At 61.8% G+C, this 57,671-nt stretch carries 41 protein-coding genes, 1 tRNA gene and 3 pseudogenes (1 of these 45 running past the window's edge); 21 read left to right on the top strand and 24 right to left on the bottom strand.

Annotated features, from left to right (window positions below):
* A protein-coding gene (locus tag Q363_RS16505; RefSeq protein ID WP_035352220.1) for a glycosyltransferase crosses the window boundary here: on the top strand, positions 1–674 show its 3' portion. Its footprint begins 457 nt before the window's first position; the window shows 674 of its 1,131 coding nt (coding positions 458–1,131); its start codon lies off the left edge, out of view; it ends in the stop codon at positions 672–674.
* Here the strand turns inward: Q363_RS16505 and istA are convergent.
* From istA to Q363_RS16475, 7 genes and pseudogenes are all read right to left on the bottom strand, one after another.
* Positions 674–1,514 (bottom strand): annotated as a pseudogene (gene istA, locus Q363_RS16500) (IS21 family transposase); the annotation flags it as partial. The gene Q363_RS16505 and the pseudogene istA sit on opposite strands and share 1 nt — an antisense overlap.
* Positions 1,515–1,734: 220 nt before the next feature.
* A complete protein-coding gene (locus Q363_RS16495; protein WP_035352218.1) occupies positions 1,735–2,559 on the bottom strand; it encodes an FkbM family methyltransferase in 825 nt (274 codons plus the stop codon).
* Positions 2,560–3,194: 635 nt separating this feature from the next.
* Positions 3,195–3,473 carry a hypothetical protein gene (locus tag Q363_RS40635; protein ID WP_157467004.1) on the bottom strand — a complete coding sequence of 93 codons (279 nt, stop codon included), beginning with the start codon at positions 3,471–3,473 and terminating at the stop codon, positions 3,195–3,197.
* Positions 3,474–4,024: 551 nt separating this feature from the next.
* Positions 4,025–4,351, bottom strand: a complete 327-nt coding sequence (locus Q363_RS36185; protein ID WP_064742662.1) for a hypothetical protein — start codon at positions 4,349–4,351, stop codon at positions 4,025–4,027.
* Positions 4,352–4,708: 357 nt separating this feature from the next.
* On the bottom strand, positions 4,709–4,894 hold the full coding sequence (locus Q363_RS46315) for a DUF427 domain-containing protein (protein WP_425387690.1): 186 nt from the start codon (positions 4,892–4,894) through the stop codon (positions 4,709–4,711).
* Positions 4,895–5,311: 417 nt separating this feature from the next.
* Entirely contained in the window at positions 5,312–6,472 is a 1,161-nt protein-coding gene (locus Q363_RS16480) for a ComEC/Rec2 family competence protein (protein ID WP_035352215.1), read from the bottom strand.
* Positions 6,473–7,275: 803 nt separating this feature from the next.
* Positions 7,276–8,347: pseudogene (locus Q363_RS16475) on the bottom strand (YifB family Mg chelatase-like AAA ATPase); the annotation flags it as partial.
* A 153-nt stretch (positions 8,348–8,500) separates the two neighbouring features.
* Between Q363_RS16475 and Q363_RS16470 the strand changes: the two are divergent.
* The gene (locus tag Q363_RS16470) at positions 8,501–9,997 is read left to right on the top strand and encodes an L-serine ammonia-lyase (protein ID WP_035352213.1); all 1,497 of its coding nucleotides are present in this window, start codon (positions 8,501–8,503) and stop codon (positions 9,995–9,997) included.
* On the opposite strand, the gene Q363_RS16465 is transcribed toward Q363_RS16470, so the two are convergent.
* From Q363_RS16465 to Q363_RS16455, 3 genes are all read right to left on the bottom strand, one after another.
* Entirely contained in the window at positions 9,984–10,760 is a 777-nt protein-coding gene (locus tag Q363_RS16465) for a class I SAM-dependent methyltransferase (protein ID WP_035352211.1), read from the bottom strand. The genes Q363_RS16470 and Q363_RS16465 overlap by 14 nt on opposite strands.
* A gap of 25 nt (positions 10,761–10,785) precedes the next feature.
* On the bottom strand, positions 10,786–11,982 hold the full coding sequence (locus Q363_RS16460; protein ID WP_035352210.1) for an acetyl-CoA C-acetyltransferase: 1,197 nt from the start codon (positions 11,980–11,982) through the stop codon (positions 10,786–10,788).
* Positions 11,983–12,390: 408 nt separating this feature from the next.
* On the bottom strand, positions 12,391–13,212 hold the full coding sequence (locus tag Q363_RS16455; protein ID WP_035352209.1) for a hypothetical protein: 822 nt from the start codon (positions 13,210–13,212) through the stop codon (positions 12,391–12,393).
* A 124-nt stretch (positions 13,213–13,336) separates the two neighbouring features.
* Here Q363_RS16455 and Q363_RS16450 point away from each other — a divergent pair, with 124 nt between their 5' ends.
* Both Q363_RS16450 and Q363_RS16445 read left to right on the top strand, forming a co-directional pair.
* A complete protein-coding gene (locus Q363_RS16450) occupies positions 13,337–14,422 on the top strand; it encodes an NAD(P)/FAD-dependent oxidoreductase (protein ID WP_035352207.1) in 1,086 nt (361 codons plus the stop codon).
* Positions 14,423–14,531: 109 nt separating this feature from the next.
* Positions 14,532–15,665 (top strand): citrate synthase, encoded by a 1,134-nt coding sequence (locus Q363_RS16445; RefSeq protein WP_035352205.1) that lies wholly within the window; start codon positions 14,532–14,534, stop codon positions 15,663–15,665.
* Positions 15,666–15,726: 61 nt separating this feature from the next.
* Here Q363_RS16445 and Q363_RS16440 read toward each other — a convergent pair whose 3' ends face one another.
* Positions 15,727–16,338, bottom strand: coding sequence for a DinB family protein (locus Q363_RS16440; protein WP_035352203.1), 612 nt, complete (start codon positions 16,336–16,338; stop codon positions 15,727–15,729).
* A gap of 136 nt (positions 16,339–16,474) precedes the next feature.
* Between Q363_RS16440 and Q363_RS16435 the strand changes: the two genes are divergently transcribed.
* Together Q363_RS16435 and Q363_RS16430 are read left to right on the top strand one after the other, a co-directional pair.
* A complete protein-coding gene (locus Q363_RS16435; protein ID WP_035352202.1) occupies positions 16,475–17,659 on the top strand; it encodes a cysteine desulfurase family protein in 1,185 nt (394 codons plus the stop codon).
* A gap of 373 nt (positions 17,660–18,032) precedes the next feature.
* Complete coding sequence (locus Q363_RS16430) at positions 18,033–19,568, top strand: alpha-amylase C-terminal beta-sheet domain-containing protein (RefSeq protein WP_084080434.1); 1,536 nt, start codon at positions 18,033–18,035, stop codon at positions 19,566–19,568.
* 4 nt (positions 19,569–19,572) lie between these two features.
* Here the strand turns inward: Q363_RS16430 and Q363_RS16425 are convergent, their stop codons facing one another.
* Positions 19,573–21,441 (bottom strand): APC family permease, encoded by a 1,869-nt coding sequence (locus Q363_RS16425; RefSeq protein WP_035352200.1) that lies wholly within the window; start codon positions 21,439–21,441, stop codon positions 19,573–19,575.
* A 105-nt stretch (positions 21,442–21,546) separates the two neighbouring features.
* Here Q363_RS16425 and Q363_RS16420 point away from each other — a divergent pair, with 105 nt between their 5' ends.
* The 7 genes from Q363_RS16420 (at position 21,547) to hmgA (ending at position 29,059) form a co-directional block, all read left to right on the top strand.
* A complete protein-coding gene (locus Q363_RS16420; RefSeq protein ID WP_035352198.1) occupies positions 21,547–22,113 on the top strand; it encodes a glutathione peroxidase in 567 nt (188 codons plus the stop codon).
* Positions 22,114–22,185: 72 nt separating this feature from the next.
* Positions 22,186–23,106: an SDR family oxidoreductase gene (locus Q363_RS16415; protein WP_342667421.1), complete on the top strand. Its 921-nt coding sequence runs from the start codon at positions 22,186–22,188 to the stop codon at positions 23,104–23,106.
* Between the two features lie 218 nt (positions 23,107–23,324).
* Positions 23,325–25,238 carry a M61 family metallopeptidase gene (locus Q363_RS16410; protein WP_035352194.1) on the top strand — a complete coding sequence of 638 codons (1,914 nt, stop codon included), beginning with the start codon at positions 23,325–23,327 and terminating at the stop codon, positions 25,236–25,238.
* A gap of 348 nt (positions 25,239–25,586) precedes the next feature.
* Positions 25,587–26,726 (top strand): alpha/beta fold hydrolase, encoded by a 1,140-nt coding sequence (locus Q363_RS16405; protein WP_035352193.1) that lies wholly within the window; start codon positions 25,587–25,589, stop codon positions 26,724–26,726.
* Between the two features lie 81 nt (positions 26,727–26,807).
* Positions 26,808–27,182, top strand: coding sequence for a hypothetical protein (locus Q363_RS16400; RefSeq protein ID WP_035352191.1), 375 nt, complete (start codon positions 26,808–26,810; stop codon positions 27,180–27,182).
* Positions 27,121–27,558 carry a pentapeptide repeat-containing protein gene (locus Q363_RS16395; RefSeq protein ID WP_084080433.1) on the top strand — a complete coding sequence of 146 codons (438 nt, stop codon included), beginning with the start codon at positions 27,121–27,123 and terminating at the stop codon, positions 27,556–27,558. Before Q363_RS16400 ends, Q363_RS16395 begins: the two co-directional genes overlap by 62 nt.
* 208 nt (positions 27,559–27,766) lie before the next feature.
* Positions 27,767–29,059, top strand: a complete 1,293-nt coding sequence (hmgA, locus tag Q363_RS16390) for a homogentisate 1,2-dioxygenase (RefSeq protein WP_035352190.1) — start codon at positions 27,767–27,769, stop codon at positions 29,057–29,059.
* A gap of 73 nt (positions 29,060–29,132) precedes the next feature.
* Here the strand turns inward: hmgA and Q363_RS16385 are convergent, their stop codons facing one another.
* The 4 genes from Q363_RS16385 to treY form a co-directional block, all read right to left on the bottom strand.
* Positions 29,133–32,078 carry a TonB-dependent receptor gene (locus Q363_RS16385; RefSeq protein WP_035352189.1) on the bottom strand — a complete coding sequence of 982 codons (2,946 nt, stop codon included), beginning with the start codon at positions 32,076–32,078 and terminating at the stop codon, positions 29,133–29,135.
* A 42-nt stretch (positions 32,079–32,120) separates the two neighbouring features.
* Positions 32,121–33,338, bottom strand: coding sequence for a DUF5666 domain-containing protein (locus tag Q363_RS16380; RefSeq protein WP_245632267.1), 1,218 nt, complete (start codon positions 33,336–33,338; stop codon positions 32,121–32,123).
* Between the two features lie 268 nt (positions 33,339–33,606).
* Positions 33,607–35,349, bottom strand: coding sequence for a malto-oligosyltrehalose trehalohydrolase (gene treZ, locus Q363_RS16375; protein WP_035352188.1), 1,743 nt, complete (start codon positions 35,347–35,349; stop codon positions 33,607–33,609).
* Positions 35,342–38,041 carry a malto-oligosyltrehalose synthase gene (treY, locus tag Q363_RS16370; RefSeq protein WP_035352187.1) on the bottom strand — a complete coding sequence of 900 codons (2,700 nt, stop codon included), beginning with the start codon at positions 38,039–38,041 and terminating at the stop codon, positions 35,342–35,344. The genes treZ and treY overlap by 8 nt, the downstream gene beginning before the upstream one ends.
* Positions 38,042–38,236: 195 nt before the next feature.
* Between treY and treS the strand changes: the two are divergent.
* From treS to Q363_RS42060, 5 genes and pseudogenes are all read left to right on the top strand, one after another.
* Positions 38,237–39,952, top strand: a pseudogene (gene treS, locus Q363_RS16365) (maltose alpha-D-glucosyltransferase); the annotation flags it as partial.
* A gap of 134 nt (positions 39,953–40,086) precedes the next feature.
* Positions 40,087–41,301, top strand: a complete 1,215-nt coding sequence (locus Q363_RS16360) for a hypothetical protein (protein WP_035352183.1) — start codon at positions 40,087–40,089, stop codon at positions 41,299–41,301.
* Positions 41,302–41,396: 95 nt separating this feature from the next.
* A complete protein-coding gene (locus tag Q363_RS16355; protein WP_035352181.1) occupies positions 41,397–42,125 on the top strand; it encodes a hypothetical protein in 729 nt (242 codons plus the stop codon).
* A 264-nt stretch (positions 42,126–42,389) separates the two neighbouring features.
* Positions 42,390–43,742: an alpha-galactosidase gene (locus Q363_RS16350; RefSeq protein WP_051978874.1), complete on the top strand. Its 1,353-nt coding sequence runs from the start codon at positions 42,390–42,392 to the stop codon at positions 43,740–43,742.
* A gap of 93 nt (positions 43,743–43,835) precedes the next feature.
* Positions 43,836–44,174 (top strand): hypothetical protein, encoded by a 339-nt coding sequence (locus Q363_RS42060; RefSeq protein ID WP_169747014.1) that lies wholly within the window; start codon positions 43,836–43,838, stop codon positions 44,172–44,174.
* A gap of 388 nt (positions 44,175–44,562) precedes the next feature.
* Here the strand turns inward: Q363_RS42060 and fucP are convergent, their stop codons facing one another.
* Positions 44,563–45,891: an L-fucose:H+ symporter permease gene (fucP, locus tag Q363_RS16340; protein ID WP_035352180.1), complete on the bottom strand. Its 1,329-nt coding sequence runs from the start codon at positions 45,889–45,891 to the stop codon at positions 44,563–44,565.
* A gap of 82 nt (positions 45,892–45,973) precedes the next feature.
* Entirely contained in the window at positions 45,974–46,807 is an 834-nt protein-coding gene (locus Q363_RS16335; RefSeq protein WP_035352179.1) for an amidohydrolase family protein, read from the bottom strand.
* 212 nt (positions 46,808–47,019) lie between these two features.
* On the opposite strand from Q363_RS16335, the gene Q363_RS16330 reads away from it, so the two are divergent.
* Positions 47,020–48,759, top strand: a complete 1,740-nt coding sequence (locus tag Q363_RS16330; RefSeq protein WP_084080432.1) for a S53 family peptidase — start codon at positions 47,020–47,022, stop codon at positions 48,757–48,759.
* Between the two features lie 23 nt (positions 48,760–48,782).
* Here Q363_RS16330 and Q363_RS16325 read toward each other — a convergent pair whose 3' ends face one another.
* The 5 genes from Q363_RS16325 to cysD all read right to left on the bottom strand — a co-directional run bounded on the left by Q363_RS16325 (position 48,783) and on the right by cysD (position 53,883).
* The gene (locus tag Q363_RS16325; protein ID WP_035352178.1) at positions 48,783–49,352 is read right to left on the bottom strand and encodes a nucleotidyltransferase family protein; all 570 of its coding nucleotides are present in this window, start codon (positions 49,350–49,352) and stop codon (positions 48,783–48,785) included.
* Positions 49,349–50,461, bottom strand: a complete 1,113-nt coding sequence (locus tag Q363_RS16320) for an XdhC family protein (RefSeq protein ID WP_035352176.1) — start codon at positions 50,459–50,461, stop codon at positions 49,349–49,351. The genes Q363_RS16325 and Q363_RS16320 overlap by 4 nt, the downstream gene beginning before the upstream one ends.
* 124 nt (positions 50,462–50,585) lie before the next feature.
* The gene (locus Q363_RS16315) at positions 50,586–51,281 is read right to left on the bottom strand and encodes a phosphoadenylyl-sulfate reductase (protein ID WP_157467001.1); all 696 of its coding nucleotides are present in this window, start codon (positions 51,279–51,281) and stop codon (positions 50,586–50,588) included.
* The gene (cysN, locus tag Q363_RS16310; protein ID WP_064742660.1) at positions 51,278–52,945 is read right to left on the bottom strand and encodes a sulfate adenylyltransferase subunit CysN; all 1,668 of its coding nucleotides are present in this window, start codon (positions 52,943–52,945) and stop codon (positions 51,278–51,280) included. Before cysN ends, Q363_RS16315 begins: the two co-directional genes overlap by 4 nt.
* On the bottom strand, positions 52,945–53,883 hold the full coding sequence (gene cysD / locus Q363_RS16305; RefSeq protein ID WP_084080431.1) for a sulfate adenylyltransferase subunit CysD: 939 nt from the start codon (positions 53,881–53,883) through the stop codon (positions 52,945–52,947). The genes cysN and cysD overlap by 1 nt, the downstream gene beginning before the upstream one ends.
* 613 nt (positions 53,884–54,496) lie before the next feature.
* Between cysD and Q363_RS45500 the strand changes: the two genes are divergently transcribed.
* Together Q363_RS45500 and Q363_RS16295 are read left to right on the top strand one after the other, a co-directional pair.
* Positions 54,497–56,743, top strand: coding sequence for an Ig-like domain repeat protein (locus tag Q363_RS45500; RefSeq protein ID WP_035352174.1), 2,247 nt, complete (start codon positions 54,497–54,499; stop codon positions 56,741–56,743).
* 210 nt (positions 56,744–56,953) lie between these two features.
* A tRNA-Pro gene (locus Q363_RS16295) sits at positions 56,954–57,030 on the top strand.
* 345 nt (positions 57,031–57,375) lie between these two features.
* Here Q363_RS16295 and Q363_RS16290 read toward each other — a convergent pair.
* Positions 57,376–57,671: transposase (locus Q363_RS16290; protein ID WP_035352172.1), on the bottom strand; the 296-nt coding region annotated here is incomplete at its 5' end.

Below are 57,671 nucleotides of genomic sequence, written 5' to 3'. Positions count from 1 at the left end.
AACGAGATCAACTCAGTCTTGTGTCGGAGATGGTTCGTCTGCGGTGCGAGAGCCTTGCCGAGCGAGCCACGCTGCCGGCCTTTGTCTTCTTCTTTCAGTTGCTCTATCCCTTTCGGTGGGTTTGCGATCCTGGGAGAACGACCGCTGCAGCCGCGGGCGGTACGATGCTGGTCGCGCAGGAAGCGTTACGCAGAGTCGATGGGGTAAACAGAATCAGTCGGGCGCTGATCGACGACGTGGCTCTGGCGCGAGAGATCAAGCGCGGAGGCCACAGGATCTGGCTCGGGCACGGGGAACAGGTGGTCAGTGAGCGGAGATATGCCGGGTTCAGCGACGTGTGGAAGATGATTGCGCGGACAGCTTACGTACAGCTTGGGTACTCGCCTTGGGTCTTACTCGGAACATGCGTCGGCATGCTGCTGGTGTATGTTGAGCCAGTGCTGGCCAGCCTCTTCGCAACTGGCGGGCTGCGTTGGGCTGGGGCCGTTTGCTGGGCCGGCATGGCCTTAGCCTTCCAACCCACGCTTTGGCGTTACCGGCGTTCTCCGGCTTGGGGATTGCTGCTCCCGGTGATTGGGCTGTTCTACCTGATGGCGACAATCAGTTCAGCAGTGCGGTTCTATCAGGGAAGAGGCGGGCAGTGGAAGAACCGGAACTATCCGGCTCATGGGTAACCGACTTGCCGTCCGCGCCGCTTCCGGCACTGCTCTTCTAAGTGCGCGTCCCAACTCTTCCCAACTCGACACGCGTGGGACCGGCACCATGAAGTTCCGCCGCGCATAGCCAACCAGACCTTCGACCTTGCCCTTGTCGTTGCCCTTGGCCGGACGGCCGAACTTATCGGCGAACAGATAGTAACTCTGCAACTCGGAGAAGCTCCGCGTCCGTTGTCGTTCTTCTCCACCCAGGATCTTCGCCACCGCGATCTTCGTGTTGTCGTACAGTATCCGCGTGGGAACTCCGCCGAAGTATGCGAAGGCCCGCACATGGCCGTCCAGGAAGGCTTCGGTCGTCTCGGCCGGAAATGCCGCCACGAAGCAATCGTCGGAATGGGGAAGATCCATGGCCAGGTAATGCGCCTTCTGCTCCACACCGGCAATCACCACCAACGCTTCGCCGAAATCCGCCTGCGCCTCGCCCGGGGCATGGGTCAGAGGAATAAACATCTCCCGGCTGCGAAGCTGTTCGCCCCGCACATAGTCCTTCACGATCGTGTAGCCGCCCGTGAACCCGTGCTCGTCCTTGAGCCGATCGAAGATCCGCTTGGCCGTGTGCCGCTGCTTGGCCGGCCTCGGCTTGTCGTCTGCAAGAATGGCGTCGATCACGCCCAGCCACGGCCCCAGCTTGGGACGCTTGATCGGTTGCTGCCGCTGGTAGCCGGGCGGCACTGCGTACTCGAGCATCTTCCGCACCGTCTCTCGCGACAGCCCAAACTCCCGGGCCACCGCACGCTGACTCCGACCCTCAACACGAACCGCTCGTCGTACACGCCCGTAAATCTCCACTCGGAACATCCCTTCGGTGTTCCATGAGCCACGTTGCCAAGGCAACACCGCTCACGAAACCAAGATCCCGCGGTGGACTACTTTTACTCCGCCGCAAAGCGCCGCGCCCGCGGCGTTCTGTGGCCTATTTTTACTCCGGCGCTCATACCGTTTCGAGGGGTTGGGCAAAAATAGCCATTCGTGAAATTTCGTTCGACTATCCGCGAGGTCCGTCAGCTTTGAAGGTTCTTCAAACCTGAGCGCGCGCAGCTGGCGAATGCGCTTCGAAGATAGTGTCCTCGCCCGACACATCGCCAACCTCGAAAGACCATCCGTGCCCGGCGAATAACGCCTCCATGATCGGTCGATTCTCTCTATGCCTGTGTAGCTCACCCAGGATAATCACGGATCGGCTCTCCACCGGAACATAGTCCTGAAGTGACTCCATCTCCATGCCTTCAATATCCAATTTGATCAGGACGCGCTGCGCCGGCCGGCTCTCGGCGATATCACGCAGGCGCAGAACTTCAATCTCCAGAACGCTCGTATACGGTTCCTTGGCGTCGAAGCTGCTGCCGTTTGCGCCGCGGCAATAGAACGGGATGGTTCGACGGGAGCCGCCGATGCAGACCGGCAGGAGATCCGCCGCGACATGATTCATGCTGAGTAGTTTCTCGGCCTGCGCTATGTTTCGCGGGAGCGGCTCGCACATCACGATCTTCGCGGAGGGATAAATCGCGGCTGCCTGCAACGAAAACAGCCCGATGTTTGCGCCTCCATCGATCACGAAATCGGGCGCAAACCTTGGGTCCAGAGCATACACCTTGCGAACGATCACCTCGAGCGCGCTATGCAGATCGCACTCCAGGTCGGCAGTCCGTATCGACGCGCGGTAGCTGCGATTGCCCTCGTGATATCGAAAGGGAACCTCCCCGTTACGTACGAATGGTTGCAACAGCAGCGTCCAGAGCGGCTCCAGACTCGGGCGAGTAAACCGCACCATCAACAGAAGCAGCTTGAAAGCGCTCAATCCTGAAGTCGCCTGCAGAATGCGCTTCGCATTTCCAAAAGCCATTATCTCCTCGTTCAAGGGAAGGTTGCACAACTTGGGGGCTGAGGTGCAGTGGAACGGAAAACCGGGTTAAGAAAGCTTATTTGGAGGCTCTGGCGAGGACAGTGGAGACAAATTGACGGCGTCCACGTAGGCGGATTCTATTTTGGCCATCTGCCGTTTGACTATTCATTCTGGCCAGGATTCGAGAACCGCTTAACCCGTTTTTCCGTTCCACTGCACCTCGAACCCCAACTTCACTATACGGAACTTCTGTTCCTGCGGCGCTTTTGTACTATCTCCTCCATCCGCTGCGCCAGCAGTTTTTCGCGCCCATCATCGGTCGGGTGGATAGTACCTCCGTCCCGCGAGCCCCGCCGGCAGACACTCCATGTCCGCTACACGCCCTTCGACATGGCTATTTTTGCCCCAACCCCTCGAAAAGGTAAAAAGTTCTATCTCCTAAAAAGAGATGCCACTCGAGACCGCCAACCTGCCTTGCGTTCCAGCTATTCAATCAAATCAGGTACTTAGAATCGAATAAGCCATCCCCTGATCAACACCGACCACCATCGAGTTGTACTTCGCCACGGCAAACCGGTCGAGTCCGGAATGCCGGCCTTGCCCTGCTGAAACGGCTCGTGGATAGCCACGGCCTTCTAGGCAATGAGCTTGGCGGTCGCTCCGTCCATCAGCTGTCCGTGCTCGATGCCCTTGACGCCGGCTGCGATCGATCGCTGGATGCCCTTGGGGTACATGCCCCAAGAGCTGTAGCGCCATTCTGTATTGCCGATGCTATTGTTCACTTTACAGAGTGTCGAGATTGCTTCCCTTTGTTCGCTTGTCGAACCTGTTTCATTGCTGCCGCCAAAAATTCTGATTTTGGGGGCTATTTCATGGAATCGTTTCTTTGCATGCAGGTTACTCTGCTCCGTCAAGAGCTGAGCGAGGCATATCGAAATCTAGAGGAGTTGAAATTTCTCGAGGCATCGCAAGGCGGAATCGAATACACCCAATATGAGATCGTTGCGCTGCACGAAAGCATCACGATCCATGGGGCTGACTGCAGAATCTGTAGCCCCGTCGGCATCGGACAGAGCTAAAGATTCCGTTAGCCATATTGATAGATTATGTCCGGATTCATTCTCAGAGCTGTTCCTGACATCGTTCCTGCAGGACGGCACAAGGGCTATCTCGCCAATGTGATCTTCTTCGCAACGGAGGCAACACGACGCATCGTTGGTTCTCCACAAACTTTGATAGATATGTTCCGGCTTTCGCCGAACTCGTGGGCTGGCCAACGGCGATCGATATTCACACAAAGCTTTGCAGTGGAGAAAACGCGACTTTTCCCGGTGAATGGTCGCTGGAACTTCTCGACCGGACCGCATTCTTAGGGTTGCGAAGTAAGTGATTCTTTCTTCCGAACAGCAAGGGATGTCAGTAAATAGGCTGGGCGGTGTAGCGCAGTGGCGTAGCAGGAACGAGACTACGCAGTCTTAGCCGCCACGTCTTTCGCTGGTGCGGCAGCCTTTTTCGCTGGTGTCTTCTTCTTCGCTGGAGCGGGAGCGGTCTTCTTAGCGACGACCGGAGCAGCCTTCTTTACCTTCGCCCAACGCTTTTTCTGCGCGGCTGCGATCCTCGCCTTGGCTTCGGCGCTGAGAGGCTTCCTCCCCGGGGCCGCGGCTTTCACTGTGACGGTCTTCCCGGGGCGTCCTACCTTTCGGGGTGCGGAGGAGTCGGTGAGGAGTGCCTTTGCCTGCTGAAGCTGAGCAATCTGCTTGTCTATCTCGTTGAGAATGTTGGATAAGTCCATGTGATCAAGCGTAGCAGAACGATGCACAAGTCAGAAGTACATTACAAGGATCATCAGAGGCGATTTCCGGAAGAACGATGGCTGCGGTTTTGGGGACTGAGGCCATCCGACCTTGTGTTGCCGGCCGCCATGAGAGCTGGTTAGCAGGCGGCATCAGCGGTTCGCACCGCTTTCGGCCCCGGATGGATGCTGCGATTCTCAAAGTCACTGCGACAGCGACCACAAAGACCAAGGCAATAAGCAAATTCAAGTGATACAAGGTACACCTCCCTATCGGCTGGCGTTTTCGTTCAAAGTACACTAGCGCACAAGTTCCTCGGTCAGGACACTGTGTTCCTGTTGCCAATGACCTACTAGCTAGGCTGTCGGCGATTCTCCTATCTCGGCGACACGACCTGAGTAAGATGCAATGTATCCCGTGATCAAAGCGACAGCCTCAAACGGTAGTTCATAGATCCAGACCGCGTTCACTGAGCGCTCCCCGCCTGCCGTGATACTGAAAGCCCGGCTTCCGCCGGGCTTTCGATTCCGCAACTGTGTCACCTTACTTCGAGGGATTGCCTACTACTTGGACGTTCACCGTTAGCTGTTTTGAGGCGGCTTCCTTGGCGGCGAGTTCGTTCGCCGCCGCATCCTTGGTAGCTTGTTCTTCAGGTGTGGAAGGTTTTGCGTCGGTCGCTTTGGCGGCCGCCGGAGTGCCGCCAGCACCTAAACCTCCAACGCCGGATCGAGGAGCTGGCTGTGAGCCTACGATTGAGAAATGATCTGAGCACTAAATGTCGACGCCAGGACCCGAGGACTTCAGCAAAACTACGCTCATGTGTGTGTCGTCGATGAACACTGGCGTTACTAAGAAGAGCTTTGCCTTGGACGCGGGTTCGTCAGCCGCTAACAAGTGGTAGTCGATGAAGCTCGGCGAAAAGACCATTACATACCCATTCGATGGCAAATGATACGCCGCTACGGCGCGGGCGTCTTAACACACGAAGATGGTTTCTTATCGGGTGGAGGGATATTCCCGGTCTGCAAATTGGCCTTGTTGATCCGCTTCACCGCTGGGCAATCGGCTTCGTGATAATACTGCGACCGTACACTCCAGGCGTACTTCGGCGTAGTCACGACCGCCGTCGCCGCCACCGCCCCACCACCGGTCGGTGCTTTGATGGGCCACGTGTCCACTGCTCCATTGCTATATGAAACGGTAAATGTCTTCGCTTTAGGAGCTACCTCGATTGATATGTCGCCACCAATCACGTCCACGGGTGGAGCCGGCTCCACGTCTTTGCCATTGCCTTTTTCAGTCCAATATATTTTCTGCAGGTCCGCCTCATAAAGTCGAGTCAGGCAATCTGCGGTGGGATGAAAATAGGCATTGCCGTCTCCAGTCGAGATCACCGCGACCGTGGGTTGAGTTGCCTTCAGCCATGTTTCATTCGTACTGTAGGCGCTGCAATGGTGATGCACCTTGTACACATCGATTGGGCCGACGGCAGCAGCAACGGGCGATTCGATGTCTTGGTAGTCGTTGGCCTTATCGCCCGAAAGATCCCCACCAATTTCTTCCTTGAATCCATCAAAGCTAACGAGCACCGCAACGCTCAGGTCATTCTCGTTGTTCGTTGTGATACTGCCACCTTTATAAGTCGCATCGAGAACGAACACGCTCAGTTTTACGGGGTCGGCAGTACCTTGATCCAAGTCAAGTTCTTGCCCGAGCGTCGCGGTCTTTCGTTTGGCACCGACCGCGGCGACGTATGCACCGTAAGTCGCTCCCGGATAGCTCTGGCCCCGATCAAATGAGTTGTGAACCAGCGGAAACTTCTTCAACACCGCCGGAATACACCCGATGTGGTCGAAGTGGTAATGGCTGACGAAGATGTAGTCGATCTGACGAACGCCAAGTTGGTCGAGATAATCGACCGCCCCTTGGCAATCTCTTCGTTTCATGTCTTCGCCCATGTCGAAAAGAACAACTTCGCCATTCGGGGAGATCAGCACCGCGCCATCTCCCTGCCCGACATCGATGTGATGAATTTGAAGCTTGCCGTTTGTACCTTGCGCGAACGCGCAGGCGGTGAGTAGGAAGATCGTCCAGGCTGCAAATAAGCGCGTCAAGTGCATTTGAACTCCTCGTGCGCTGCGTCTGCAGCGTAAATTCTCTGAGTTATCGGGAGAAAGACATGTTTATCCTGCAAGCTTGGTTTAACTGCGGTGCCAAACATGAGTCATGTATAAAGGGGCCGGATGCACAGCATACCCTTAGCCTGTCTTCGCAGCAATGTGAATTTTTCTTGCAGCTTCAGCCGATTTACCTCCACTTGCATACAGGCGCACAGCCGCGGAGGGCCCGGCCCAGCCTGACACTGATTCTGAGTGATCGCATTCGACCGAACGCTGGTCGATTGGACCCCTATCAGCGTCGATCAGCGAGTGAGAGGTTCTGTTATCGCCGATCGCGTATCGAGATGGACAGGCGGTGAATTCCGCTGGCTCTGAGCGGTATGCGCTGCTAAGTGTGCTGTACAGCCTGTTATCCGCTGCGCAATGACATTAGATCGACATCAGAGGCGCTGCGCGCCGGCAGAAGACAGGCGATCATAGAGACTAAACTCAGCGCGCAGCTTCCCGCCGGCAGTAGCATTAGGTCTTGCACATCACCGTCCACCCATGTCGCAAGCAAAGTGTTCATCGCCAGCGTGAGCACCACCCGCGCCAGCACTCCGGCGCCGATACTCAGCGCGGTTGACGCAAAGACGAGGAATGATCATGGCTCAAAATTCGGAAGCGCTGAAGGTTAGAAACATTGTGCTGGTGCAGGGAGCGTTCCCCGCTGGATCGAGCTGGTCCAAGGTTGTTCCGTTGCTTCGATTCGCCGCCCTGAGCACAAGGATGAAAGGAGTCTGCAGGCGTTCAGATACCCCTTAGGGACACGGATTCATCGCAGCCGCCAGCGTGAACTGCGCCGGAAAGCTCAGGCTCATCGCCGCCCGCGAGATCGTCACCGTCCCATCCTCGAGCGGCTGCCGCAGAACCTCCAGCACGTTCCGGGGAAACTCCGGCAGCTCATCCAGAAACAACCCATTGTGCGCCAGCGAAACTTCTCCCGGCCGCGGAACCATTCCGCCGCCGATCAGCCCCGCGTCCGAGATCGTATGATGCGGCGAACGAAACGGCCGGTGAGCAACCAAACCCTGCTCGCCGTCGAGAACGCCGGCAACCGAATGAATCTTCGTGGTCTCCAGCGCCTCCTCGAACTTCAGAGGAGCCAGAATCGAAGGCAGCCGCTTCGCCAGCATCGTCTTGCCCGAGCCCGGAGGACCGATCATCAAAATGTTATGTCCACCCGCGGCCGCAACCTCCAGCGCGCGCTTCGCCACATGCTGCCCGCGAACGTCCTTGAAGTCGAACGGAAAGTGCTGCGTCTCATTCAGCAACGCATTCGCCATCACCTCAAGCGGAGTCGCATGAATGCCGCCGTTCGCCGCCGAATTCAGCAACTCACGAACCTCCAGCAGACTCTTCACCGGATAAACATTCACGCCCTCAACCACCGCAGCCTCGCGAGCGTTGCTAGCCGGAACAATCACGTTCTTGATTCCATTCGCCCGCGCAACCGCAATCGGCAGCGTACCCGGAACAGCCCGCAGTGAACCGTCGAGTCCAAGCTCGCCGACCAGCAGAAAGTCCGTCAGATCCTGAATCGCAAGCGCCCCATAAGCGCCAAGAATGCCGACCGCAATCGGAAGATCGAAGCCCGATCCTTCCTTCTTCAGGTCCGCAGGAGCAAGATTGATCGTGATCTTCGTCGGTGGAATCTCAAAACCCGAGTTCCGGATCGCCGACTTCACGCGATCGCGGCTCACGAACCGCCGCATCCGGAAGTCCGACCGTGCTGAAGATCTCTTTGTCGAGCTTGATCTGCGAGAAATCGACCTCCACATCAATCAGGTGAGCGTCGATTCCGTAAACAGCAGCACTGCGGGCCTTGAAAAGCATGTGAGCCTGATGCGTCCTTGAGGCGGTGGAATGTTCGCCGAGTATAGCACTCACTCACCCTCTCCCCGCTCGCACAGAAGTCGCAGAACCACTCAGCACATCACGCCGCGTAGCAGCCTACACGCGCAAGCATTCGCGCCTACAATAGTCCCCGTGAACACCAGCCTCTTCGAACTCTTCAAGATCGGCATCGGCCCCTCCAGCTCTCACACCGTCGGACCCATGCGAGCCGCGCTGCGCTTCGCCCGCTCACTCGACACCGGCGACACGCTCGCGAACGTCGCCCACGTCACCGTCGATCTCTACGGCTCGCTCGCCCTCACCGGACACGGACACGGAACCGATCGCGCCATCCTCCTCGGCCTCAACGGCGAAGCGCCCGACACCGTCGATCCATCCATCATCGACACCGAGCTAGCCGCGATCCGCGACACCGGAACGCTCTACCTCCTCGATCGTGAAGCGATCCCCTTCACCGAAGCCGAACACCTCCGCTTCCACCGCGATCAGATGTATCCCGATCCCGGCAAACCAACGCACCCAAACGGCATGCGCTTCTCCGCCTTCGACGCCGCAGACAATCTCATCAGGCAGGAGATCTTCTACTCCATCGGAGGAGGCTTCATCCTCTCCGCAGCCGAGTTCGAAGCCCAGCAAAACTCCGCCGCCACAACGACGCGAACCGTTTCGCATCCTTTCCGCAGCGCCGCCCAACTACTCTCCACCGCCGCAGCCCACAACCTAACCATCGCCGACCTCCTCCTCGCCAACGAAGTCGCTCTCCTCAACGACCCAACGATCCATCGTCCCGCCTCGAATGCGGGTGCCCCAGGTCTCGATTCTGAGACCTGGGTTTCGCAGGATGCTCGAGTATCATCCCCGGAAGATCAGATCAGAGCCAGCATCCTCACCCTCTGGCGAACCATGCAGCAGTGCACCGAACGCGGTCTCGCCACCGAAGGCATCCTTCCCGGCGGCCTCAACGTCCGCCGCCGCGCACCGCGCCTAGCACGCCGTCTCGAGACAGAGGGATCAAAAGACCCGCTCGCCCCGATGGATTGGGTCACGGTCTACGCGATGGCCGTCAACGAAGAGAACGCCGCCGGAGGCCGCGTCGTCACTGCTCCCACCAACGGAGCCGCAGGCGTCATCCCCGCCATCGCGCACTACTACTTGCGCTTCGTCGACGACGTTCCGCCGCACCGGAAGGAAGCCGGCATCCTCCGCTACTTCCTCACCGCCGCCGCCATCGGCATCCTTTACAAAGAGAACGCCTCCATCTCCGGCGCCGAGGTCGGCTGCCAGGGCGAAGTCGGCGTCGCCTGCTCCATGGCCGCCGGAGGCCTCGTCGCCGCGCTCAACGGCACCAACGAGCAGGTCGAGCACGCCGCCGAGATCGCCATGGAGCACAACCTCGGCATGACCTGCGACCCCATCGGAGGCCTCGTCCAGATTCCCTGCATCGAGCGCAACGGCATGGGAGCCGTCAAGGCCATCAACGCCGCCCGCATGTCCATGCACGAGACCGGCGGCCATAAGGTCTCGCTCGACCAGGTCATCGCAACCATGTACCAGACCGGCCTCGACATGCAGTCCCGCTACAAAGAAACCTCGCTCGCCGGCCTCGCTCTCAACATCATCGAGTGCTAGCCGGCGCGAACCTCCCGCACGCGATCCGGCAGAGCGTCCGGATCGTAACGACTTCGTCCTTCTGCCGCTGTGCGAAGAACTCCTGCAGCGCCTTCTGCATGCCCTCATATTTCGGATGATCCGGCGACGGAGTCACCGAATACGATTGCGTCAGTCCGACAAGCTCCTCCAGCGTCAACCGCTGCTCGCCGGAGATCTCCCTCCGGAAGAGTTCTCCGCTGACGAAGAAGGCGTCCACCTTCGGCGCGATCTCGTAGCGCTCACGGTTCGCCGCATAGTCGATTCCGTGCTCGCGCAGCACCGCCTCGTAGTCCTGCGAAATCGGCGAGTCGTCCCGCACGCGGCTGTTGTTCACCAGCACCACCCAACCGCCTGGCTTCAGAATTCGCTGAAACTCCGGCCTGGTCCGCTCGAGATCGAACCAGTGAAACGCGCGTCCCACGGTGATGAAATCAACTGAAGCATTCTCGAGCCCCGTCTGCTCCGCGGTTCCCTCTTTCACTGTCAACCCCGGCCAAGCCGCCGCCAGCCTTTCGCATGCTGCGCGCATCTCATCGTTCGGCTCCACCGCAACAACAGCATTCCCATGTTGAAGAAACAGCTCGGCCAGCATCCCGGTGCCCGCGCCGATATCGGCCACAAGGTGCTCGAGCGTCAGCCCACACCGTTCCACCAGGACGTCGATCACCTGCGCCGGATACCGCGAGCGATATCTCTCATAGTCTGCGACGCGGCCCGAGAAGCGTTCCGTATGATCACTCATGCATCGGTTTGGATACTTTAAAGCGTCAGCGCTCCACCGCCAGCGCCACCGAGTTCCCTCCACCTAGGCAAAGCGCCGCAACTCCCTTCTTCACATCCCGCCGGATCATCTCGTGGATCAGCGTCACCAGCACGCGAGCGCCGCTGGCTCCAATCGGATGCCCGATCGCTACCGCTCCTCCATTGACGTTCACCTTATGGAGCGGCAGTCCCAACTCCTTCGTTACACCGAGCGCCTGCACACTGAAGGCCTCATTCAACTCATAGAGATCCACCTCGTCGCGATCCCACCCCGCCCGTTTGAGAACCCTTTGCACGCCGGTCACCGGAGCCAGCATCACCCACCTCGGCGCCACTCCGCTCGTCGCCTGCGCCTTGATCGTCACCATCGGCTTCAGTCCAAGTTCCTTCGCCTTCTCCGCCGACATCACCACAACCGCCGCCGCCGCATCGTTCACCCCCGGAGCATTGCCCGCCGTCACCGTTCCCTCCTTCTTGAACGCCGGCTTCAGCGCCGCCAGTGATTCCAGCGCCGCGGCGGGATTGTCAATCGCATCCTCGCGAACGCTCTCATCCCGCTTCACGACCGTCACCGCACCCTTCTTTCCCGGAACCTCCACGGGAACCACCTCCGCCTCGAACCGCCCTTCGCGCCAGGCCGCGCTCGCCCTCCGGTGCGATTCCAGCGCGTAACAGTCCTGCTGCTCGCGCGTGATGCCATGCTTCTCGGCCACCAGTTCACCCGTCATTCCCATGTGCCAGTCCTCGCACGTACACCACAAACCGTCTCTAATCATCGAATCGACAACGGCCGCGTCGCCCATTCGTAAACCCTTCCTCGCACTCGGCAGCAGATACGGCGCGTTCGTCATCGACTCCATTCCGCCGGCCACCACAATCTCCGTATCGCCCAACATCACGCTCTCGGCTGCAAGCGCCACCGCGCGCAGGCCGCTGCCGCACACCATGTTCACCGTCAGCGCCGAGACTGTATCCGCCAACCCGCCGCGCAGCGCCGCCTGTCGCGCCGGATTCTGCCCCAGCCCCGCAGGAAGCACGCATCCCATCACGCACTCGTCTACGCTCGACGCATCAATCCCCGCTCTGCGCGCGGCTTCTCGCACTGCAATCGCGCCAAGCTCCACCGCCGACAACTCGCTCAACGCACCCTGAAATTTACCCACTGGAGTTCGCACCGCCGAAACAATCACCACATCGTTCATCCCACACCTCACACTCATATCGGAAACAACAAACGCGCCAGTATATGCTTTCGCAACCTGCGCATGCACTTCCAGGAAGGCATCAACCCCTTCGCCTCACGAAGAGACCATCACTCCCTCGCTCCGAATCGCAAAACGCACCTAAAAAAAAATCTTCCGAACCTATCGATTTTTCTTGACAGTGAATTTTCGTAAATCTATACCTTCGTTAGCTGCAATGAAGCATGTTGCAGTGTCAATGTCTAATCACTAGGGAGAATAGGCAAAATGGCAACGAAGAAGGCAGCCAAAAAGGCACCCGCTAAGAAGGCAGCAAAGAAGACCGCGAAGAAAAAGTAAACCAACAGGCAAAGCAAAAACGGGGGACGCGATCAGCGTCCCCCGTTCTGCGTCTGCGCCAACGCCTCGCTACTGCGTCGCCGTCTTGTTCTTCGGCGTCGAAAGATATCCCGACACCTTGTTCTTGTCGATCGAGTTCACCACCAGCTCGAACAACGCGGGGTCCTTGCCGGAATAAAACTGCACCGGCTCATTCAAACCCTTATCCTTCTTCTCGATCATCCGGTCGTCCGCGCTCACATTCAGGGTGTAACGCGAGTGCTTCTGATCGGCCTTCTTCAACTGCAGCTTGATCGTCGACAGCAGCGTCGGCTGAGCCCCCTTCTGCAGCGTGAACTCGTAGTAGTTCCGGTCGCCCTTGTGCTTCAGTATCTCAAGCTCACTGTGGTTCGTGGCAATCAGGCCGCTCATCACGCCCGCATCGCCCATCACGCGGTTCAGCTGCGTCTTTGTCTGTTCCAGGTCGGTCTTGGTCGCAGCAACGTCCGTCTTCACTCCGCCCACGTCCGTCTTCACGCCCGAGACCTCGGTCGAGACGGCGCCGATCTGCTTCTGAGTTGCCGCCTGGGCCTCCTCCAGCTTCGCCTGGGCTGCCTTCTGCTGCGCCATGATGCTCTGCGCCTTCAACTCGATCTGCTTCTGAGTCATTCCCACGCTCTGGCCCAGAGTCGCGCTGGTCGCCCGAAGGCGGGCATTGGTTGCCTCCAGCTTCTCGTTCAGCTCCGCATTCCTCTGGTCGGCGGCCGTCAGCTTCACCTGGGCAACACCCAGGCTCTTCTGCAGCGAGTAGCACCACACCAGACCGCCCAAGGCAGCAAGAAGCGAGATTGCCACCGTCGCCAGCAGTGCACCAGATACTGACCGTTCTTCTACGTATCCTTCTTCTCTCATCGCTCTCTCCTCACAACTGCCTCAGTTTGGACGTTCCACCGAACGATACATCACTCCTGCCCGCTAAACGGGGAAACCGCCACAATCAGACTATATCGCGGCGAAAGCCATCTAGACTGATCTTATGTCTCACCCCGACATCTGCATCGCCGGAGCCGGCATCGTCGGCCTGTCGCTCGCTCTCGAACTTCACGGGCGCGGAATGCGCGTCGCCGTCCTCGATCGCGGCGAGCCGCTCGCCGAGGCCTCCACCGCAGCCGCCGGAATGCTCGCCGCGCACGATCCCGAAAATCCTCCCGAGCTGCTTCCGCTCTCCGAACTCAGCCTCTCTCTCTATCCCGACTTCCTCGAACGCCTCTTCGATCTCTCCGGCCTTCAGGTTCCCTTCCACACCAGCACCACCCTGCAGGCTCTCCCACCCGGCCATCATGAACTCGCGCGTCACGTTCCCGTCCTCGCCCCGGAGGCTCTCTCCCTCCTGCTGCCCGGCCTCACACCCGGAGACCATCGCTTTCTCCTGCTCAGCGAGCAAAGTCTCGATCCCCGAGAGCTAGCCCCCGCTCTTCTCGCCGCAGTCCGCTCCACCCCCATCGAGCTCCGCACCCACACCCCGATTCGCATCCTTCGCTCAAACGACGACTCGGTAGAGATTCACACCGCAGCCGACGTCCTCCACGCCTCCCGCTTCATCGACTGCACCGGCGCCTGGGGCTTCACCTCAACCCTTCCCTCGCATCTCCGCGTCTCTCCCCGCAAAGGCCAGATGCTTGCCGTCGCCCTTCCGCCCTCGCTGCCGCTTCATCTCGTCCTCCGCACTCCGGAGATCTACATCGTTCCGCGAACCAACAACGCCACCGCAGTCCGCGCCATCATTGGTGCGACGGTGGAGAGTGCCGGCTTCGACAAGACCATCTATCCCGCTGATATTGCGCGGCTGCGCGCCCTCGCTTCCCAGCTCCTTCCTCCCATCGCCGACGCGCCAGAGCTTGAGACCTGGGCAGGACTTCGCCCCTCGACCCTAGACAATCTTCCGCTCCTCGGCCCTGTCCCCGGATCCACCAATCACTACGTTGCCACCGGACACTTCCGCAACGGCATTCTGCTGGCCCCGGCGACGGCCCGCGTCATGGCCCAGCTCATTGCAGGCGAACGGCCTTCGGTCAATCTCGCTCCGTTTTCACCGCTCCGCCCCCCGCGCCCGCAGCAGTAGAAAGAAACTCGCACAGCGCTGACGATATTCGCCCGGCTGCCGTGACAATCGTTTCTCCACTGCGCTATAAACCAGATGTACTTTAGTTCTGCCTGGAGAAGTTCACATTATGTCTACCGCCGTCGCACCCAAGGGCCTGGAAGGCATCGTCGCCACCAACTCCTCAATCTGCTGGATCGACGGCGACGCCGGGGTCCTCTCCTATCGCGGAATCGACATCCACGAGCTCGCCGAGCACTCCACCTTCGAAGAGACCACCTACCTCCTCTGGTTCGGCAAGCTGCCCAACGCCGCCGAGCTCGCCGACTTCACCCGCAAGCTCGCCGAGGCCCGCAAGCTCGACCCCAAGATCATCGAACTGCTCCGCACCGTTCCCGCCAGCGGCTCACCGATGGAGGTTCTGCGCACCGCAGTCTCCATGCTCAGCCTCTACGACGCCGACGAGAAGGACAACTCGCACGACGCCAACGTTCGCAAGGCCTACCGGCTCACCGCGCAGATCGCGATGATCGTCGCCACCTTCGATCGCATCCGCAAGGGCAAGCCCGTCGTCGAAGCCGACCCCTCGCTCTCGCACGCGGCCAACTTCCTCTGGATGCTCAACGGTAAGAAGCCCTCCGAGACCGCCGTTCGCACCTTCGACATCGCCCTCATCCTTCACGCCGACCACGAGCTGAACGCCAGCACCTTCGCCGCGCGCGTCATCGCCGCCACCCTCGCCGACATTCACTCCGCCATCACCGGAGCCATCGGCGCACTCAAGGGCCCGCTGCACGGCGGAGCCAACGAAGCGACGATGCGCCTCCTTTTTGCCATCGACAAGGCAGGCGAGGATCCCGTCGAGCACGTCCGCAAGATGTTTGCCGAGAAGAAGAAGATCTCCGGCTTCGGCCACCGCGTCTACCACACCGAAGACCCCCGCGCCACGCACCTGCGGCGCATGTCCGAAGTGCTCAGCAAGACCTCCGGCAACATCAAATGGTTCGAGATGTCGCGCAAGATCGAGCTCTTCGTCAAGGAAGAAAAGAAGCTCAACGCCAACGTCGACTTCTACTCCGCCTCCACCTACACCCTGCTTGGCATCGACATCGACCTCTTCACACCTATCTTCGCCGTCAGCCGCATCGCAGGCTGGACCGCCCACGTCATCGAGCAGCACGACGACAACCGCCTCATCCGCCCGCGCGCCGAATACGTCGGGCCCACCTACCCGTCGCCCTACGTACCAATCGCCCAGCGCTAGATCTCTCTCAGAACAGCAAAAACGGGCCGGTATATCCGGCCCGTTCTGCTTAAGTCACGACTTACTTCTGGCTCGACGGCGGAATTAGACCATTCATCCGCAGATACTCCGCGAGATGCCCGAAGTGGTCGAACCCATGCGCCACCAGGAAGCCGGCCAAGCTCGCCCGTGTTCCATCTGCCCCAAACGGCTTGAACGTTACGCTCTCAAATGCGTTTTGCGTCGTCAGCGTCGCCATCGCCTTATGCGCAAAGTCGAAGGAGGCCTGAGCCGCCGCCACGATCTGGTCCTTATCCTTCAAGTCGGCAATCGCCTTGACGTCCACATCCGGCTTCATCCCGCCGACCATGCCGGCAAAGAAATAGTTCGCCTGCGCCACATGCTTTACCATCCCCGCAAACGTGCTGACACCCTTATTGTCCGGCGACAGGAAATCCGTCTTCTGCGACTCCGCAAAGATTGCCGCGCTCGGCGCGAAGTTATACTTCTCCGCCGGCATCGCCTTGGCAACACCCATGAACTCCTTTTCAAGGAGACTCAGCGTCGAATCGAAGCTCTTCGCTGGATCCACCATCGTCGGTGTAGCCTTCGGAGTTCCTCCCATCTGTGCCTGCATTCCCGTTGCGCAACAGGCCGCCAGGGCCATCGCCATAACCATCTGCTTGATCATCATCTCGTTCTCCGTTCCATTAGATGTGCGGTCAGCTTCCCCGCAGAAACCGCGCCCAGCCTACCAGAACCGCCATCCTCTCTCTACGGCATTCGTCCCGAAAACGCCTCTTTTCATCAGCGCGAAGTAAAATAGATCCATGCACCGCATCTACATGGACGCCAACGCCACCACGCCTCTCCTCCCTGAGGTCTTCGAGGCCATGCGTCCCTTCTACCTCGAGCACTACGGCAACGCCAGCTCCATCCACCAGCAGGGCCAGCACGCGCGCGCCGCCGTCGACCACGCCCGCGAGTCCATCGCCCGCCTGCTGCACTGCCGCCCCGCCGAGGTCGTCTTCACCTCCGGCGGCACCGAGAGCGACAACCTCGCCCTCTTCGGCGTCCTCGCCCCCGGCGACCACCTCATCACCACCGCCATCGAGCACCACGCCGTCCTCCACGCCGCCCAGGCACTCGCCTCGCGCGGCGTCGAGGTCACCTTCCTGCCCGTCACACCGCAAGGCATCATCGAGCCCACCACTCTTCTCGCCGCGCTCCAGCCCAACACCCGCCTCGTCAGCATCATGTACGCCAACAACGAGACCGGCGTCATCCAGCCCATCGACGCGCTCGCCGGAATCGCTCACGCCGGCGGCTCCCTCTTCCACACCGACGCCGTCCAGGCCGGCGGCAAGCTTCCTCTCGACGTCAGCCCCCACGGCTTCCTCAAGGACGTCGATCTCCTCACCCTCTCCGGCCACAAGATCTACGCCCCCAAGGGCATCGGAGTCCTCTACGTTCGCCGCAGCGTGCGTCTCTCGCCCATGTTCCACGGCGGCGCGCACGAGCGCCAGCGCCGCGCCGGCACCGAGAACGTCCCTGGCATCGTCGGCCTCGGCAAGGCCACAGATATCTCGGCCGACTGGATCAAGTCCGAAGGCCCCGCCAAGCTCGCCGCTCTCCGCGACCGCCTCGAACAAGGCATCGCCGCCCAGATCGACGAGACCGGCGTCAACGGCGCCGGCGCCCCGCGCGTCTGCAACACCAGCAGCATCTACTTCGACCACGTCGAGGCCGAGGCTCTGCTCATCGCGCTCGACCTCAAGGGCCTCTCCGTCAGCGGAGGCAGCGCCTGCCAGTCCGGCGCCTCCGAGCCCTCGCACGTCCTCACCGCCATGGGGCTCTCCGCCGCACGCGCCCGCGCCACCATCCGCTTCTCCCTCTCCAAGCTCACCACCGAAGAAGAAGTAGACGAAGCTCTGAAGCTCATCCCCGCCGCCGTCGCGCACCTGCGCGAGCTTTCGCCCACGTACAACAAGTCAGAGGCTCACAGCATCGCTTGATTGCGATTCTCTGGCTAGACCATAGGAGACTGGTTCGTGGGATAGGGTGGTGCGTAGACGCCTGGTTCCGGCACGGTTTTCAGCGCGAGAACGCCACAACGTAACCCACAACCAGATTGGCTAAATGGCACGATCATTGAAGTCCGAGTGACCCAGGAAAGCCTGCTTTCTTAAAAGATCTGCCAATACGGAACAATGACAACTGCGAATATTAGAAGAACCCCAAAAAGAACGATCAGATGAGCTGGCCCAATCAAATCTCGCATTGAGACGCTCCAAACAATGTAAAATGTGCCAGTAGCCGCAACAATTACGCAAAGACATCTCAGGCCCAGGTAGTCCCGATCATCCATACCACACGTGGAGCACCATCATGCACACGCCTCTGGATTCAGGGAAGCGCGCCCTTCGTCTGCCCCTGGTAGCATTCCTTCTCTGCTGCGTACTTCTTACTACTCAATCATCCCAGGCACAATCCGGCTTCGACGACGACCGGGTCATGCTACAGGGCTTCTACTGGGAGTCCTCCCGCTTCGGACATCCAGACAAGTTCCCCGACAAGGGCACAAAGCCCTGGTACGACATCGTCAAGTCCGATGCCGCCGCCATCGCCGCAGCCAACTTCGACCTCATCTGGCTTCCCCCACCCGAGTACGCCGGCAACTTCAGCGTCGGCTACAACCCCAAACAGCTCTTCGTCCTCGACAACGCCTACGGCAGCCGCAAGCAGCAACAGGCCGCGCTCGCCGCCCTCCTTCAGAACGGCGTCGAACCCATCGCCGACATCGTCATCAACCACCGCGACGGCACCAGCGGCTGGGCCGACTTCCAGAATCCGGCCTGGGGACTATGGGCCATCTGTGCCGACGATGAAGCCTTCTCCAACGCCATCTCCGGCATTACCACCACACCCGTCGATCAACGCGGCAAATGCGAAGAGACCGTCTCCTACCGTCCCGACGGAACCTACCGCTATCCCTCCTTCCGCGACATCGCCCAGACCGACATCCGCGTCCGCCGCGACATCGTCCGCTACCTGCTCGCGCTCCAGTCTCTCGGCTACCGCGGCTGGCGCTACGACATGGTCCACGGCTACGGCGCGCAGTGGATCGCCCAGTACAACAGTGTCACCCACCCCACCTTCTCCGTCGGCGAGTACGACTGGGACAAACAAGGCGAGGAGCGCGGCTGGATATGGGCCACCGCAACCAACTCCACTCCCACCGCCGGCGACCATCTCCGCACCTCCAGCGACGTCTTCGACTTCCAGACCCAGTTCTCCCTCAAGTCCATCGATAGCAGCAACTACACCGCGCTCTACGGCTTCGGCAACGGCATCGGCCTCGTCGGCGACACCACCGACGGCCTCCCCTGGAAGCAGCGCGCCGTCACCTTCGTTGAAAACCACGACACCGGCTTCCGCACCAACGAAGACGGCACGCCACAGTTCGACCACCAGTCCGACAACTTCGCCAACAACTGGCAGGTCGAGCAGGCTTACGCCTTCATCCTCACCCACCCCGGCATCCCCTGCGTCTACTGGAAGCACTTCTTCGAGTGGGGCCCGGACCTCCAGAGCCGAATCAAAGCCCTCATCAACGCGCGCAAGGTCGCAGGCGTGAACTCCGGCAGCGCCGCCGACCTTCAGGACAACGCGCGCCAGGCAGGCGTCTACGCCGCCCGTGTCCACGGAACCCACGGCGACCTTTACGTCCGCGTAGGCGGCGACGACACCAGATGGCAGCCCTCCGACTCCGGCTTCCAGAACTACCGCGAGTACGCCGCAGGCTCAGGCTGGCGAGTCTGGATCGCACTGCCGGGAAATCCGCCCGTCGTCACCGCACCGCACCACGCCGCCTTCCCTGTCCCGAAGTACAAACAGGCCAGCAAACAGAAGCCACCCTTCTAGCGCATCACAGATACCACGGAATGTTCACCACCACGATCCGCTGGTTCCCCTTCACCAGCAGCAGCAGCTTCAGCAGCTGCACGCGCTGATTGTGCAGCGCGTTCTCCCACCAGTGCCGCACCACCAGCTCCGGCAGCAACACTGCCACCTTTCTGCCCGGATTGCTCTGCTCCAGCTCCAGGATGTAGTCCATCAGCGGGTTAATGATGAAGCGATACGTCGAAGAGATCGTCACCAGCTCAGGTACCGGCAGACCCTCCTTCTTCAGAGGAGCTACGATCTTGTCCTCCCACTCCTGCTCCAACCCCGCCGGCTCGTCGTCCGAGTGAACGTGCACTACCTTCAACTCCTTCGACATGAGCAGCCCAAATCGGAGTGCCTTCTCCGCGATCCGGTCCCACCGCGCCATCGGGATCACTACCAGCGGCTGCTCCAGATTCGTCAGGCTCAACGGAGTCATGTCCTTCATCTCCCGCTTCACCCGCGTGTAGTGGCGCTTGACCACCATCATAAGCACGATCATCGTCGGAATCAGAAGAGCCGTCACCCAGGCCCCTGCCCTGAACTTCGCAATCAGCACCACGATCAGCGTGATGCCCGTCGCCACCGCACCAAAGCCGTTCACGAACATATGCCACATCCGGCCCGGATGCTTATCCATCTTCAGCCAGTGCACCACCATGCCTGCCTGCGACAGCGTAAACGCGAGAAACGCTCCGATCGCATAAAGCGGAATCAGTTTGTCCGTCACGCCGCCGAAGAGAATCAGGATCAGCGCCGTAAACCCCGTCAGCGCATACACGCCATGCGAGTACAGCAACCGCCGCCCGCGAATCGTAAACACATGCGGCAGGTAATCGTGCACCGAGATCGCACGCGCCAGCCGCGGAAAGTCCGCAAACGCCGTATTCGCGCTCAGCGACAGCGCCAGCAGCACGCTGCCCATCGTCAGGAAGTACACCCACCCGCGCCCGAAGACCGCCGTCGTCAGAATGCTCAGCACGCTCTGGTAGTTGTGCGCCTCCGGCTCCATCGCCGTAATCCCGTAGGCCTTCGACAGCCACGTGATCCCGAACAGCAGCACAATCAGCGTCACCACGATGATCGTCAGAGTCCGCTGCGCCCTCTTCGCTCGCGGCTCCTCAAACGCCATCACGCCGTTCGACACCGCCTCAACGCCCGTCATCGCCGCGCAGCCGCTGGCAAACGTCTTCAGCAGCAGCCATATGCTCAGGTATCGCACCAGCACTGGCCCCGGCGGAGGCGGAGGCGCCAGCGGTATCGGGTGCCCTCCGCTGGCCCACACCCGATACGTGCCCACGCCGATCACCGCCAGCAGCGTGCCCACAAACAGAAACGTCGGAATAATGAACGCCGCGCCCGTGTCCTTCACGCCGCGCAGATTGATCACAGCAAGAATCGCCAGAATCACCAGGCAGATCGCCAGCCTATGACGATGCAGATCCGGCACCGCTGAGGTCAGCGCCGTCACGCCCGCCGAGATCCCCACCGCAGCCGTCAGGATGTAGTCGATCATCAGCGCCGCAGCCGCCAGCAGCCCCGCGCCCTCACCCAGGTTCTCCGTCGCCACCGTGTAGCTGCCGCCGCCACTCGGATACGCCGCAATCGTCTGCCGGTAGCTGAAGTACACAATCACCAGCAGCGTCAGGATCGCCGTAATCACCGGAACGATATAGTCCAGTCCCACGATCCCCATCGGGATCAGAAGCGTCATCGCCGCCTCAGGCCCGTACGCCGCGCTCGTCAGAGCGTCCAGCCCAAAGATCGGAATTCCCGCAGCTACGCCGATATGCTCGGCACGTTCCTCGCTCGTCGCAAGTGGCCTTCCAAAAAGAACATCCGTAAATGACATATTTGTCTTCGATCTTACTTCCACTTGCGACCGCGACTCCGCAAAAATATCCCCATCGCACCCGTACGAATACCGAGACCGAACCCATAGCGATACACTCACTGCATGGCGAATCTCTACGACATTCCCGTCCAGCGCATCACCGGCGAGCCCGCGTCCCTCAACGACTACCGCGGTCACGTCCTGCTCATCGTCAACGTCGCCTCCAAGTGCGGCCTCACTCCACAGTACGAAGCCCTCGAGAAGATCTATTCGCGCTTCAAGGACCGCGGCCTCGTCGTCTGCGCATTCCCCGCCAACGACTTCGGAGCCCAGGAGCCCGGCACCAACCAGGAGATCTACAAGTTCTGCACCGGAACCTACTCCGTCGACTTCCCTCTCTTCTCGAAGATCGCAGTCACAGGCCCCGAAACCCACGCGCTCTACCAGGCCCTGATCGCCGCGCAGCCCAAGGCCATCGGCGACTCGCGCCCCGGCTTCCGCGACAACCTCAACAACTTCCTCGCCACCCACCACAACGGAGCCACCACCAACCCTGAGCCCGGCATCCTCTGGAACTTCGAGAAGTTCCTCATCGACCGCAACGGCCACGTCGTCGCCCGCTTCTCCCCCGAGATCACCCCTGACGACCCCGCCGTCATCGCCGCCATCGAATCCGCCCTCAACTCCTAGCCTGAGAGTCAAACCGCAGCCCGGCTTCAAAAATCAGAACCTACGTCAAAAGTTTCACGTTCAAGAGTGCAAATGGGCGTAGGCTGTGTTCCTGGGAGAGCCGACATGATTCTCGTTGTTGGTGCCACCGGCATGGTAGGAAGCGAGATTTGCCAAAGACTATCGAGACGAGGCGAAAAGGTTAGAGCGCTGGTTCGCACGACAAGTTCGACAGAAATGGTGGCACTTCTCCGGGGATGCGGTGCGGACGTATGCGTTGGCGACCTCAAAGATCCAGACTCGCTAGCTGGCGCTTGTCGCGGTGCCAATGCGGTCATCTCGACTGCGTCCTCGACCCTCTCCCGACAGGCAGGAGACTCGATCGAGTCGGTCGATGACACGGGACAACTGAACCTCGTGGAGGCGGCAAAGTCTGCTGGTATCAGTCGGTTTGTTTTTGTCTCATTTCGCCGTCCGGCCGGGATCTCCTTCCCGCTGGCAGACGCAAAAGCGCACGTCGCGCATGCGATCCGGGACCTGAACTTTACTACGATCCAGGCTAGCTGGTTCATGGAAGTGTGGCTGAGCCCGGCACTCGGATTCGATTACTCAGGTGCTTCTGCTCGCATCTATGGATCCGGGACCAGCCCCGTGAGTTGGGTTTCGTTCCCGGACGTCGCAGAAATGTGCGTTCTTGCTCTGCGGCATCCGGCGGCAGAGCGCAGGACAATCGAATTTGGCGGCCCCGACGCGCTGAGCCCAATTGAGGTTGTTGCCCGTTTCGAACAGATTGGTGGCAAGTCGTTCAAGCTCGAGCATATTCCTGATGAGACCCTACGCGCGCAGTTTGAGGGAGCCACGGACTCGATGCAAAAGAGCTTCGCCGCGCTAATGCTGGCTTATTCCTCTGGAGACGCGATCAACATGACGTCGATCCAGCAGGAGTTTGGGATCAAACTCACGAATATTGATCAATTCGCCCGCAATGTTCTTGGGCAGACAACTCCCCATTGAGATTCCGCGCCAGATTCGGGGCGAAAAGAGCCAGATTAAATCTCATTGGTTCCGTCTCGATCACGGGATGCCTGAACACAACCATTCAGCAGTAACTCTGTTCCAGCAGAAGCAAACTGGTCCAGTACCAAAGATCACCCTGCGTCCCCAACCTCTTCGCAATCGTCTACCCTTCTAATACTAAAAATCCCCCCTCACGCGAGAGGAAATCCTTGCTCATGATCCATCGCACCACTCTCCTGTCCATCGCTCTTCTTCTCAGCGCAACCGCCCTCCTGCAAGCCCAGAAGGCCCCCATCCTCATCACCGCCGACCTCTCCGACGCTCCCCGCAAGGTCTACCACGCCGACCTCGATATCCCCGTCAAAGCCGGCATCGTCTCCCTCACCACGCCCGAGTGGATCCCCGGCAACCACCGCCCCACCGGCCCCGTCAGCGACATCACCGGCATCGTCTTTACCGGCAACGGCAAACCGCTCACCTGGCGCCGCGACGATCAGGACCTCTACCAGTACCATGTCACCGTCCCCGCCGGCGTCACCACCCTCCACGCACACCTCGACTGCATCGTCACCGCACGCGTCACCCAGAAGATGGCCGTCCTCGAGTGGGAGAAGCTCCTCCTCTACCCCGCCAACACGCCCGTCAAAGAGATCGCCATCCAGCCCTCCGTCACCGTCCCCAAGGGCTGGGGCATCGGTACCGCGCTCACCCCCACTGACGGCTACGACCCCCAGCACCCCGCCGGCGGCACCACGCACTACGCCGCCACGACCGTCGAACAGCTAGAGGACTCCCCTGTGATCACCGGCGCATACTTCCGCGAGTTCGCCCTCGCCCCCGAGGTCACTCCGAAGCACTACATCGACGTCGTCTCCGACCAGCCCGAGGACTCCAACCTCCGCCCCGCTCTCCTCTCCGACCTCAACAACCTCGTCCGCGAGACTGGAGCCGCCTACAACTCGCGCCACTACAGCGTCTATCACTTCCTCCTCACGCTCTCCGACGTCGCCGGCGGTGAAGGCCTCGAGCACGGCCAATCCTCCGACAACGGCGTCGGCGAAAAAGGCTACTCCGACGACGCCCACCAGCTCGCCGAGGCCGACCTCCTCGCCCACGAGTTCACCCACTCCTGGAACGGCAAGTACCGCCGCCCCTTCAACCTCTACCAGGACGACTTCCACAAGATGCAACAGGGCTCGCTCCTCTGGACCTACGAGGGCATGACCCAGTACCTTGGCAACGTCCTCGCCGCGCGCTCCGGCCTCAAGTCGCAGGCCCAGTACCGCGACCTCCTCGCCATGTCCGCCGCCAACCTCGACAACAAGCCCGGCCGCCAGTGGCGCAGCACCGAAGACACCGCCATCGCCGCCAGCATCCTCCGCGGAGGCAACCCCGCCTGGTCCAACTGGCGCCGCGGCCAGGACTACTACCAGGAAGGCGAGCTCTTCTGGCTCGACGCCGACACCCTCATCCGTCAGAAGACCAACAACCAGAAGTCCCTTGACGACTTCCTCCACATCTTCCTCGGCAAGGGCGGCAACACCGGCCCGCTCATCGTCACCTACAACCGCGACGAGCTCATCGCCGACCTCAACCAGGTCCTCAAGTACGACTGGGCCACCTTCATTCACGAGCGCATCGACAACCCCAACCCCCACGCCGACCTCGACGGCATCGAGCGCGGAGGCTACAAGCTCGTCTACACCGACAAGCCCACTCCCTCCGAGCACACCATGGCCTCAGCCGGCGGACGTCGCGGCGGCGGCGTCAACCTCTGGTACTCCATCGGCCTCCGCGTCTCCAACGAAGGCACGATCGCCGACGTCCGCTGGGGAAGCTGCGCCGACAAGGCCAACCTCGCGCCCGGCCAGAAGGTCATCGCCGTCAACGGCAACATCTTCTCCGCCGAAGCCCTCCGTACCGCCATCAAGGAAGCCAAGGGCAAGACCGAGCCCATCCACCTCATCCTGCAATCCGACACCTTCGTCACCCTCGCCGACATCGACTACCACAACGGCGAACGCTACCCCGTCCTTCAGCGCATCGAAGGAACCCCAGCCTACCTCGACGACATCACCACTCCTCTAACCACCCCTGAGAAAGCTCCGGCCGAAAAGAAAGGGGAGTAGCCACAAGCCCCAACCCAAAGGAATGCGTCTGGCGAAGAGGCGCATTCCTCTTTTGCCGTCATTCTGAGCGAAGCGAAGAACCCCCGCATTTCGCTCGAACCGATCAATCGCTGGGCGCAAGCGCAGATCAAGTAAACCTATTGATCCTGCAAGACTTCCTCGTAATTTCCACACCGAACTTCTTGACACGCCTGATAACCTTAAATCAGAAGTAAAAGAGAAGCCCGGCCACCCGCCGGGCTTTTTCCTTCTACGGAGAATGGCAAGAGACGTGCACACAAGGTACCAAGCTAAGGTATCTGTTTAGAATAGTTTGCACAAAAAATTACGGGGGAGAGTACCACGAACATGAACCGAACGACGCAACTCAGGAAGCTCGCCACACTCGCCGCCATCCTCACGCTCTCCCTCTCCGCCCCCGCCCAAACGATGTCCGCCCCCACCGGCCAGGCTCCCAGACCAGCCACGAAATGGCCCGCCAAGGACAACGTCTACGTCATTAAAAACTTCCGCTTCGGCACCGGCGAAACCCTCCCCGAGCTGACCCTGCACTACCTCACCCTCGGCGAGCCGCACCGCAACGCCGCCGGCCACGTCGACAACGCCATCCTCCTGCTCCACGGCACCGGAGGCAACCGCCACACCCTCATGGTCCCGCAGTTCTCCGACGTCCTCTTCGGCCCCGGCCAACCCTTCGACATCACCAAGTACTTCCTCATCCTCCCCGACGACATCGGCCAGGGCGACTCCTCCAAGCCCTCCGACGGCGTCCACATGAAGTTCCCCCAGTACGACTACGACGACATGGTCCGCTCGCAGTACCTCATGCTCACCGAGGGCATGAACGTTGACCATCTCCGCCTTATCCTCGGCACCTCCATGGGCTGCATGCAGTCTTGGGTCTGGGGCGAAGCGTATCCCACGTTCATGGACGCCCTCGCCCCCTTCGCCTGTTACCCCACCGAGCTCGCCGGCCGCAACCGCATGACCCGCTACATCGCCATGGAGTCCATCAAGCACGACCCCAACTGGAAGAACGGCGAGTACACCACCGAGCCCATCGAGGGCCTCCGCGGAGCCGAAGCCATGCTCCTCGTCATGGGCTCCGCCCCCCTCCAGATGCAGAAGAACTACCCCACCCGCGCTCAGGCGGAAAAATACGTCGACGACTACATGGCCCGCACCATCCCCGCCACCGACGCCAACAACCTCCTCTACTACGTCAACGCCAGCCGCAACTACAACCCCGAACCAAAGCTCTCCACCATCGTCGCCCCCGCCCTCTGGATCAACTCCGCCGACGACGTCATCAACCCGCCCGAGCTAGGCGAAAAGATCATCAACCCGCGCGTTCTGCCCAAGATGCCCAAAACAAAGTTCATCCTCATCCCCATCTCCGATGCCACCCGAGGCCACGGAACCCACACCCAGGCCGCCGTCTGGAAGGACTACCTCATCAAGTTCATGGCCGAAACCGAACCCAAATAACCTACCTTTCAACGCCTCGTTACCGCAGCCCACTCACTAGCGTCGAGTCACCGTAGATCTGCCCGTCGAAGAGGAAGCCCAATGATTCTGCGTGAAGCGAGGAAGCGGCCGGCAAGCTGGAACAGTCTCTCCAGCCAGGTAAAGCACCGCTGGGCGATTCCGTTCCTCACATTGGAATGGCTGTGGGAGTGGGTGGCTTTCTTCCTGAGCAACTGGCGCTTTGTGGAAGTTCTCGAACGTCTTGGAAGTTTCTCCGTGCTCGCGGCAGTTATCTTCTACTTCAGCGAATCCGGCAACCGTGTCAAACAAAGGCACTATCAAGCCTGGCAGGTGATCAACACGGCGCAGGGTAAGGGTGGCAGCGGCGGTCGCATCGAAGCACTCCAGGAACTGAATGCAGACAAAGGTCCCCTTAGTTGGCGTCGATGTCTCATCCGCGTTCCTGCAAGGCCTTAAGCTTGAGCATGCAAATCTATTGAGGGCAGACTTCAGCGCGGCCGATCTACGGGGCAGCGACCTGAAATCCGCTGATTTCACAAGCGCCGATCTGCATTCTGCAAATCTCCGCCAGAGTAATCTCGAAGATGCCTCGTTCGAAGACGCTGAAATGAAAGATGTGGATCTGTGGGGATCCAATCTCTCTGGAGCCAGGCTTACCCACGCGGATATAAGTGGCGCAGACCTCAGCTTTGCAGACCTGCGAAATGCTGAATGGAAGCAACTGAAGAAAGTTACAGGGACAAACATCGCTTCCGTGAAGAATGCGCCGGAGGGATTTGTCGAGTGGGCTCTCGAAAACGGCGCAGTGCAAAAGCCTCCAGGGGAGAAATAGAAATCCGCCTGGCATCCTTCCCCTCTCCGGACTCCCTCACCAACGCGCATCCACACCGTCCCGTCGTTCGCGCCTCCGAACCATCCCGACTTCGATAGGCAGAAATTGATCTTCCCTCTGCGGACAAGCAGCGTCGAAATGCTCTAAGCTACGGTGTCGCCGCAAACCGTCCCGCGGACGGCTTCAAACTTGTTCCAAGGGAGTCCAGATGTCCGATCTCCACTACTTCTCCGGCTTCGGCAACGAGTTCGCCACCGAGGCCATTCCCAACGCCCTGCCCATCGGCCAGAACGCCCCGCAGAAGGCCCCACACGGCCTCTACACCGAGCAGCTCTCCGGCAGCCCCTTCACCGCTCCGCGACTTCTCAATCGCCGCACCTGGACCTACCGCATCCGCCCCTCCGTGATGCACAAGCCCTACCAGCGCATTCCCAACGGACTGGTCCGCTCAACACCATTCAATGAGATCGAGACTCCGCCCAACCAGCTCCGTTGGGACCCTCTGCCCCTCCCCGACGCCCCCACCGACTTCATCGACGGCCTCACCACCCTCGCCGGCAACGGTGACTCCTCCGTGCACTCCGGCGTCGCCATCCACGTCTACGCCGCCACCAAGAGCATGACCGACCGCTTCTTCTACTCCGCCGACGGCGAGTTCCTCTTCGTCCCTCAGCTCGGCAGCATCGTCCTCCACACCGAACTCGGCATCCTCGCGCTCACCCCCGGCGAAATCGCCGTCATCCCACGCGGCATCAAGTTCCGCGTCGAACTCAGCGAAACACAAGCCCGCGGCTACCTCCTCGAAAACTACGGCCAGCCCCTCCGCCTCCCCGACCTCGGTCCCATCGGAGCCAACGGCCTCGCCAACTCGCGCGACTTCCACACGCCGCACGCCGCCTACGACGATCGCGACAACGGCACCTTCCAGGTCATCGCAAAGTTCCTCGGCAATCTCTGGGCGACGGACTTCGACCACTCACCGCTGGACGTCGTCGCCTGGCACGGCAACTACGTGCCCTACAAGTACGACCTCCACCGCTTCAACTGCATCAACACCGTCAGCTTTGACCATCCCGACCCGTCCATCTTCACCGTCCTCACCTCGCCCAGCGAGATCCCCGGCACCGCCAACGTCGACTTTGTCCTCTTCCCCCCTCGCTGGATGGTCGCTGAGCACACCTTCCGCCCTCCCTGGTTCCACCGCAACTTCATGAACGAGTTCATGGGCCTCATCGAAGGCCAGTACGATGCGAAGGCCGAAGGCTTCGTCCCCGGCGGCGCCAGCCTGCACAACTGCATGTCCGGCCACGGCCCCGACGCCGAGACCTTCGAGCGCGCCTCCAACGCCGAGCTCAAGCCCGTCAAGCTATCCGACACGCTCGCGTTCATGTTCGAAACCCGCTTCGTCTGTCGTCCGACGAAGTTCGCGATGGACACGGCCTCTCTCCAGCACGAGTACTACACCTGCTGGCAGACGCTCAAAAAGAACTTCCACCCATAACCAACTTAAAGGCAAAGAGGGTCACGACAAAGAAGTGTGACCCTCCCCCTGAACTTCCGTCCTGCTCGCTAGTCTAAAAGTTGAACGAAGCCTGCAGCGAGATCGCTCGGACCGCCGTTCCGTTGCTGAACGGCCGAGGAGCCAGCGCCGTGAACTCGCCGAAGCGCTGCGAGGTAAGGGTGCTGGTTGGCGTGGCATACGGAACCATGTTGAAGAGATTCGAAACCTGCGCGCCCAGCGTCATCGTGTAGCGATGGCCGGAGCTTCCGCCGCTGCCAAAGGGTCCACCACCGAAGCCGCCACGAGCACCACCACCACCACCACCGGGACCTCCACGTCCTCCGCCCGAGCCCCCACGATTACCCTGACCACCGCCACCGGGAGCTGCCGAGCCCGTCCTCTCGCCAAATCCGAAGATCCTTGCGATACGAAGGTTGATCGTCGCGTTTGCGGGACCCGTGCAATAGTTGATCGGCACCGGCGTCAGGCTTCCGGTTTGCGTCGCGCTGAAATCCTGTGAGTTGAAGCAGTCGCCGCTGCTGCCATTCGCAAAATACGGCCGCGCGTTGTACACCGAGCTTCCCGTCGGATCGAGACCGCTGGTGATGTTATACGGAACGCCGGCGCGAGCAATGATGAACGGACTGGCCGTAAACGAATACGGGAGCTGGAAGCTTCCTCCAACGACGCCGAACTGGCGCTGCGCAAACGTCGCTCGGCCGTAATCGACTTTGGTGTTCGTGTTGCTCGTCGGAATAAAGGTTGCACCCGACGTATTCGCATTCGCAAAGTTGATCGAGTAGAACCCGAACAGCGTCGCACGGCGCAGGCGAATGTTCGAATTGATCAACAGCTGGTTCTGACGGAAGACGCCGGCCGACTGAAACTGAAAAGCATACGGCGAATTGCTCCCGGGATCGAAGTAATTCCTCGTCATGTACTCATGCACACCGCGAGCGTTCAGATAGTTCACCGAGATGGTTCCAATCCGTCCCAGCTGCTGGTCAACGCCCACCGCAGCCTGCATCGTGTACGAGCTGCGTGTATTCTGCCCAATCTGCGTCACGCTGATCCTGCTCGCCGCCGCCGTACCGCACCCCGTGGGGTTGGCCGGCGTGCAGGTCGCGCCCGGATTGATGTACGTCGACTTCATCTGCGCAAACCCGTTCTGCTGCAGCGTCGTGATGTAGTTGTCCAGCGAGAACCGATCGTAGAACATGCCATAGCCGCCGCGAATCACCGTAATCGGACTGCCCTTTCCGTGCGGCACGCCCCACGCGAACGACAGACGCGGAGCAAAATCGTGATTACTGTGGATGATGTTTTGCGCCTCGTATCGAATGCCGTAGCTGATCGTCAGGTTCGGCTTCACCTTCCAGTCGTCCTCCGCATACAGCCCTACATCCACGCCGCGGCCGTGAACCGTCGGCTGGTTGATCGTAGCCACGGTGTACTGTCCCGGCAGACCGCACTGGTACGAGGACAACGCACTGTTAACCTTGTCGCACGGTGTATTCGTCGGCTTGCAGGTGCTCGGCCTGCTCGTCAAATTCGGATCGGTGCAAGGATCGAGCAGATAGGAATAGAAGAACGTTCCGTTTTGATTTTGCGTCGAGGTTACATCCTCGCTGTTCGTCCGTATCCGCCCACCAAACCGGATGAAGTTCTTGCTCAGGGCAATCGAGGTGTAGTTCTGCCCCTCGAAGTGGGTGGTCGTACTCCGCTGCGTTCCCAGGCTCGAGCCACCGTACGTAAAGATACCCTGAACCGACAGCGCCGGCGCAGTGCTCAGAGGGTCCTGGGTCGAGTAGTCGCGCTGATATTCAAAGCGCGTCTCGTTGATCACTCGAGCGCTGAGAATCTGCGTGTCGCTCACCTGCACGGTGTGTTCCGTGGACTCGCTGTTATATCCCGTCGCCGGCAGGTTCGTGTTTTGAATGCCGTTGTTCTGCGAGCCACTGACCTCATACTGGTACCGCACTGTCAACGTGTTCTTCTCGCCGAGCGCGAAATCGACGCGCGGGCTGATATCGCTTCGCGTTGACGGATGCGGCACCGCACGCGCCGCCTCCGGATACGACGGGAAGTACGTGCAGGTCAGATCGCCGGGAGCGCACGGCACGGTGTCAGTAGCGGACTTCGCATAAAAGCCGCTCGGATTGACGATGCTGTTGTCGTCGATGTTGCGATGAGAACCAGAGACAGTAAAGGAAGTCCTATGGTTGATAGGGCCGCTGATGCTGCCCAGCATGAAGATCGTGTGATAGTCCGGCTGATTGTTCGACGGCCCAAGAAACGGGTTCGAGGTGTTGAACGGCTTCGTGTTTCCCTGGATGTTGAAGTTGCCGTGAAACTTGTCCGTTCCAGGCTTGGTGAACACCTCAACCCTGCCATAGCCCAGCCGGTCGTACTGCGCCGAAAACGGATTCTGGTTGATGCGGACCTCGCGGATCGAGGACTTCGGAGGAAGCTGCCCGCCGGTGAATCCATCAACGTAAATCTGGCCGCCATTCGGACCCGCAGCCGGTCCAGCCAGCGCACTCAACTCCGACGAAAGCTCGTCCGGATCATCAGAGAGTGCATCGAGGTCCTTCCCCTTGATCGTCGTCGTGCTTGCATTGCTGTCCTGATCAACACTCAGCTGCGTCGACTCTGCATTGACTTGGACCTCCTGGTTGGCCATCTGCAGCGCCATCTTCGCGTCCATCGTCAGCGCCTGCCCAGCCGCCACACGAACTCCCTGACGCACAAACGTCGCGAAACCATCCATCGTAACCGTGAGCGAGTAGGTTCCCGCCGGCACATTGCGAACGACGTAGCTTCCATCGGCGCCGGACTGCACAACCTTCGCCGCGCCCTTCGCCGGCGTCAGCGTCACCGTCGCGCCGGGAATCACCGCCTGATCCGGATCGGTAACCGTACCGCGAACCGTCGCATCTCCCTGCTGTGCTCTCGCAACCGCAGGAACCAGGGCGATCAAAAAAAGGAAAACAGTCCTCAAAAATAAACGAATAGACATACCACTCCTCAAGAACTCTGGTCGTTGCAGATTGGTGGGGCCCTACTGGCCGCCGCCACCCTCCGGGGCTGCTCCGCCCACGTTCCACGGCGAAAGCGTCATCGCCGGCGCGCCGCTTGGCGTAGCCGCCAGAATCGGCTCTACTCCAGACAGCATCGTCACCGCCGTCACCTTGTCACTACCCGGCGCAATCTCCGACGCCACGATCATCACCGCGTCGCCCACCTTCAGATCCCCGAGCGTCTCCGTCGGAAGCCTCGACAGCATCTGCGACAGGTCGCCGCCGGCAGAGTGTCCGGGCCCGCCCATGCCTCCCGGTCCACGCGGAGGTCCACCGGCCTGCGGCGCTGCGCCAGCACCAGCTCCCTGTGGACGCGACGCGCCGTTCGCACCGTTGGCTCCGCCCGTACCTCCGGCAGCCGCCTCTCCGCGTTGACGCGCAGCAAACCGCGCCGCCATCTCCGGAGGCAGCTTGCGAACGTCCGAGTGCGCAGTCACGCTCACAGTCATCGTCTTCTTCGTCGCGAGATCCTTGAGCGTTAGCGTGCCTCCCGCTGGGTTGATCGTCGCAATCGTCCCGGCAAGGTTCTTGAACGAGCCACTCACCACGTCTTCGGCCTGGATCGTCGAGCCGTCCTCGGACTTGTTGCCGCGTACGCGAAGCTGATCGTCCACCTGAATCTGCGCCAGCGTTCCAGGCTTCGCATCCTCAAACTTCACCGAGTCCCCCGCGTAGCGGCGAAACTTCGTCGCGGCCGTGGTCTCCACTTGGATCTTCTTAGCGCCCGCCGAGATCGTCACCGTCCCTCCATTCACCGCGGTCACGATCCCGCCCGAGCCGCGGCGCTGCCAGTCCAGCTTCTCCGCCTCGTTCTTCTGCGCGATATCGGTCGACTTCATCAGAATCACGCGCGTGGCCGCAAACGAGCCGTCATCCTCGCTCTTGCCCGTAATCAGCACGCGGTCGCCCACCGCAACATCGCCAAGCGTGATCTGCGCCGCAGACTTCAGGTCCGTGCTCCCCGGAGCAAGCTGCAGAACACGCGCGCCGTCTGCCACCGTCGCCGTTACCTGCGCTCCGCCATCGGTGGCCAGCGTCAGCGAGTTGCCCGAGATCGCCTTCACCGTTCCGATCTGTCGCGCTGCCGCCGGCGCCGCAGCCTGTGCCACGGCCGCGGTCCCCAGCCCCCCTGCCCCGCTTACCGGAAGCAGCGCCGCGGCAAGCGAAGCCGCGCGAACGATCCATCTCATCTGCGTCATACCTGTCTATCCTGTCCTCGTGCAAAAAATTCGTACTAACCTTCGGCCGCTGATTGCGTGCTTCAGCAAGGATGACTCATTGTTTCTGGGGCCTATACGGGAACAGACGATTCGGCGTTCCAAAAGTTTCCGCGAAAGAGCAGTTTCCACGGCCGCATCCGGGAGGAACACTCCTCGCCTTCGCATCCCGCGCTTAAGCCCACCTTAAAAAACCATCTCTCCCTGCGCAACATCGTCTCGCATCGTAAAACCGCAGCGACAAAGGACCTTATTCCGCGGAGAGAACAGCAAATCCGGCAGGCGGCAGAATCACCCTCTTACCCTCTGCCCGGACCTGGTCGCTCGATCCAAGGACCAGCCGATACCCCGCCTCGCCCGCAAGCTCCACCTGCGCCTCGCCCAGGTTGCACAACACCCTCACCCTTCCCCGGTCCATCACCAGCCAGCGTTTCTCCTCATCGAAGCGCACACGCGTCTGCCCCGGCTCTCCATCATTCAGCGAAGGCGAGCTGCGCCGCAGCGCGATCAGCCTCCGGCACCACGTCAGCATCTCCGCGCGGCTCCCCTCCTTCACCTCGTCCCACCTCAGCTTCGATCGCTCGAACGTCTCCCTGCTCTCCGGATCGGGAATCTCCTCCGGCCTCCACCCAAACGCTGCAAACTCTCTCCTCCGCCCCTCCGAGACAGCGCGCGCCATCTCCGGATCGTCATGGTGCGCAAAATACTGGAACGGAGACGACGCCGCGAACTCCTCCCCCTGAAACAACAGCGGCACAAACGGCGCCGTCATCACCAGGCCCAATCCAGCCTTCGCGCGATCGAGGCCGACGATGTGTTCCAGCCTGTCTCCCGTAGCGCGATTTCCCACCTGATCATGGTTCTGAATGAACCCCACAAACCTGTGCGTCGAAAGCCCCTCCACCGGCCTCCCATGCGACTTCCGCCGATACCCCGAATACATCCCGTCGTACACAAACACCTTCGTCAGCGCCTTTGCCAATTGCTCCATCGACCCGAAGTCGCCGTAGTACCCCTTGCCCTCATCTCCTGCATGCAGCACCGTAAACAGCGCGTGATGAAAGTCGTCGTTCCACTGCGCGTCCATCCCATACCCGCCCGCCTCACGCGGCTGCACCACGCGCGGATCGTTCAGGTCACTCTCTGCCACCAGCACCAGCCTGCGCCCCAGCACCGTCGACAGCTCCTCCACCTCCATCGAGAGCTGCTCCATAAAGTTAATCGCCGACCGGTCCACATACTCATGCACCGCATCCAGCCGCAGCCCATCGATATGAAACTCCCGCATCCACATCAGCGCGTTGTCGCAGAAGAACCGCCTGACCTCATCGCTCTCTTCAAACTCCAGGTTCACCGCATCGCCCCACGGCGTGCAGTGCCGGTTCGTCATGTACGGCCCGAACTTCCCCGAATAGTTCCCCACCGGGCCGAAGTGGTTGTACACCACGTCCAGCAGCACCGCGAGCCCATGCGCATGGCACGCATCCACGAACCGCTTCAATCCATCCGGCCCGCCATACTGCTCCCGCACCGCAAACAGCGCCACGCCGTCGTAGCCCCAGCCGAAGTCACCTGGAAACTCCGCCACCGGCATCAGCTCCACATGCGTCACGCCCGTCTCGGCTAAATGCCCTAGCCGCGAGATCGCTCCATCAAACGTCCCCTCCGGCGAGAACGTCCCCACATGCATCTCATACATCACCGCGCTCGCCAGCGGAGCCGCCTGCCATCGCTCATCGGTCCACGCAAACTCACCCGTGCCATACACCCGCGACGCACCATGCACACCATTCGGCATCCACATCGCCCGTGGGTCCGGATACGGCGTCGGATCATCGTCCACCAGAAACGAATAGTCGATCCCCGGCCCCGCCTGCTCCACCTGCGTGCTCCACCATCCGCGATCGCCCACCGCCCTCATCTCATGCCGCGCGTCCCCAATCTTCACCGCCACCCTGCCCACTCGCGGAGCCCACACCCGGAACTCATGCATCGGCGCGGTCCTCCCGCACCAGCAGAGCCACCGGAAACTCGCGCAGCAGCGACTTCATCGAGACCCCTCCTCCCGCCATCGCCGCACCCGTCAGCCGATTCGTCCACGTCCCCTCCGGCAGCACCACTGCCGTGTCGCGCCATGCGTCCATCACCTTCATCGTCAGCCTCGGCGTCACCGTCGCCACTGCATCGCCCCGCAGATACGCAACCACATGGTCGCCCCTGCTTCCCTCCACCCTCAGCGGCGTATACCCGGCCTCCGCGCCAAACCACTCCGGCCTCTCGCACCGCAGCCGCAGCGCCTGGTGGATCACCCACATCTTCGGCATCCCATCCTCCATGCGCGCCATCACGCGCGCCGCAACGTTCTCCCCCATCATCGACTTCATCTCCCGCAGCAGCGCCTTGCGCCGCTCATAGTCCACCGGTCTCCGGTTATCGGGATCCACCAGGCTCAGGTCCCACACCTCTGTCCCCTGGTACAGATCAGGAACTCCCGGCACCGTATGCTTCATCAGCGTCTGCGCCAGCGAGTTGATCCGCCCCGGCCCCTTCACGCGCTCCACAAACTGCTCCAGTTCGCGCAGGAATGGCTCATGTGCCATTGTCCGCGCGACAAACTCCATCAGCGCGTCCTCGAACTCCTTGTTGTTCGCCACCCACGACGTCTGCATCTTCGCCTCGCGCACAGCCTTCAGCATGTAGCCCTGCGCGCGCTCGATCGTCAGCGGCCACGCCCCAATCAGCGTCTGGTAGTACAGATACTCGGTGTTCGCATCCGGCATCGGTCCCGTCGCCGACTTATGCCGGAATGCCGTATTCATCCGCGCCCATCGCTGAATCGCCGAGCCGAACCGTCCCGGTATCTCCGACAGCACCGCCAGCCGTGCGCGAACATCACCGCTGCGCTTCGTATCGTGCGTCGTCAGCGCGGTCATCGTCAGCGGATGCGTCGCCTGCATCTTCGCGCAGTACTCGTGGAACTCCGCCACGCTCACGCCATTGCCTCCCGGATCGCCCCCCACCTCGTTCATCCCCGAGAGCCGGTTGTAACAGTAGTACGCCGTGTCCTCCACGCCCTTCGCCATCGCCGGTCCTGTGAACTGTTGGAACCGCAGCACAAACTCGCTCTCGTGCCGTCCCGTTACGACCATCGTCAACACGTCGCGCAGAAAGTTGAACAGGTCGCCGTCGATGTCCTGCCGCTTCGCCTTGGCGCACTCGGCCGCGTTCGCAATGTGCGCGCGGTCCTCGTCCGTAATCTCGTTCCGCCCCGGAACCACGTACGTCCGATAGATGTCCATGCACGCCGCCAGCTCGCGAATCGCCCTCCGCACCTCGGCCTGCGTGTAGTCGCGCCGGTCGCGGTTCGACTCGCAGATCTCCACAAACATCGTCGTCAGCCGGTTGACGTCGCTCCCCAGAGCCTCCTGCAGCACGTTGATCTTCTTGTCGTGGACGATCGCTCGATAGTCGGACAACTGCGCCGCCAGCTCTCTTCCCAGGTACCCCTGGTAGACACCCGTCAACTCCTGCAACCCCTGCGACGACAGCAGCACTCCTCCCACAGCATGCATGAAGTCGTAGCCGGTCGTCCCCTGGATCGGCCATCTCTCGCGCAGAAACTCTCCCGGCTCCAGGATCTTCTCGCCAATAATCCACGCCTCCGGAGCACGCTCGCGCAGCCTCGTCAGATACTCCAGCGGATCCCTCAGCCCGTCCGGATGGTCCACGCGAACTCCATCCAGCACCCCGCGCTTCAGCCAGTCCAGCACCAGCGCATGTGTCTCTTCGAACACATGCTCGCGCTCCACCCGCAGCCCCACCAGCGAGTTCACATCGAAGAACCTGCGATACCCCAGCTGCTGACCCGCCGTCTTCCAGTACGCCAGCCTGTAGTACTGCTGATTCAGAAAATCATCCAGCGCGTCCTTGTTCTCATTCAGCTCCTGGACCGACCGCGCGATCCCATCGCACACTCCCTGCTCCTCGCCGCACAGCCGCTCCAGCAGCGCGTACAGCACCACCTTGTCGTTGTGCCGTGCCAGAACCTTGCGGCGATCCTCAAACTCCGGCGCCGGCAGCCTCCCGAACGACGCCGCCAGAAAGCTCAGCGTCTTCGACCGCGCGTACTCCGCCGCCCGCGCCAGAATCGCCGGAAGCGTCTGCGGAGCCACGGGCAGCGTGTGACTCGCCGCCTCCACTTGAAATTTGTTCCCAACGCGCGACACGCATATCCCCCCGCGCTGCAGCACGCGGCCGTACTGGCCGTCGAGGACGGGCACCAGAATCTTGTCCCTCAGCCGCTCCTCCGCCGGCTGCCAGTCGATGTCGAAGAACGACGCATACCGGCTCGACGTCCCGTTCTCCAGCACATCCCACCAGTAACGGTTCTCCTTGCCCAGCGACATGTGGTTCGGCACGATGTCCTGCACCTGCCCCATCCCCAGTTCGCCCAGCCTCGCTGAAAACCGCTCGTGCCCCTCCGCTCCGCCCAGCTCCTGGTTCACGCTCTGGTGCGACACCACGTCGTACCCATGCATGCTCCCCGGAGCAGCCTGCAGGTACGGCGAACAATAGACATGCGATATCCCCAGCTCACGCAGATATCCCGCCACCTCTGCGGCGTCGTCAAACGTAAATTCCTTATGAAGTTGCAAACGATAGGTGGAGATCGGAACACGCAACATGGACAAACCAGTCGAAGAGCCGCAAGTTAAAAAAGTTTAGAGTTTAAACGACAAGTTTCTTCAGTCTTTCGCTGTTAGACCCTTGGTCCGTGAAAAGGGGTTGTACCCTGCTCCTATCGCATTGAAAATGTGTGCCCTGCAACCGACTGCACACTCCACGCATCTCCTAATCGAGAAAGAGAGAGCCGCCACCACGTGAAGAAAGCCGGAAGCGCCACAGACCCCCTCTGGTACAAAGACGCCGTCCTCTACGAACTGCACGTCCGCACCTTTCAGGACTCCAACGGTGATGGCATCGGCGACTTCCCCGGCCTCATCTCCCGCCTCGACTACCTCCAGGAGCTCGGCGTCACCTGCCTCTGGCTCCTCCCCTTCTTCCCCTCGCCCCTGCGCGACGACGGCTACGACATCGCCGATTACACCAGCGTCAACCCCTCCTACGGCACCATCGACGACTTCAAGCGATTCCTCGCCGCCGCCCACCTGCGCAACATGCAGGTCGTCATCGAGCTCGTCATCAATCACACCTCCGACCAGCACCCCTGGTTCCGGGCCGCGCGCCACGCCCCGCCCGGCTCCCCCGAGCGCGACTTCTACGTCTGGTCCCACACCGATCAGCTCTACAAAGGCGTGCCCATCATCTTCTCCGACACCGAAAAATCCAACTGGACCTGGGACGACACCGCCAAAGCCTTCTACTGGCATCGCTTCTTCTCCCACCAGCCCGACCTCAACTTCGACAACCCCGCAGTCATGGAAGAGGTCCTCAAAGCCATGCGCTTCTGGTTCGACCTCGGAGTCGACGGCCTCCGCCTCGACGCCATCCCCTACCTGGTCGAGCGTGACGGCACCACCTGCGAGTCCCTCCCCGAGACCCACGCCATCATTCGCCGCCTGCGCGCCGCCATCGACTCCGAGTACACCAATCGCTTCACCCTCGCCGAGGCCAACCAGTGGCCCCCCGAGGTCCGCCCATACTTCGGCGACGGCGACGAGTGCCACATGGCCTTTCACTTCCCGCTGATGCCGCGCATCTACATGGCCCTCCGTCAGGAAGACCGCCTCCCCATCGCCGACATCATGGCCCAGACGCCCCCCATTCCCGACTCCTGCCAGTGGGGCCTCTTCCTCCGCAATCACGACGAGCTCACCCTCGAGATGGTCACCTCCGACGAGCGTGACTACATGTACTTCGCCTACTCCGCCGACCCGCGTATGCGCGTCAACTCCGGAATCCGCCGTCGCCTCGCCCCCCTGCTCGACAACAACCGCCTGCGCATCCAGCTCCTCAACTCCATCCTCCTCAGCTTTCCCGGAACCCCCATCCTCTACTACGGCGACGAGATCGGCATGGGCGACAACATCTACCTCGGCGACCGCAACGCCGTCCGAACCCCCATGCAGTGGAACTCCGACCGCAACGCCGGCTTCTCCACCGCCAACCCCGCCCGCCTCAGCTTCCCCGTCGTCATGGACCCCGTCTTCGGTTACCAGGCCGTCAACGTCGAAGCCCAGCTCTCCGATCAGTCCTCCCTCCTCCACTGGACCCGCAACATGATCGCCCTGCGCAAGCTCTTCCAGGTCTTCGGCCGCGGAACCCTCGAGTTCCTCAACCCCGAAAACCGCAAGATCCTAGCCTACGTCCGCCACTACAACCCCACCTCGCCTTCTCGCGAAGCCACTCCCATCGGCGCCGCGCGCAACGTCACCTCTCCCGGAACCGAGACCGTCCTCTGCGTCGCCAACCTCTCCCGCTTCGCCCAGCCCGTCTCCCTCGACCTCTCCGAGTTCTCCGGCATGACCCCCGTCGAGATGCTCGGCTACGTCCCGTTCCCCCGCATCACCGGCCAGCCCTACGCCCTCACCCTCGCCCCTTACTCCTTCTTCTGGCTCGAGCTGCAGCCCTCGCCCGAGACAACCTAATGATCGCTCCGGTTCACCGGCGATTTCCACCATCTCCGCCGGCTTACCTTCCTCCCCCGCCCGCATCTCAACTCAGGTAACCTCATCTCTAACGCCCTACGCAAGGAAGAACCGTCCGCACGATGGCCTCAACGCCCACCAACACCGCAGCCGCCTCCCCCGAGACTGCCTTTCCCGCAGAGACCGACCTGCTCATTCATCTCTCAGCGGTCTCACCAGAAGCCCTTGAGCCGGCACTGTCCAACCTCGCCCTCGCCTTCCCCGGCCAGACCATCCCCGTCGCTGTTCCCGACATCGCCCCCAACCTCACCGCCTCCCAGTCCTTCAACACCCTTCGCCTGCTGCCCTACACCCCCGCCGCCTCCTCGACCGCCAACTGGGTCCTCACCGCAGCCGACTACTTCAACGCATTCAAGCTCGCTCAGGAACACAACGTCGCCGCCTGCCTCCTTCTCGGTGCCGAATCCCACACTCTGTCACCCCAGTCCCTCCGCAACCTCGCCTCCGCCACACTCTCCTCCAGCTCCGACCTCATCGTCTCCCACTACCATCCCGGCCCGCGCGAAGGCCTCCTCAACTCCGCAATCCTCTATCCCGTCACTCGCGCTCTCTTCGGAGCCCGCCCCCGATTTCCTCTCGCCATCGATCTCGGCATCTCGCTCCGCATGGCCCAGCGCCTCGCCACCGCGGCCCAGCGCTTCACTGCCTCCGACCACGAGGACGCCGTCCTCTGGCCCGTCGCCGAGGCCTCCGTCGCCGCCTTCTCCATCACCGAGGTCGACGTCCCTCAGCGCGCCGCCCCTCAACCCGCCGCCGCCGACCTCAACGCCATCCTCAACCTCATCGCCGGCTCCCTCTTCGCCGACATCGACGCCAGGGCCGCCTTCTGGCAGCGCCTCCGCGCCACCGTCCCCCCTCGCATCATCACCGCCCCTCCCCCGCCCACCGAACCCCTCGACGTCTCCCCCATGCTCGAGTCCTTCCATCTCGCCTACGCCAACCTGCAGGAGATCTGGGCCCTCGTCCTCCCACCGCACACCCTCCTCGGCCTCAAGCGGCTCTCCGCCATGCCTCTCGAGGCCTTCCGCATGGCCGACAGCCTCTGGGCTCGCATCGTCTACGACTTCATCCTCGCCTACCGCCTTCGCACCATCAACCGCGGACACCTCCTCGGCGCCCTCACGCCGCTCTACCTCGCCTGGGTCGCCTCGCACCTCATCCTCGTTCACAACGGAGTCCCGCCCGAACGCCACATTGAAGAGGTCGCCGCAGCCTTCGAAACCGACAAACCCTATCTCGTATCCCGCTGGCGCTGGCCCGACCGTTTCAACCCATAACAAACACTAACTCGCTGACCCGCTAACTCGCTGACTTGCTGACTCGCTGACTCGCTGACTAGCTCTCAAGCATCCAACCAAAGGAGACCAACCTCATGTGGCAACAAGTCGAACTCGCCCTGAGCCAATCCGCCCACCGGGCTCTCGTCACTCTGGCCAACTTTCTCCCCGGCCTCCTCGCGCTCATGCTCGCCGTCCTCATCCTCACCGGGTTAGGAGCCCTGCTCGCCACGCTCCTTCGCCGCTTCCTCACCGCCATACGTTTTGACGAACGCCTCTCCCGCAACTCCGTCATCCCGCTCGAATGGGCGCCCTCCCACAGCCCTACGCTTCTCGCCACGCGCCTCGTCTTCTGGGCGCACGTCGTGCTCGGCGGCCTCATCGGAATCTCCGCCTTCGACGCCGCCTACGCTGGCAACTCGCAGATGTCCTTCTTCCTGGTCCCCTACCTCACCCACTCCGTCGGAGCCATCCTTCTCTTCATCTTCGGCACCCTCATCGCCCGCTTCCTCGCCCGCACCGTCCTCATCGAGGCCGTCAACGCCCGCTTGCAGTACGCCCGCGCCCTCTCCATCGGCGTCAAATGGCTCGTCCTCATCCTCACCACCGCCATGGTCCTCGACCACCTCGAAATCGGCGGAACCATCGTCGATCTCGCCTTCGGAATCCTCTTCGGCGGCATCGTCTTCACCCTCTCCCTCGCCATCGGCCTCGGCTCCCGCGACATCGTCAGCCGCTCCCTCGAAAGAAACGTCGACACCGAAACCCTACCCCCCGACGCCACCTACAAAACCACCACCCACGAAACCCTCCGCCACTTCTAACCGCACCGTTGCTTTGGCTTTTGCTTTTGCCTTTTGCTTTTGCTTTTGCTTTTGCTCGTCATTCTGAGCCGAAGGCGAAGAATCGCAGCATTGCCTTTGTTTTTTGCCGTTGCTGTTGCCTTTGAGGTAGGCCTGGTCTACAGCCCAGGCGTCTCCGCCCTCCACAGATCAAGGCGCTTTACCCCACAACCAAATTTTCACCGCCGCACACCATCTTTCACCCTTCAAAACCAACTACGGTCCCGCTGCGCTATCATTCCCTCCATGCGCCGCATCCTCACCCTGCTCCTTCTCCTGCCTCTCTCCGCCCAAGCCCAGACCCAAAAACTAGCCCAGCACCCCTACATGGGCTGGAGCAGCTGGTCCTTCCTCCGCAGCAAGGTCTCCGAAGAAAAGGTCAAAGCCCAGGTCGACTCCCTCTTCGCCGCCCATCTCCCCGACTACGGATACCGCTACATCAACCTCGACGCCGGATGGACCGACGGCTACGACGACCACGGCATCCCCAAGCCCAACCTGACAACCTTCCCGAGCGGCATGGACGGCTTCGGCCAGTACCTCCACGCCAAAGGCCTCCTCTTCGGCATCTACATGAACCCCGGCATCGACCCCAAGCTCTACGACGCCAACCCCGTCATCGAAGGCACCACCGCCCACATCAAAGACATCACCATCACCACACTCCCCGGCAGCACCCACAAGGGCTCCTACAAGATCGACTTCACCAAACCCGCCGCCCGCGCCTACATCTTCTCCATCCTTCGCCAGTTCTCCCGCTGGAAGGTCGACTTCGTCAAGCTCGACTTCGTCGGCCCCGGCGGCGGCAATCTCCCCGCCGACAACCGCGAGGAGGTCCGCGTCTGGCACCAGGCCATCCTCGCCACCCACCGCCCCATCTGGCTCGAGCTCTCCAACTGGATGTCCATCGACCAGGCTCCGCTCTGGCGAGAGACCTCCAACGGCTGGCGCATCGAAAACGACGTCGAGTGCTATCCCTGCGGCCGCTCCACCGACCCCGCCATCAAAGGCAACCTCACCATCTGGTCCAAGGTCTCCGAACGCTTCGCCGACCTTCGCCCCTGGATCTCCTACGCCGGGCCGGGAACAAACGGCTCCGCGGGCGGCTGGAACGACCTCGACTCCCTCGAACTCGGCAATGGCGACAAGGACGGCATCACCCCCGCCGAGCGCCAGACCATGTTCATCCTCTGGGCCATCTCCTGCGCTCCGCTCTATCTCGGCACCGACCTCACCCGCATGGACCCCGCCGACCTCGCCATCATCACCAACCGCAGCCTCATCGCCATCAACCAGGCCGGCATCCCCGCAGCCCCCCTCGACCTCCAGCAACTCCACAACAAACCCCAACAAGCCTGGTTCACCAAAAACCGCGACGGTTCCTTTACCCTCGCCCTCTTCAACCTCGGCCCCGACTCCGCCCCCATCAAGTTCAGCTGGCGCGAACTCGACGCCCTCCGCGACACCCACTTCATGCACCACCCACCCACCCTCACCGACCTCGTCACCAACCTGACCGTCCCCACCCCACCCGAAGACATCGACTTCACCCTCGACTCCCACGCCTCCCGAGTCTTCCGCCTAACCCCGAAGCCCTGATCCCCCGAGAGAAAAACGGTTGTCGCAACCGTCGATCTCAATTGAAAGTGTCATCCTGAGCGAGCGCGCAGCGCGAAGTCGAAGGATCTGCGTTTGCCGTTGACGTTGCTGTTGCTGTTGCCTCTACTGTTGCCTTTGCTGTTGCCTTTGCTGTTGCCTTTGCTGTTGCTGTTGCCTTTGCTGTTGCTGTTGCCTTTGCTGTTGCTGTTGCCTTTGCTGTTGCTGTTGCTTTTGCTGTTGCTGTTGCTGTTGCCTTTGCTGTTGCTGTTGCCTTTGCTGTTGCTGTTGCTGTTACCTTTGCTGTTGCTGCGGCGTTTTCTGTTGCTGTTGCTGTTGTCTTTGCTCGTCATTCTGAGCCGAAGGCGAAGAACCCCCGCATTTCGCTTTTGCCTTTGTTGTTGCTGTTGCCGCTGCCTTTGCTCGTCATTCTGAGCGAAAGCGAAGAATCGCAGTATTTGCGCTGCCCGCCCAACCACTCGGTCCCGACCGCGCCCCTTCGCTCAAAGCGCAATGTCTCCACCGGCGCCCTTGACCCCGCTCCCCACGCCCGCGCCTTATTTCGCCCTTGACACCGTCAACGTCGTTAGAGATGTCAAGCCCCTAACGCTACGAAAATCCCCCTAAACCAAACAAACGAAACCATTAACCCCACAACCCAAAGTTGCCGATTAATTACCCTCAGCCTGTTAAACTAGAACCATAGAGAGCAAACAGAGATCCCCGGCCAGGACCGGGGATTTTCTTTGCCGTGAAAAGGAGGAAGTACCAACCTAACTCCAATCTTTCGAAGACCTTGCACAAAGAAGTACCGGGGGGGGACCTAGTACGCCGGCCCCGAAAGCAGCGTCCGCTGGGTCGACTGATAGAACCCATACACCGCCACACCCACAAACCCGGCCAGCGGAACGATGTACCCCAGCGCCATGCTCCCCGTCTGCCGAGCAATAAACCCGGCGACCGGTGGAAACACCGCCCCGCCGACGATCGCCATCACCAGAAGCGAGCCACCAAGCTTGGTATTCCGACCCAGCCCCTTCAGCCCCAGGGCGAAGATCGTCGGAAACATGATCGACAGGAAGAACCCGCTCGCGACCACCGACCAGGCTCCCAGCAGCCCCGGACGCAGCACCGTCACCAGCATCAGCACTGCATTGATCGCCCCATACGCCCCTAGCAGCAGGCTGGGACGCACATACCGCATCAGCCACGTCGAAACAAATCTGCCCACCGCCAGCGCAATCAGCGTCGCCGTCAGGTAGTGCGCCGCCGTCCGCTCGCTAGCCACCGTGTACTGCTTCATGTAAGGAATCAAACTGCTCCAAGACGAGATCTGAGCCCCCACGTTGCAGAAGTTCGCCGCAACCGCAACCCAGATCGACGGTGTCCGCAGCAGCTCTGCAAAGCTTCCATGGTCCTCGCCCGCGCCCTCATGCTCGGACTGGATCACCGGAAACTTCGTCAGCAGAAGAATCAGCGCAAACGCCAGCACCACGGCACCGAAGGCCATATACGTCGGAACCACCCGCATGATCTCGCCATGCAGAAACGCCTGATACGTCCCGTTCGCCTTCATCCCCGCAATCTCGGCCGCATTCGGCTCCACGCCCGAGAAGATGAAGTAAGTCCCGATCAGCACCCCGGTGATTGTCCCCGGAGGATTGAACGACTGCGAGAAGTTCAGCCGCTGCTCCGACGTCACCGGATCGCCGAACTGCGCAATAAACGGATTCGCCGCCGTCTCCAGGATCGAGGCGCCGCACCCGACCGTGAACAGCGCGATCAGGAACATCGCATACTCACCGCGCACCGCCGCCGGCAGAAACAGCAGCATCCCCGCGCCGAAGAGCACGAGGCCCGTCACCATGCCGGCCTTATACCCCCACCGCCGCATCAGCAACCCAGCCGGGATCGCCATGCAGAAGTAGCCAAAGAAATTCGCAGTCTGCACCAGCTGCGCCGAGAACTGCGAGAGTTCCAGCGACTTCCGGAACTGCTGCACCAGAATGTCCGTCAGGTTGTTCGACATCCCCCAAAGGAAGAACAACACCGTCACCAGAACAAAGGGCAGCATATGCCCCACCGGAAACACCGGATGCTTGCCTGTTGCGCCTGTCTTGCTCCCTGTCGTCACTGGTGCTGAGATCTGCATTCGTTCTCCGTTCCCTGAAACCTCTGTTTCATCCGCGACGAGAATCCTACATGCTCATCGCCACAACCGGCACCGCAGCCCGCTACAACCGATACACGCGCGCCGCCGTCCCGCCAAATACCGCGTCACGCTCCGCCTCGCTGAACCCGGCGAAGTACTCCTCAAGCACGCCGAACCACTGCGCATATCCGCAGGCCACCAGGCACACCGGCCAGTCCGACCCCGCCATCAGCCTCCCCGGCCCAAACGCCTCGACCACCGCGTCGAGATAAGGCCTCAATGTCTCCGCCGTCCACCCACCCCAGTCGGCCTCCGTAACCATCCCCGACACCTTGCACGAGACGTTCTCTCTCTTCGCCAGCTCGCGAATCCGCGAAGCCCACGGCTCCAGAACTCCCTCGCGAATCCTCGGCTTCGCAACATGATCCAGCACAAACGCCTGCTCCGGATGCAGGTCCACAAACTCGATCGCCTGCGGAAGCTGCCGCTCATAGATCAGCACGTCGTACACCAGCCCGCTCCCGAGCATCGTGCGAATCCCGCGATTGAACTCCTCGCACAACAGGAACCTCTCATCCGGCTCCGCCTGGACGATATGCCGCAGACCCTTCAGCTTGGGCCTTTCCGCAAACTCCTCCATCACACCCGCAAACTCCCGCGCGGCAATCGGAGCCCACCCCACGACGCCGCGGATCGCCTCGCACCTCTCGGCCAAATCCAGCAGCCACCGGGTCTCCTCCACCGTCTGCCGCGCCTGCACCGCGACCGCCCCATCCACCCCCACCGCCCGCATCTCCGCCCTCAGGTCTTCCGAAAGGAAGTCCCGCCGCAACATGCGCATCGCATCATTGATCCACCGGTACTCCTCCGCCGTGTACCGCCACAGGTGATGATGCGCATCGATCTTCTCCGTCACCCAGCCTCCTCCATCTCACATCCAAAAATACACTTCCAAAGATGAAAGTGGGAACCAGCTTCATCGCTTCTTTCGGGGCCCGCCGCCATCGGCCGCTTCTATACCCAAGCGCCATCGCCCTTTTCCCCGCACCCCAACAGGGATACCATGGTGCACGCACGCGCATCTCTCGGCTCTCTCATTTTGAGCACTACTTATAACCGGAGGAATTCATGGCGTCCAGGAAACCAACCGCTCGCTTCTCTATGCAGAGCCGCACCGCCCTTCCCGGAAGCGAGAAGGCTCCCGCGGCTCCAGCCGTAGCGGAGAAGGCAGCCCCCCTTGCAGGCAAGCTCACCGTCTCAGTCATCGTCCGGCGCAAAACGCCGCTCAAGGCAGCGCACACCTCCGGCAGACAGCGCCTTACCCGCGCCCAATTCCGCGCCAGCCACGCCGCCGATCCTGCCGCCGTCAAGGCCGTTCGTGCCTTTGCCAAAGAGTTCGCCCTGACGGTGCAGCCCGGCACACCCGCGCCCGGCCGCCGCACCATCAAGCTCACCGGAACCGTCGCCAACATGCAGCGAGCCTTCGGAGTCGCCCTCATGCATAAGACACTCGATGGAGGCACCTACCGGGTCCGCGAGGGCAGCATCACGCTCCCTTCTGAGCTCGCCGACTACGTCGTCGCCGTTCTCGGCCTCGACAACCGTCCCCAGGCGGAACCTCACTTCCGCGTCGCCGGCGAAGAGGACGGCCTCGCTGCCAGCATCGCCCAGGGCGAAGGCTTCGCCCGTCCCCACGCCGCAGCCAACGCCTCCTACACGCCTGTCCAGGTCGGCCAGCTCTACGGCTTCCCCGCAGGCGCCACCGCAACAAACCAGTCCATCGCCCTCATCGAGCTTGGAGGAGGCTTCCGTCAGGCCGACATCACCGCCTACTTCAAATCTATCGGTCAGAAGACTCCCAAGGTCGTCGCCGTCTCCGTCTCCGGAGGCAAGAACTCCCCCAGCAACGCCAACAGCGCCGACGGCGAGGTCATGCTCGACATCGAAGTCGCCGCTGCCGTAGCCCCCGGCGCACGCATCATCGTCTACTTCGCCCCCAACACCGACCAGGGCTTCATCGACGCCGTCGCCACCGCCATCCACGACTCCACCTACAACCCCAGCGTCATCTCCATCTCCTGGGGCGCGGCCGAGGTCAGATGGACCCCGCAAGCCATGGCCGCATTCGACGCCGCGTGCCAGTCCGCGGCCGCCCTCGGTGTCACCATTACCGTAGCCTCCGGCGACAACGGCTCGTCCGACGGAGTCACCGACGGCCAGAACCACGTCGACTTCCCATCCTCCAGCCCGCACGTTGTAGCCTGCGGCGGAACCAACCTGCAAGGCTCCGGTTCCACCATCACGTCAGAAGCCGTGTGGAATGCGCAGCCCCGCGGCGGAGCGACCGGCGGCGGAGTCTCGAACGTCTTCGCCCTGCCAACCTGGCAGTCCGGCGCCGGTGTCCCCAAACCAACGAACACCTCCGGAGGCCGCGGCGTCCCCGACGTCTCCGGCGACGCCGACCCCGCCACCGGCTACATTATTCGCGTCGACGGCCAGACGATGGTGATCGGAGGAACCAGCGCCGTCGCTCCCCTCTACGCCGGACTCCTCGCGCTCGCCAACCAGCAGAACGGCAAGTCCGCCGGCTTTATCAATCCGGTCATCTACAACGCCAAGGCGAAGACAGCCTTCCGCGACATCACCCAGGGAAACAACGGCAGCTTTCCTGCCTCCTCCGGATGGGACCCCTGCACCGGCCTCGGCTCGCCCATCGCCCCAAAGTTCATCACAGCCGTCAAGCCCGCGAAGTCTACATCAGGCAAGGGCAAGACGAAGACTGTGGCGCGACCGCCGAAGAGCCGCCCCTCGGCTGCACGCAAGAAGTCAGTCGCCGGCAGAGCTTCGATCGTACGAAGAGGCCGATAGCCTCCGGCCGTCATCGGCTCTGCTCACGCCGGTTGACGGCCAAACAACTCCTGCGCGCGCTTCAGGTCCTCTGGCGTATCCACATCCAGCTCCCCACCGGCAAGCTGCAGTGCTTTTGCATCCTTCAACAGCTCTCGCGCGCCCCCATCTCCGCGCAGCTTCTTTAACTCCTCAAAGATCGTTCGCGGGAAATAAGCAGGAACGCCGCGCCGTCCGGTATACGCCGAGGCCATCACCTCACCCGACGCCATCAAAGCGCGCAGATGCTCCGCCGTGACTGCAGGCTGATCGCACGTCACGATCACGCATCCGTCCACGTTCGGAGGCAACTCCCCGATTCCAGCGCGCACCGACGATCCCATCCCCTCGTCCCACGCGTCATTCATCACCACCACGGCATCCCCCAGCACGCAACGCTTGCGCACTTCATCTGCTGATGCTCCCAGCACGACGACCACTCGCGCGCACCCTGCCTCACGGCACACACGGACAGAGCGCTCCAGCAACGTCTCTCCACCGAGTCGAACCAGTTGCTTCGGTTCACCAAGCCGCTGCGAAGCCCCAGCCGCGAGTATGACCGCAGCAACACTCACCGCGCCTCATCCATCGCGCACTGCGTCTGCAGGTACCGCGAAGCCCCTCCCTCGCGCACATGCCTCGCGACGTCCACCGCTGACAGCCGTCGTGAACCCCCAAGCTTGCCCATGCACGCCGCCTGCGCCTCCGCCATCACCGCCAGCGCGATCGCCTCCGGCCCATCGCCTCCGAGATCCAGCCCCACAGGAGCCCATATCCTCTCGCAGCACGCTTCCACCGCCAACCCCGTCATCGCCGCCACCTCGCTCACCAGCAACGAGCTTCTGTGCCGCGCACCCAGCAGTCCCAGGTATCGCGGCGCAATCGGAAGCAGTGCAGCCAGCAGCCCGCGGTCCTGCTCATAGCTATGCGTCATCACCACAACAGCGTCGTCTGCGCCGATTCCCAGCCTCGTCACGCCATCGTCCGCCAGCGCCACCACGCGCTCTGCCTCTGCGAACCGCTCCGCCCGCGCCAGATGCGCCCTGCCATCCGCAACGATCACGCTCCATCCCATCATCGCCGCCATGGCAACCAGCGGCTTCGCATCATCCCCCGCTCCCAGCACAAAGAGCCTCTGCGGCCCGCACATCTCCTCCACAAACCGGCCCTCGTACTCCTCTCCCGGCCGCAGCCCCTGCGCGCACGCAAGCTTCTTCTCTCCCAGCCCTTCGCTTGCAAACACAACCTCGCCGCCTGCTCCCAGAACCACTCTTCGCAGCGACCTCCCTTCTCCCGGAAACCACGTCACCACAGTCGATCGCTCCCCACCAAGCGCACGCTCCATTGCATGCAGCAGCGCCGCACACTCCGGAGTCTCCACCGGCTCCAGCAGCAGATCCACTACTCCGCCGCAACCCAGCCCATACGGAACCTCCGCGGTGTCATCGAACATCGTCGAGTAGCGCTCCACCACCGCGCCCTCGCGTACCTTCCACTCCGCCTTGCGCGTGACCTCGGTCTCCAGGCATCCGCCGCTGATCGTCCCGGCGTACGCTCCCGCCCGCCCCAGCAGCAGCCTCGCGCCGGGCCTCCGATAACTCGATCCCTCCACCCGCACCACAGTCACCAGCACACGAGCCCCACCCCGTCGCCAAAGCCCGACGATCTGCCGCCGCTCCATCATGGAAAGAGCTTAGTCCTCACCAAGCACTCCAGCCAACCACAGCTCGCATTGCGTTTTTGTCGTCATTCTGAGCGAAGCGAAGAACCCCCGCATTTCGCCTTTGCAGTTGCTTTTACTCCGTACTCTATGCCTTCTCCGAAAACGTGTGGATGCCGCACTCCAGCTTCTTTCCACCCCAGCGTCCACTCCGCGCATCCGCACCCGCCTCCGGAATCGCCGTGCACGGCTCGCACCCGATGCTGGTATATCCGCGAGCATAGAGCGGCAGCTGTGGAATCCCCTCCCGCTCTGCATATTCGGTCACTTGCGCCCAGTCCCAGTCCGCCAGCACGCTCACCTTCTTCAGGTGCCGTCCCGTAGGAAGCCTATGATCTTCAACCTTCTTCAATCCAGCCCGCGTCGGCGACTGCTCCCTGCGCAAACCCGTAAACCACCAGTCGAACGGCTCCAGCGACCGCATCAGCGGCTCCACCTTACGCGCCTGGCAGCACGCCGCCGGCTCAACGATGTGCAGCTTGCCGAACTGTCCTTCAAACTCCTTCACCGTGGTCGTAGGCAAAGCGTTCACCAGGTTCAGCCCCCACTCTCTCGTCATGCGATCGCGATACTCGATCACCTCCGCGAAGTGATATCCCGTCTCCAGAAAGATCACCGGAACATCCGGCAGGTGCCGCCGGAGCATATGCAGCGCGACCATATCCTCCGTCTGAAAGCTAGACGTCAGACACACCGAGCCTTTCGCCGCGGCCTGCGCAACTTGCGCCACCAACTCCTCGGCAGCTAACGCTTCGTAGTCCACCGTTGCTTCGATCACACTCATTCCATCACTCCCGCAAGACGCAGAACCTCGTCCTCATGCAAACCTTCTCCCACCACGACCGCCCCGCCGGCGAATCCCTCAACCGCACGAACCACCTCGGCCAGCCTCTCCGCCGAGAACTCCCGCGCCGTGATCGCCGTCACGCCTGCCAGTCCAAGCGCCCGAACAACGGGCACCAAAGCATCGTCTGGAATCAGTGCATCGTCGATCATCGCCACTCGCTGCAACCGTAGCTCCAGCGCCTCACGAACCCGCTCTGCCAGCTGCGGCCTCCCCGGCACAAGCACCAGGGTGGCCCTCACGTGCTCGTTATCAGCTGCCTCCGCCGCGCCCACGATCATCGCCGCGCCAACGGTCGCATTCGTCACGCCATCGATCAGGATCATCGAGCCCGTAGTCCTGCTCTCGGCATAAGCATCGAAGAACAGCGGCAGATTCGTCTCCAGCTCCACCTCGGCGATCTCGTTCATCGCCAGCTCCTCCGCCTGCCCCTGCTCCAGCGATCCCACGTCCACGCGATAACGAATCGCCTTTACGGTCGCCCGCACCGTGCGTGTGGTGTGCTTCGCCACGTAGGTCCGCCCCACCACCAGCGGCTCCTCGTGCATCCACACCACCATCGTGCGCAGATGCCGGGAGATCTCCGGCGTGCCGTGCCCGCCCTCCGCCGCAACCAGCATCTCGCCACGGCTCAGGTCAATCTCGTCCTCAAGTTCCACCGTTACGCTCTGCGGGTAAGCTGCAGCCGGAAGATCACCGTCCCAGGTGACGATGCGCTTCACTACCGTCTCGCGCCGCGAAGGCAGCGCCGTCACTCGGTCACCAGCGCGCAGCACACCACGCGCCACCTGTCCGGCAAACCCGCGAAAACTCGCATCCGGCCGCTGCACCAGCTGCACCGGAAACCGAAGCGGACCATCCTGCCCGCCCGTGGCCAGCGGTACCGTCTCCAGAAACTCCAGCAACGTCGGCCCGTCGTACCACCTCATCTCCGCGCTCGGCGCAACAACGTTATCGCCCTCCAGCGCACTCACTGGAATCACCGTCACGCTCTTCAAGCCCAGCCGCGAGGCAAACTCCACAAACTCCCCGCGAATCGCCGCGAACGTCTCCTCCGCATAGCCGACCAGGTCCATCTTGTTCACCGCAGCAACCACATGCGGGATTCCCAACAGCGAAGCAATGTAGGTGTGCCTGCGCGACTGCGGCAGCAATCCGCCCTCGCGCAGATACGCCTTCGCGTCGATCAGCACCACCGCCACATCCGCCGTCGAAGCCCCCGTCGCCATGTTGCGTGTGTACTGCTCATGCCCCGGCGTGTCCGCGATGATGAACTTCCTTCGCGACGTCGAGAAATACCGGTACGCCACATCGATCGTGATGCCCTGCTCGCGCTCCGCCTTCAGCCCATCGGTTAGCAGGGACAGATCCACGTGCCCGTTCGCCGCGCGATTCACGCGACTCTTCTTCACCGCGGCCAGCTGATCCTCATACACGCTCTTGGTGTCGTGCAGCAGCCGCCCGATCAGCGTGCTCTTGCCGTCATCCACGCTCCCGGCCGTCGTGAACCGCAGCATCTCCTGCCCCAGATGCGCCTCCAGAAACTCCTCAAATCCAAGCGTCGTGCCTTCTACTCCCTGTTCCCTGTTCCCTGTTCCCTGCATTAGAAGTAGCCCTCCCGCTTCTTCACCTCCATCGACCCTTCCTCGTCATGGTCGATGGCGCGATTCTCCCGTTCGCTCCTGCGGAACGTCTGCAGCTCTTCGATAATCTTCGGCAGCGTGTCCGCCTCGCTGCGCATCGCGCCCGTGCACGGCAGGCAGCCCAGCGAGCGCATCCTTACCTTCACCCTCTCGACTTCCTCTCCGGGCAGCAGCTTCATTCCGTCGTGATAGAGCGTCATCTGCCCACCGCGCACCACCAGCGGCCGCTCCCTCGCAAAGTACAGCGGAACGATCGGAATCTTCTCCGCGTGCAGATAAAGCCATATATCCAGCTCCGTCCAGTTCGACAGCGGAAACACCCGTATGCTCTCGCCCTTCCTCAGCCGCGAGTTGTACAGGCTCCAAAGCTCCGGCCGCTGATTCTTCGGGTCCCACTGCCCCGCGGCATCGCGAAAGCTGTACACCCTCTCCTTCGCTCGGCTCTTCTCCTCGTCGCGCCGCGCACCGCCGAACGCCGCGTCGAACCCGCCCTCGGCGAGGGCATCCAGCAGGCTCCGCGTCTTCAGCAGCCCGCAGCAGCTCTGCGTCCCCAGCGTGTAAGGATTCGCCCCCGCCGCAATCGCCTCTTCGTTGCGGTGCACGATCAGCTCCGCGCCGATCTCCTTCGCATACGCATCGCGAAACGCAATCATCTCGGGAAACTTGTAGCTCGTGTCCACATGCAGCAGCGGAAACGGAATCTTCCCCGGATAAAACGCCTTCTGCGCCAGCCGCAGCATCACGCTCGAATCCTTGCCGATCGAATACAGCATCACCGGCCGCGCAAACTCCGCCACCGCCTCCCGCAGAATCGCGATGCTCTCCGCCTCAAGAGCCTGCAGATGGTTCAGCCTCGCCGGGCCCAGAGTTGTGTCCGTTTCAACAGCAATGGAAGTCATTGGAGTCGTCACCTCCAGAGGGTCCTGCGCGAAAGCTGCACCACAGGCCTCTGTGCTCAAGAGGAAATCAGTTGTCTGAAAGGAAGGAGAGGGGTCGCGTCAGCACGAACAACGACACGGACACAGGGGGAGCGTCCGGCAACAACAACAAGCGCGCTGAGCAAAAGCCAACATCTCCCTCTCACTATAGAGGTCCAATCGCCGCCCCGCAACCGTCCTCCGCGGCCAACGGCCTCCGATTTCGCGCATAAGAAGCTGCCTCCCATGAACCAAGGGAAAAACATTTTCCACTCCCTCGTCCGCGCCAAGTGGCAAAACTTTTCACACCCTTGTCAGCCGTAACCCGTTCCGAACGAGCTGCTTTGGTCACTCCAAGGGCCATCCATACCCGTCTTCACCCAAAAACCGGATTCGGTCCCTTGTTTTGCACAGACTCTGCAGAAATATGCCACTTGATCCGCCTTTGGCATCCGCCCTGCAACGAAAGTTGCAGCCGACGCGAGGCCCCAAAACACCAAGAGCCTCCCGGGCCTCGCGCCAGGCAAAGAACAACCCAGACGACAAAGCCTTACCTTGCAGCACTTTGCACCATCCGAACCCTAGGAGATCTGCCATGGCTTACCCTCGTACCCGCGGCTACGAAGTTGCAACTCTCGCCGCCATCGCCCTGCTGCTCTTTCCATCTCTCCTCTTTTCACAGGTCGCCGCCGCACCGGCCATCACGCGCTGGGCCGGCGGTGGCCCCTCTGTCTTCAACGGCGACCAGGGCCTCGCCGCCTCCATCAACCTCAACGCCCCGACAGTCGTCCTCCTCGACGCCACCGGCAACCAGTATCTCTCCGACACCGGCAACAACTGCGTCCGGCGCATCGACCCCTCCGGCAACATCACAACCATCGCCGGCCTCGACACCTCAGACAGCCCGGACACCTGTGACATCGCCTCCAATCTCGCTCCCTCACCCTCGCAGGGTCTTTCCCACCCCACCGGCCTCGCCCTCGACGCCGCCGGCCGCCTCTATATCGCCGATTCGCTCCACCACTGCATCCGCTCCCTTGCCCCCGGGTCCACCGGAACCGCCTCGCTCACCACCGTCGCCGGGACCTGCGGAGCCGACGCCTCTGCATCCATCACCCCAAACCCCCAGGGCCTCGCCCTCGACTCAAGCGGAAACCTCTACGTCGCCAGCCAGAGCCCAGGCACCACCTCCAGCGCTCCGGCCTATCAGGTCATCCGCCACGCCGCCTCCTTCGGCCCCTCCGATGCCTGCCTCATCGCCGGAACACCCTCGGCCCACCTCACCCTCTGCCCCAACATCTCCGGCATCGCGCGCCTCGACCACCCCACCGGCCTCGCCTTCGACTCTGCCGCAAACAACCTCTACATCGCCGACACCGGAAACCAGTGCGTCCGCATCCTCATCGGCCTCGCCGCACTCGAGACCGCCGCCGGTCAGTGCGCCAGCGACGGCACCGGCACATCGCTCACCACACTGCGCAACCCTTACGGACTCGCCCTAACGCCAACAGGCTCGCTGCTGATCACCCAATCCAGCCCAGACACCGTCGTCTCCCTCGCCCCCGGCGCCACCGCCCTCACCCTCATCGTCGGCCTTCCCAACGGAGCCGCCGGCCCCTACACCTCCTCCCAGGACGGCGCGCCCGCAACCTCCGTCCCGCTCTACGCGCCGCGCGGTCTCGCCGTCGATCGCCTCGGAGCCATCGTCCTCGCCGACTCCGGCAACAACATCCTCCGCCGCCTCGCTCCCACGCTCGCTCCCCTCACCATCGACGTATCGAGCGCCAGCCGGCTCTACGGCTCCCCCAACCCCGAGTTCACCGGAACCGTGACCGGCGCGCTCCCCACCGAGAAGATCGGCGACACCCTCGTCATCACCTACTCCACCGCCGCCACCGCCCGATCCGCAAGCGGACGCTACGCCATCACGGCCACCGTCTCCGGACCCTCGGCTGCCAGCTACGCCGTCACCATCCACCCCGGCACACTCGAGATCGACCCCGCCGCCACGTCCACCGCGCTCAACTCTTCCTCCGCGTCCCCAGTCGCAGGCTCGACCGTCACCTTCTCCGCCAGCGTCACCTCCGCAGCCGGGACCCCCGCCGGAGTCGTGGCCTTCTACGACAACGGCACGAAGCTCCTCGGGACCTCCACCCTCAGCTCTGCTGGGGCTGCCTTTTTCTCCACCTCCTCGCTCGCCGTCGGAGACCACGTCATCGCAGCCATCTTCCGCGACACGGCCAACTACACCACCAGCGCTGCCGTCCTCGACGAGACCATCACCGCAGCCACCGGCAGCTTCACCCTCGCCGCCTCCCAGCCCGTCCCCGCCGCACGCAGCGCCGGACAGTCCGTCTACCAACTCACCCTCAACTCCATCGGCATCTTCTCCGGAACCGTTGCGTTCTCCTGCGGTGGCCTGCCCGCCGGCGGCTCCTGCGCCTTCAGCTCGAACCCCACGCTCGCCCCCGGCAGCGCCGCAAACGTCACTCTCACCATCACCACGCCAACAACCCACGCCTCGCTTGCGCAACCATCTCCAACGGCCGGCCTCGCCCCCCTCGCCGCCACGGCCGTCTTCCCCTTTGAACTCCCCGCCCTCGGCGTCCTTCTCTCCACCCTCCGACGGCGCAAGCGCACCGGCGGACACACCCTCACTCTCCTTACCCTCGTAGCCTTCACCATTGCGCTCGCCGGCCTCACCGGCTGCGGGGCCGGAGGCTCCACCCCTGCTAACGCTGCGGCGACCCAGACCACCAGCTACACCGTAGTGGTCACCGGAACCAGCCTCACCTTCGCCGCGCCGCAGCAGACCGTCACCCTCACCATACCGGCGCAGTAGCAACCTTGATGTACTCGGGGAGGAGAACACTAGGGACTCCTCCCCCTCCTTTCTTCCTGCCGCTCTCCACGTCCCGCGACCGAAAATATCTGCTAAACTAATTCAGTCGGAAACAGCGCTCCAGCAGGCAGCACGCGGCGATCCCGAACCTCGCCCGCCACCCTGAGCATCGCGGACGCTCCTCTCTCCGGCACCCACCGCATCACAAGTCGGGGCGTAGCGCAGCCTGGTAGCGCACCTGCTTCGGGAGCAGGGGGTCGGAGGTTCGAATCCTCTCGCCCCGACCATTTACTTAGTTTTTTCCTTTCAATAATTTACGAGCGCACCCTTTGGTAGATTTGAACTGCGGAATGCATGCCGCTAGCCTGTCAGGCTAACGGCCCACGAAATTTCCGAAACGCCGACATTTGCAGGCAGGTGCGCGAAGGTAATTGCGTCGCCGCCGTCGCGATCCGTTCGAACGTCTTCAGACTAGCTTCTCTAAGAGCTTGTTGAATTTGACCACGGCGGTGCGGATTCCGTGGGGATTGGCGCTCTGTCGCCGATGCAGTTTGTTTGTAAGTGGTATTTCGGCTGTATTCACGGGGCATTGCTTGGCCTCCGGGAATCGCTCCCGGAGGCCGCGCCGGGTTTCAGGCGCACTGCTCCCTGAACCTCCCATGCTGTCGTTGCGCGATGAGCCTGGGCAGCCGGATCAGGTTGTGGGCGGCGCAGCTGAAGACGAACAGCCAGTCCACCTTCTCCAGGCCACGCAGCTTGACCTGGCGCAGTGGTCCGATCTGCTTCAGCCAACCAAAGCCTCTCTCAACCAGCCATCTGCGGCTGAGGCTGATGCCATAACCAGGCTGGCGTGTGGTCCGCCGATCCAGATTGCTACGGCGGCCCTTCTCGTTCTTCGTAACATGCGGAGTGACATTCATCTCACGCG

This window comes from Edaphobacter aggregans DSM 19364 (genome assembly GCF_000745965.1).
Classification (GTDB): Bacteria; Acidobacteriota; Terriglobia; order Terriglobales; family Acidobacteriaceae; genus Edaphobacter; species Edaphobacter aggregans.
Note: the sequence above shows the minus strand (reverse complement) of the source record. Positions and strands in the feature narration are given on the sequence as shown.

Excerpts from the sequence above, each read along its gene's own strand:
- Q363_RS16330 (WP_084080432.1), top strand. The coding sequence starts at position 47,020 with ATGGCGTCCAGGAAACCAACCGCTCGCTTCTCTATGCAGAGCCGCACC.
- fucP (WP_035352180.1), bottom strand. The coding sequence starts at position 45,891 with ATGCAGATCTCAGCACCAGTGACGACAGGGAGCAAGACAGGCGCAACA.
- Q363_RS16320 (WP_035352176.1), bottom strand. The coding sequence starts at position 50,461 with ATGATGGAGCGGCGGCAGATCGTCGGGCTTTGGCGACGGGGTGGGGCT.
- Q363_RS16415 (WP_342667421.1), top strand. The coding sequence starts at position 22,186 with ATGGGCGTAGGCTGTGTTCCTGGGAGAGCCGACATGATTCTCGTTGTT.
- Q363_RS45500 (WP_035352174.1), top strand. The coding sequence starts at position 54,497 with ATGGCTTACCCTCGTACCCGCGGCTACGAAGTTGCAACTCTCGCCGCC.
- cysD (WP_084080431.1), bottom strand. The coding sequence starts at position 53,883 with ATGACTTCCATTGCTGTTGAAACGGACACAACTCTGGGCCCGGCGAGG.
- Q363_RS16380 (WP_245632267.1), bottom strand. The coding sequence starts at position 33,338 with ATGACGCAGATGAGATGGATCGTTCGCGCGGCTTCGCTTGCCGCGGCG.
- Q363_RS16355 (WP_035352181.1), top strand. The coding sequence starts at position 41,397 with ATGTGGCAACAAGTCGAACTCGCCCTGAGCCAATCCGCCCACCGGGCT.
- Q363_RS16440 (WP_035352203.1), bottom strand. The coding sequence starts at position 16,338 with ATGATGATCAAGCAGATGGTTATGGCGATGGCCCTGGCGGCCTGTTGC.
- Q363_RS16435 (WP_035352202.1), top strand. The coding sequence starts at position 16,475 with ATGCACCGCATCTACATGGACGCCAACGCCACCACGCCTCTCCTCCCT.
- Q363_RS16455 (WP_035352209.1), bottom strand. The coding sequence starts at position 13,212 with ATGAGAGAAGAAGGATACGTAGAAGAACGGTCAGTATCTGGTGCACTG.
- treY (WP_035352187.1), bottom strand. The coding sequence starts at position 38,041 with ATGTTGCGTGTTCCGATCTCCACCTATCGTTTGCAACTTCATAAGGAA.
- hmgA (WP_035352190.1), top strand. The coding sequence starts at position 27,767 with ATGTCCGATCTCCACTACTTCTCCGGCTTCGGCAACGAGTTCGCCACC.
- Q363_RS16465 (WP_035352211.1), bottom strand. The coding sequence starts at position 10,760 with ATGAGTGATCATACGGAACGCTTCTCGGGCCGCGTCGCAGACTATGAG.
- Q363_RS16430 (WP_084080434.1), top strand. The coding sequence starts at position 18,033 with ATGCACACGCCTCTGGATTCAGGGAAGCGCGCCCTTCGTCTGCCCCTG.
- Q363_RS16395 (WP_084080433.1), top strand. The coding sequence starts at position 27,121 with ATGCAGACAAAGGTCCCCTTAGTTGGCGTCGATGTCTCATCCGCGTTC.
- Q363_RS16495 (WP_035352218.1), bottom strand. The coding sequence starts at position 2,559 with ATGGCTTTTGGAAATGCGAAGCGCATTCTGCAGGCGACTTCAGGATTG.
- Q363_RS16445 (WP_035352205.1), top strand. The coding sequence starts at position 14,532 with ATGTCTACCGCCGTCGCACCCAAGGGCCTGGAAGGCATCGTCGCCACC.
- cysN (WP_064742660.1), bottom strand. The coding sequence starts at position 52,945 with ATGCAGGGAACAGGGAACAGGGAACAGGGAGTAGAAGGCACGACGCTT.
- Q363_RS16425 (WP_035352200.1), bottom strand. The coding sequence starts at position 21,441 with ATGTCATTTACGGATGTTCTTTTTGGAAGGCCACTTGCGACGAGCGAG.
- Q363_RS16480 (WP_035352215.1), bottom strand. The coding sequence starts at position 6,472 with ATGCACTTGACGCGCTTATTTGCAGCCTGGACGATCTTCCTACTCACC.
- Q363_RS16410 (WP_035352194.1), top strand. The coding sequence starts at position 23,325 with ATGATCCATCGCACCACTCTCCTGTCCATCGCTCTTCTTCTCAGCGCA.
- Q363_RS16315 (WP_157467001.1), bottom strand. The coding sequence starts at position 51,281 with ATGAGTGTGATCGAAGCAACGGTGGACTACGAAGCGTTAGCTGCCGAG.
- treZ (WP_035352188.1), bottom strand. The coding sequence starts at position 35,349 with ATGCATGAGTTCCGGGTGTGGGCTCCGCGAGTGGGCAGGGTGGCGGTG.
- Q363_RS16420 (WP_035352198.1), top strand. The coding sequence starts at position 21,547 with ATGGCGAATCTCTACGACATTCCCGTCCAGCGCATCACCGGCGAGCCC.
- Q363_RS36185 (WP_064742662.1), bottom strand. The coding sequence starts at position 4,351 with ATGGACTTATCCAACATTCTCAACGAGATAGACAAGCAGATTGCTCAG.
- Q363_RS16450 (WP_035352207.1), top strand. The coding sequence starts at position 13,337 with ATGTCTCACCCCGACATCTGCATCGCCGGAGCCGGCATCGTCGGCCTG.
- Q363_RS16360 (WP_035352183.1), top strand. The coding sequence starts at position 40,087 with ATGGCCTCAACGCCCACCAACACCGCAGCCGCCTCCCCCGAGACTGCC.
- Q363_RS16405 (WP_035352193.1), top strand. The coding sequence starts at position 25,587 with ATGAACCGAACGACGCAACTCAGGAAGCTCGCCACACTCGCCGCCATC.
- Q363_RS16385 (WP_035352189.1), bottom strand. The coding sequence starts at position 32,078 with ATGTCTATTCGTTTATTTTTGAGGACTGTTTTCCTTTTTTTGATCGCC.
- Q363_RS16400 (WP_035352191.1), top strand. The coding sequence starts at position 26,808 with ATGATTCTGCGTGAAGCGAGGAAGCGGCCGGCAAGCTGGAACAGTCTC.
- Q363_RS16460 (WP_035352210.1), bottom strand. The coding sequence starts at position 11,982 with ATGAACGATGTGGTGATTGTTTCGGCGGTGCGAACTCCAGTGGGTAAA.
- Q363_RS16350 (WP_051978874.1), top strand. The coding sequence starts at position 42,390 with ATGCGCCGCATCCTCACCCTGCTCCTTCTCCTGCCTCTCTCCGCCCAA.